The sequence below is a fragment of the Shewanella sp. WXL01 genome (assembly GCF_012263345.1).
In the GTDB taxonomy this organism is placed as follows: Bacteria; Pseudomonadota; Gammaproteobacteria; order Enterobacterales; family Shewanellaceae; genus Shewanella; species Shewanella maritima.
On the sequence record NZ_JAAIKQ010000003.1, the window covers coordinates 346,028 to 403,698 of the forward strand.

A 57,671-nucleotide genomic window follows, 5' to 3' on the forward strand; every position below is an offset into this window, starting at 1 on the left:
CATAGTGTTTGGCCCTTTTGTTTTCAGTCCCTGAACCACCTACTTCAGAAGGTGAATTCTTTACTTGGTCTGTCCTGTAATTACCCGTAAAGGGTCGATAAATGAAAAAGCCACAAACTTGTGTTTGTGGCTTTAGGCCGTTTACCGATGTGCTGAGTTTTTTAATCTACACTGCAAATGGATATGAGATGGCGTCATGGTGCTCATAACCTTCAACTTTAAAGTCATCCAAGGTTACCCAGGTTTCAATATCTTCTAGTGATTTAATGTCTGGATTGATAATCAGTTTTGGCGCAGGGAAAGGCTCACGCTTTAGCTGAATATCACGCATCGGCTCAAGTTGATCTTCATAAATATGCGCATTCACAATTTTATGGTATGCCTTACCAGGCTTATGGCCGGTAATCTGTGCCATTAATGCCAGCAGCACATACACTTGCACCATATTAAAGTTTAATCCAAGTGGTACGTCACAGCTACGTTGTGTACTGTTCAAATAAAGCGTGTCACCGAGTAGCGAGAAATGATGCTCGTACATACATGGACGCAGGCAGCCCAATTCAAATGCGCCAGGATGCAAAAAGGTAAGGATTTCACCTCGGTTGTCTATGCCGTTAGATAAATCATCAACAATATTCTTCAGTAAATCAACGCTGCCGCCAGTGACTTTAGGGTAAGCGCGACCTAGAGCGCCATAAATCAGCCCCATATCATCTTTACCTTTGCGGTGAGGGTTAGCTAACCAAGCTTCATTTTCATTGGCGTTGGCATCCCAAGTCTTAGTCCCTAGTTCGCGAAACTGCGCCGCATTTTGATAGCCGCGTAGGTAACCTAGAATTTCAGCAATGGCGGATTTCCAAAAGCTCTTACGAGTAGTTACCAGAGGAAACTGATTATTCGCAACATCATAAGTGAGATCTGCGTTAATCACAGTCAAGCAGCGTTTATTGGTACGTTTGTTATCTACCCACACACCTTCGTCGACGATGCGCTGGCATAGATCTAAATATTGCTTCATGTGTAGGAAACCTAATTGATCTGTATTTTTAGTTTTGTGAACAGATTATAACTAAAGCAAAGGTGTAATTGATAGCGAAGGCTCAATCGATAATAAAAATATGCAATCAAGTGTTGTACATAATTGAGCTGTAAACCTTAAAAATATCTTAATAGATTAATGGCATAACTTAATGTTGATTTTACAGAAGTGATTTTTGTCACATTTTTTTTGCTGTAAAGCTCTATGCTAATTGCGAATTTATGCATTTATTGCGTTAAATTATGTTGTTGTAGCGTTTGATTAAGTGCTGAATTTACTGGTTTTTTGTTTATTTTAGGCTTAAGTTAAAATTAAAGGCTCGGTTTTTTCGAGTTAAATGGTAAAAAGATTCGATTTTTATGAATTTTGTTTGTCGTATAACCTTGCTCGCAGAATGAATTTGGAGTGATTTATGGAAAAGGCAATTAAGAACTTCCTCAGCCAAGAGTCGGCTGGGGGAATTTTGTTAATGGGAGCAGTTGTACTAGCGATGATCTTCGCTAACTCTCCGGTTGCAGGGTTATATGAGGGGTTGTTAAGCACAGAAGTTCAGGTGCGCGTAGGCTCGCTAGACATCGACAAGCCGTTATTATTATGGATTAACGATGGTTTAATGGCGCTATTCTTCTTGCTTATTGGTTTAGAAGTTAAGAGAGAGTTGTTAGAAGGTGCGCTATCTAGCCGCTCTAAAGCATCGCTACCGACGTTTGCTGCGATAGGTGGTATGGTGTTCCCAGCCGCGTTTTACTTAATTTTTAATATGAGTAATCCTGAAACTCAGGTTGGCTGGGCTATTCCTGCGGCAACTGATATTGCGTTTGCACTTGGTATCATGGCGTTGTTGGGTAATCGCGTACCTGTGGCGCTAAAGGTATTCCTGTTGGCGCTGGCGATTATAGATGACCTTGGTGTTATCGTGATTATTGCCCTGTTTTATAGTGCAGACCTATCAATGGTCAGCCTGATAGTGGCAGGTATTTCGATTGCACTGATGGTTGGTCTCAACCGAAAAGGCGTAAGCTCATTAATTCCATATGGTTTACTTGGCGTGATTTTATGGATTGCCGTACTTAAGTCTGGCGTGCACGCAACCTTAGCGGGTGTGATTATTGCGTTCTGTATTCCACTGCGTGCAAAAGATGGCTCGTCTCCATCAGAGCATTTAGAGCACAGCTTGCACCCGTGGAGTACCTTCTTGATTCTACCGGTATTCGCATTTGCTAACGCGGGACTATCGCTATCAGGTATGACAATGGCGTCATTTGTTGAGCCAATCACTATCGGCATTATTCTTGGCCTAGTTTTAGGTAAGCCTGTAGGCGTGCTATTAATGAGTTGGTTAGCTGTGAAGATGAAGTGGGCTGAGCTGCCACAAGGTGTTACGTGGGGGCAAATTGCACCGGTAGCGGTTATGTGTGGTATCGGTTTTACTATGTCAGTGTTTATTTCATCACTAGCGTTTGAGACGGCTCCTGCTGCATTTGGCGACTATGCAAGACTGGGTATTTTAACTGGCTCATTAGTTGCTGCACTGATTGGTTATTTCTGGTTAGATAAGGTGTTACCTAAGCAAGCAAGAAAATAACAAAAGGAGTGTGTTATGAAGACGATTAATCTGACACTGATAAGCTTGGCTTTAGTAGCTGTATCGAGCCAAGTTTGTGCCCAGGAAGTAGCACAATGTAAGCAAGATGCGAAGAGCGCTTTGTGCCAACAATATTTGAAAGGGGTTGTTGATGGTGCTTTGATGTTTAAAGCTGATGCATCTGCCGCGCAAAAGATTAACGCCAATGACTATGAGTCACGAGCATTAAAGTACCGCGCAGGTAAACGTCATAAGATAGCGAGTCAGCACTATTGTGAAAGTAAAAAGGCGGATAAAGGTGAGATGGTATCTGCGTTGACTGAACAAGTAGCAATGAACAATGTTAACAATGTCGAAGATCTAGAGATTGTAATCACCAGTTTGATGGATTGTCGTCTAGGAAACTAAAAGCTTGTTAAAAATTTATAAAAGCGCACTTAGGTGCGCTTTTTCATTTGGTGCACGCACCACTTAGTCTAGAGCTCGTTTAACTTTATGATATGGTTAGGCAGGTTTGAGTAGTTGAGACGGATATGCAGCATTTAAATTACAACCATCTTTATTATTTTTGGATGGTAAAACGTAAAGGCTCTGTGGTTAAAGCCGCTGAAGCTTTGTGTTTAACACCACAAACAATTACAGGGCAAATTCGCGCCTTAGAAGAGCGCCTTAAGGGCAGTTTATTTAAGCGGGTTGGTCGCAGCCTTGAAGCTACTGACTTGGGAGAACTGGTGTTTCGCTACGCCGACAAGATGTTTAACTTAAGTTATGAAATGCTTGATGTGCTTAATTATCAAAAAGATGCCTCAATCTTGTTTGAAGTGGGCATTGCTGATGCGCTGTCAAAGGCATTAGCAAGCCGAGTGTTGTTGAGCGTGATCCCTAATGATGGCTCAATGCATTTAGCTTGCTATGAAGCGACCCACGAGAGTTTATTGGGGCGACTACGTGAACATAAGTTAGACATGATTTTATCCGATTGTGCTGGCGCCTCACTTAAATACACAGATATTTTGTCGAAGAAACTGGGAGAGTGTGGCATTAGTTTCTTTTCATCAACCCCTATTGAAGCTCCTTTCCCTGCGTGCTTAGAGCAAGAAAAATTGCTTATTCCAGGTAAGACGACCTCGCTTGGGCAGCAGCTACATAGATGGTTTGCAGATAAAAACCTTAATGTGAGCGTTTTAGGTGAATTTGATGACGCGGCTATGATGAAAGCGTTTGGCTTTTTTCGTAAGGGAATTTTTGTGGCGCCGTCGATTTATCGCCATGATATACTTGCCCAAGGAATGCACCTTGTGGGGGAAACGCTTGATGTCCGTGAGGAATATCATGTGATGTTCGCAGAGCGTATGATCCAGCACCCTGCGGTAAAAAGATTGCTTGAGACTGATTTTAGCGACTTATTTGCTGGTTGCGACAAACAAGTACAGGCAGTTTGGCACAGAGGGTCACTATTAGGTGAGTAATTAAAGACTGCAAGCCTATAGCAAGCGTAAAGTTAACAATAACAAAAAAGGAGTTCCCGTTGGAATTAATGAATATTGCCAGAGTTCGATGGGCTTGCCGTCGTGGTATGTTAGAGCTAGATGTTCTATTCCAGCCATTTGTAGAAAACGTTTATCCTGAGCTTTCTGATGAAGATAAGCAGACTTTTATTCGTTTATTAGAGTGTGAAGATCCCGAGCTGTTCGCCTGGTTTATGGGCCATGAGCAGTGCCCTGATGCAGCGCTTGCTGAAATGGTTGTGAAGGTTCGTGGACGTAACACGCCATAACCAAAGCGACACACGTCATAACTCAAACCATAGTCGGAGCAGTCAATTTGCGCCGAATTCTCAAGTGGGGCATTTTCAATTAAGTGCCTCATTTTTAATGCGCTTTTGTGCCATTAGCTTGTTTACCTTTCTGGTTGTTTGTCTATCCCTTACCCTTTGGTTACTTTACTCGCCTATCAAGCAACACTTCTCTCATTTCCATTTAGTCAATTTTAGCTACCTTTATTTGGGTATGAGCCTGGTGATTATAACCTTGGTTACTTGCTTCGGAGGCGTTGTGATACGCAGCTTGTGGTTTTGGCGACTTAGACTTAGTTTGTACGCTAATGGCTCAGTAAAACTTGACGGTGATGATTATCAGTTAATAGGTAAACGTTGGTTATCGCCTATGTTAGTAGTGTTTGCTGTGAGATTGGCAAACGAAGAAGCGATTAGGCAAGTTGTGGTTTGGCAGGATATGCTCAGCGACACAAATTATCGGCATCTGTGTCGCTGGTTGAATCGATATGGTTAATTTAGTTGTTTTACTCAACGCTCTGGGTTTAGCACTGTTGGCTGCGGGCTAGACTCTTGCTCTGGGTAATCCAGATTGTAATGCAATCCGCGGCTTTCTTTGCGCTGCATAGCACTGCGAATAATCAACTCAGCAACTTGCACCAGGTTACGCAGCTCAAGCAGGTTGTTGCTGACGCGGAAGTTAGAATAATACTCCTGAATTTCCTGTTGCAGCATCATACAGCGGCGCAGTGCTCGTTCTAGGCGTTTATCGGTTCTAACAATCCCTACGTAATCCCACATGAATAATCTAAGCTCATGCCAGTTGTGGGCAATAACCACCTCTTCATCAGAGTCACTTACCTGACTTTCATCCCAACTAGGTAACTCTGGGTAGGCAGTAATTTTATGAAGCTGACTCTCAATATCTTGTGATGCCGCGCGAGCAAACACTAAGCACTCAAGCAATGAATTGCTGGCGAGTCGGTTAGCGCCATGCAAACCTGTATAGGCGACTTCACCAATGGCATAGAGACCATTAATGTCAGTTTGACCGTGCAGATCTGTCATTACGCCGCCACAGGTATAGTGAGCAGCAGGCACGACAGGAATAGGGTCCGTGGTGATATCAATACCCAGTTTCAAACAACGCTCATGGATGGTCGGGAAGTGTTTGATGATAAATTCAGGATCTTTATGGCTAATATCAAGATATAGGCAGTCGGCACCCAAGCGCTTCATCTCAAAGTCGATAGCTCTTGCAACCACATCACGTGGGGCAAGCTCAGCGCGCTCGTCAAATTCAGGCATAAAGCGGGTGCCATCAGGGCGGCGAAGATACGCACCTTCACCTCTTAGTGCTTCGGTAAGCAAGAAGTTTTTGGCATCAGCATGATATAAGCAGGTTGGGTGGAATTGATTAAACTCCATGTTGGCGACACGGCATCCTGCGCGCCACGCCATTGCGATGCCATCACCGCTAGCGATATCAGGATTAGAGGTATATTGATAAACCTTTGAGCTGCCGCCAGTTGCTAACGCGACGAATTTAGCTGCAACGGTTTCAACATGCTCTTCATCTCGGTTCCACACATAGGCGCCAAGTACGCGGTTACCTGGGCGGTTTAGTTTACGTGTGGTGATTAAATCAATGGCATTGTAACGCTCAAGCACTTTAATATTTGGGTGATTTAATGCTTGTTGTTGCAGTGTCATCTGCACCGCTTTGCCTGTGGCATCGGCTGAATGGAAAATACGTCTATGGCTGTGACCACCCTCGCGAGTAAGGTGATACGGCGCAGGCGATTCGTCACCGTCTGTCGCTTCAACTCGGTCAAAATCAACACCGCAATTAATTAACCATTGCATAGAAGCTTTTGCGTTTTCAGCCGTATATGTGACCACTTGTTTATCACATAAACCCGCGCCAGCGATTAGGGTGTCATTTACGTGGGATTCAATGGTGTCATCTTCATCAAACACTGAGGCTATGCCGCCTTGAGCGTAGAATGTAGATCCTTCGGCAAGCGGGCCTTTGGAAAGAAGAATGACTTGGTGTTTTTCAGCTAGATGCAGAGCTAAAGTTAGTCCGGCTGCGCCGCTACCAATGACTAAAATGTCAGCTTGATGTTCAACAGCTTGTTTCATCAGGTATCATAGAAGTATTAATCGTCCGTTAATGGTAAAACAAAACGACTTTTAAAGGTATACAATCAGGTGATATTGTGAGACACAATCGCAGATAATCCCGGCGCAGAAAAGGGTGTAGCATTTTTGACGTAAGCGTTAGCCCATGAATCAGTTACTAGAAAAGGGCATTTCTCTTGCTCAATGTATTTCCCATTGACTCTTTCATTCGCTTTAATTTCAGGTTTTTTCTGGTTGTTGTTTTTAGCCTTTTTATAAAAAGGTATTAAACGAGCAAGCAGTGCTAAAGAAGCAGACTTAAAAGAAAAAGAGGCCTTAGAGATACCATCATAAAATGCTGCAGGTCTCATTTATCATGCTTGGTTAGCACAAAATAAAAAATTTTTAATATTTTTTCGAACTTTTTTCACACAGCTGAGTCTATTTATGTGAACGCTAATAGTGAACGTGATTCGAGCGACATAAAGATCAGTGATCAGATTTAGGAGTAGTCGGCTCGGATGAGTGGACAATATAGTGACCAACAATTAGTTGAGAAAGTACAGCAAGGCGATAAAAATGCGTTCAACCTGTTAGTTCTAAAGTACCAAAACAAGGTGATGAGTTTGATTTCTCGGTATGTGAGAAACCAAGCGGATGTGTCAGATGTGACACAGGAAGCATTCATCAAGGCGTATCGTGCTTTAGCTAATTTTAGAGGTGATAGTGCTTTTTATACCTGGCTATACCGAATAGCAGTGAACACTGCTAAGAACCATCTAACATCGCAAGGGCGTAAAGCACCTGCAAACGATGTCGATGTAGAAGACGCAGAATTTTACGATGGTAATGACGCACTTAAAGAGTTCGCATCACCAGAGCGAGTGTTACTAAAGGACGAAATGAGCAGCGTGATTTTTTCGACCTTAGAAACACTACCTGAAGAATTGAAAATGGCCATTACGTTACGTGAACTTGATGGTATGAGTTATGAAGATATTGCTAACGTAATGGAGTGCCCTGTAGGCACTGTACGTTCGCGAATTTTTAGAGCACGTGAAGCCATTGATAAACAGCTGCAACCTTTACTTGAAAGATAGTAGTTGTAGTTAACAACGTAAATTAGCCTGAAATAACCATAGGGTAAATAATGCTTAAGACGAATCAAGAGTGGATTTCTGAAGTTGTAGACGGCGAAGCCGATGAGCAAGCAATTGCGGCGCTCGCTTCAGATCCTGACACACATGAGCAATGGCAACGTTATCACATGATTGGCGATGCAATGCGCGGTGAGTTACCTGAAAAAATTGATTTAGACTTAACTGCAAATATCTTTGCAGCTATTGAGCAAGAGCCAACAATCGTTGCACCTCAAGCTAGTGCACCTGAGCAACCAAGTGTTGAGCAAGTAGCGGCTAAACCAAGCAATGTTGTGTCACTATTTAAGCAATTTGGTCAATATGCCATTGCTGCGAGTGTTGCATTAGTTGCCATCATTGGTGTGCAAAACTATCAAACACCAGCAGATGCTGAGTCACCTCTGCCTGTATTAAACACTCGTCCTCTAGTGGGTAGTGTATCGCCAGTAAGCTTACAAACTGGTCCAGTACAAAGTGCAGCTGAGCAGCAAAATGAGAATATGATGGAGCAGCGTCGCCGCGTTAATGCTTACATTCAAGATCATATGCTACAGCAGCGTTTAAACCCAAGTGTTGTTAACTCAGCGCAGGATAAGCAATAATTAGATAAATTCGTTTATCGCATCATCAAGGAGTTAGCTTGCGCGTTTTCCTGCTAGCACTGCTATTCATCTCTTGTTCTTCATTGGCAAATGAAGATATTCCCGCAAAAGCATGGCTCGATAAAATGAGCCATGCTCTGCAAGAGCAACAATTCAAAGCATCAATTATTCAGCTGCAATCCAACCATATTCGCCCTTTGGTGTATATCCACGGCATAGTTGAAGATAAACCTGTGGCATTTCTTGAATACCTTAATGGTCCGCCTAAAAATGCCGTACGAGTAGAAGATCAAGTAACCTTTATTGAACACGACCAGCCGCCTTATAGTGTGCGCTCACCGCGTATCCAAGGGGTTTGGCCAATGGCGTTGGCGGCAAGTCCTGAGCGGCTTGCTCAAGGCTACGAGTTTGTCCTTGGGGGGCGCAGTCGTATTGCAGGGCGACCAGGGCAAATGATCCGTTTAATTGCTAAAGATGACTATCGTTATGATGCTCAGGTTTGGGTCGATATGGCGACCTACTTACCACTGCGTTTTGATATTGTTAATCGTGATAAGCAATTGCTAGAGCAAATGATGGTAATTGAGCTTATTGAGCTTGATGAGCCTGCAAGTATTCTAGTTGAAGCCTATAAGCAAGAATGGCCGCCAGTAATGAATTTGGCTGAGCGTAATCAAGCGCAAAATTGGCAATTTAACTGGCTGCCACAAGGCTTTGAAATGTTGGTTAAAGACAATCACCGTCTGATTGGTTCGCAAGAGCAGGTTGAATATATTGCATTGAGTGACGGGCTTACTAATGTGTCAGTGTACGTTACGCTAGCAAAGGAAAGTCCCATGCCTGAAGAGCTAGTGACCCGCAACGGCTTATCTATGGTGACAGAGGTTGTCGGGAATGCTGAAGTAGTTGTGGTAGGTAAAATGCCTGCTGAATCACTGCAAAAAATCGCTCGTAGTCTTGTGTTGCAATAGAAAGTTATTATAAAAACTTGCTCTAAAATATAGTCACTACAATCAAAACCGCATCCAACTCTGATGCGGTTTTTGTTTATCTATGCAGCATATCTAATGTAAAATCACTCTTAACCTTGCCACTGTCTACCAGTTTATATGAGCGATAACCAGCCACACCTTGATAAATTAAAGCAACCCACTCAGCCGTCACAGCCGGGCTGTGATGATGTTGCTGTGATGGAGGAGCTTGCCCATGTGCTGGCTTATCAAAATGGCTGGGCTCAAGTTGAAGTGCAAATTAAAAGTGCATGTAACCACTGCTCAAACCAAGACAACTGCGGCACATCAACCATAGCTAAAGCATTTTCGGTTAAAACCCAGCAGTTTTCTATCGCATCTAAGCAGCCATGTCAGCCCGGTGACATGCTAAAAATTGCCTTACCAGAGAGCGTAGTGATTAAGTCGGCAGCGCTGGTCTACTTGCTGCCATTATTTGGTTTACTCGGCTTTGGTTTGCTTGGTCAATTTTTGGCGCAATTAGCTCAGTTTAACCCTGATGTAGCCGCCATGTTGTTTGGTTTTGCTGGTGGCTTTATTAGTTGGCTAGGGGCTAAACGTATTGCTAAGCGTGTTGAAGCTCATGCTCAACCCGTTATCGTGCAGTATTTAGGGCAAAGACTCAGCACACCCACAGCCTAATCTCGTTTATTCACGGGCACTCAATGCTCGCAAAGTGTGAATCTGATTGGTATTCGTTTAGTGATCAGGTACAATTTGCAACCTTGTCTATTAATCACAATAAGTAGTTATTCACAGCAGCAGAATGAAACACATTAGAAACTTTTCAATTATCGCCCATATCGACCATGGTAAATCTACCTTATCCGATCGTCTTATTCAGGTATGTGGCGGTTTATCAGACCGTGAAATGGCTGCGCAAGTTCTTGATTCAATGGATCTTGAACGTGAGCGTGGTATTACCATTAAAGCGCAAAGTGTGACACTTGATTACCATGCGAAAGACGGTAATACCTACCAGTTAAACTTTATTGATACTCCAGGTCACGTTGACTTTTCTTATGAGGTTTCTCGCTCACTGGCTGCCTGTGAAGGTGCATTACTTGTTGTTGATGCTGGTCAAGGCGTAGAAGCGCAAACGCTAGCGAACTGTTATACAGCATTAGAGATGGACTTAGATGTGGTACCGGTTTTAAACAAAATCGACCTGCCACAAGCTGAGCCTGAACGTGTTGCTGCTGAAATTGAAGACATTGTTGGTATTGATGCAATGGACGCGGTGCGCTGCTCTGCCAAAACCGGTATCGGTGTTGACGATGTGTTGGAAGAAATTGTAGCTAAAATCCCTGCCCCAGAAGGTGATGAGGACGCGCCGCTACAAGCTTTGATTATTGACTCTTGGTTTGACTCATATCTAGGTGTTGTCTCACTTGTGCGTATTAAGCACGGCGTGCTGAAAAAAGGCGAGAAATTTAAGGTTATGTCTACAGGTCAAAGCTACAGTGCTGACCGTGTGGGTATTTTTACCCCTAAACAAACCGATACACCTGAACTACGCGCTGGCGAAGTAGGTTTTGTGATTTCTGGTATTAAAGAAATTCACGGCGCACCTGTAGGTGATACCTTAACCCACGCGAAAAATGGCGCTGAAGAGCCGCTGCCGGGCTTCCAAAAGGTAACGCCACAGGTATACGCGGGCGTATTCCCTATCTCGACTGATGATTACGAAAGTTTCCGTGAAGCGCTTAACAAATTAAGCCTTAACGATGCATCATTATTCTTCGAGCCAGAAACCTCTGGCGCACTAGGCTTTGGTTTCCGCGTTGGTTACCTTGGTCTGTTGCACATGGAGATCATTCAAGAGCGTCTAGAGCGTGAGTACAACCTTGATTTGATCACCACTGCACCAACGGTAGTGTATGAAGTAATGATGACCAATGGTGAAGTGGTGTATGTCGATAACCCATCAGACTTGCCGCCACTGAACAATATTGAAGAGCTTCGTGAGCCGATTGTAGAAGCTAATATCTTGGTGCCTAAAGAGTACCTAGGTAATGTTATTACCTTGTGTGTTGAGAAACGTGGTGTACAAACCAACATGGTTTATCACGGCAACCAAGTGGCAATTACATATCACCTGCCAATGGCTGAAGTGGTAATGGACTTCTTCGATCGCTTGAAATCAACCAGTCGTGGTTATGCTTCACTTGAGTATAACTTCATCCGCTTTGAAGAAGCTGACATGGTGCGTTTAGATATCTTAATTAATGGCGACCGTGTTGATGCATTGGCGATGATTATTCACCGCAGTAACATTCGTCACCGAGGTCTAGCACTAGTTGAAAAGATGAAAGAGCTTATTCCAAGACAGATGTTTGATATTGCGGTTCAAGCAGCTGTTGGCAGCCAAATTATTGCGCGTTCCACCATTAAAGCACTACGTAAAGACGTAACTGCTAAGTGTTACGGTGGTGACGTATCGCGTAAGAAGAAACTGCTAGCTAAGCAGAAAGAAGGTAAAAAACGCATGAAGTCTGTAGGTAATGTTGAAGTACCTCAAGAAGCCTTCCTTGCGGTATTGAAACTGAATGATTAATAGAAATTAATTGTTGAGTATTCAATGTGATAACGCCGCATATTGCGGCGTTGTCGTTATTAAGGTATTGATAGCAATATAATGTAACACTCAATTGCTGGGGTATCAGACAAGCTACTGCATACTAAAGCAACTAAGCAGGGGCGTGTGCCCATACATACCTTGTATTTAATTACACCTTGGAGTTAAACCAGCAATGGCAGCCCATTTTTCGTTAATTCTTGTTTTGGTTACTGTGATCAGCGGCCTGATTTGGCTTGTTGATGTTATCTTTTTTGCACCAAAACGTCGTGAAAATCTAGAAATCGCTCAGGCAAGTGGCGCAACCCTGTCAGAAGAAGAAATTGACAAAATCACTCGTGAGCCTGTAGTTGTTGAAACCGCACACGCGATTTTCCCCGTTATCGCCTTTGTAATGATTTTGCGCTCATTCATTTATGAACCGTTTCAAATCCCATCAGGGTCGATGAAACCAACCTTACTTGTTGGTGATTTTATTCTGGTAGAAAAGTTTAGCTATGGCCTGCGCGACCCAATTTGGCGCACTAAGCTGGTTGAAACGGGTGAGCCTGAACGTGGTGACACATTCGTGTTCAAGTACCCAGAAAACCCAAGCATTGACTATATTAAACGTGTTGTTGGCCTGCCGGGCGACAAAGTGGTTTATCGCAACAAGCAGCTGTGGATTAAGCCTGCATGTGATGACAGCGGCAACTGTCCTGAAATGCAGCGCGTTGAGCTGACCAAAGTAAATGAAGGTGAATTTACTCAACAAGGTCGCCCTCTGGTGCGCTTAACTGAGCAGTTAGGCGACGTTGAGCATGACATTTTAATTAACCCAGCAAAGCCTGATTATCGCCAGCATTTCTACCAGCAGCCAGGGCTTAGCAATACCGAGTTTTACGTGCCAGAAGGTCACTACTTTGCTGTGGGCGATAACCGCGATAACAGTACTGATAGCCGTTTTTGGGGCTTTGTGCCAGAGGCTAACCTAGTAGGTAAAGCCGTGGCAATTTGGATTAGTTTTGAGTTTGAACGTACAGAAGATGATTGGTTACCAACTTGGGTACCAACAGGTGTGCGCTTTGAACGTGTAGGTGGCATTGTTTAATGGAACCAATTAAGAATTTATCGAGATTAAGTCGTACTCTTGGGTATGAGTTTTCTAATATCGATTTATTAAAGCAAGCGTTAACCCATCGCAGTGCTTCGAACAAGCACAATGAGCGCCTAGAGTTTTTAGGCGATGCTATCTTGCAGGTAGTTATTTCAGATGCGCTTTATCATCAGTTCCCTAAAGTCACAGAAGGCGACTTGAGCCGTATGCGCTCAACTTTGGTGAAAGGGGAAACCCTCACTGAAATCGCTAAAGAGTTTAAGTTGGGTGATTACCTATTTTTAGGGCCTGGTGAGCTTAAAAGTGGTGGCTTCCGCCGAGAATCAATTCTAGCTGATGCAGTTGAAGCTGTGATTGGTGCCATGTACCTAGATGCTGATATTGATACCTGCCGCAAGTTATTACTGAATTGGTACAAAAAGCGCTTGCAAGAGATCAAGCCTGGGGTAAATCAAAAAGACCCTAAGACTTTGCTGCAAGAGCATTTGCAAGGATTTAAAAAGCCGTTGCCTGAGTATCAGGTAGTGAACGTACAAGGTGAGGCCCATAACCAAACCTTTACCGTAGAGTGTCGAGTACAAGAGTTAGATGGTGCTGTGACAGGGATTGCCAGTTCGCGTCGTAAAGCAGAGCAGTTAGCTGCTGCGCAAGTATTGGAGAAAATCAAGTCATGAGCAAGCAAGATAGCAAGCATCTAAATCAAGACGATAGCCTTGAGCATCAACAAGATCCTTTGGTTGAACAAGAGCATCTAGCCGAAGAGCCAAGCCTAGATGAGCTGTTGGCGCAAATGAACAGTGCTCGCCCAGCAGCTGGCGCTGACTATGAAACTACCCATTGCGGTATGGTTGCCATTGTTGGTCGCCCAAATGTGGGTAAATCAACTTTGCTTAACAAACTGCTTGGGCAAAAAATCAGTATCACCTCGAAAAAGCCACAAACGACTCGCCATCGCATTATGGGTATTCATAGTGATGGCCCTAAGCAAATTGTGTTTGTGGATACACCAGGCCTGCATATTGAAGAAAAGCGCGCCATTAACCGCTTGATGAACCGCGCCGCTGCTAGCTCGCTCGCTGATGTGTCTATGGTCATTTTTGTTGTTGATGGCATGAACTGGACTGAAGATGATGAGATGGTGCTAAAGAAGCTATCTCACCGTAATGATGACCGTAAAATTGTGCTGGCAATCAACAAGGTAGATGAAATTAAGGATAAAGAAGCCTTATTCCCGCACCTAGAAAAGCTGGGTAACAAGTTTGATTTTGATGAAATCTTGCCAATTTCAGCAAGCAAAGGCACCAATGTGCAGCGCATCTTAGATTTAGCGCAAGCCTCACTGCCTGAAGGGCCGTTTTACTTCCCAGAAGATTACGTTACTGACCGCTCGCAGCGTTTTATGGCCTCTGAGATCGTTCGCGAAAAGCTAATGCGCTTTTTAGGTGACGAGCTGCCATACGATGCCACCGTTGAAATCGAGCAGTTTAAGATGATGGAAAACGGCGTTTATCAAATCAATGCTCTCGTGTTGGTTGAGCGTAAAGGCCAAAAGCGCATGGTGATTGGTAACAAGGGCGAGCGTATTCGCACTATTGCCACTCAAGCCCGTCTTGATATGGAAGAGCTGTTTGACAACAAGGTCTTCTTGGAGGTGTGGGTTAAAGTTAAATCTGGTTGGGCAGATGATGAGCGTGCCCTAAGAAGTCTTGGCTATGGTGAAGACTAAGCCAAGCTTTGTTGAGTAAATAAGTCGATGATGCAACGCGCTTATGTGCTACATCATCGACCGTTTCGCGAGTCGAGCGTTATCGTTAATCTATTGGTGGATGGTGTCGGCCGCGTCGATGCCATTACCCGTGTTGGCAGTAAAAAACGCTCGATTAAAAGCATCTTGCAGCCATTCCAACCTCTGTTAGTTCAATTCTTATATCAGCCTAAATCTTCTCAATCCAGCCTTAGAACCATCACCCAAATTGAGTCTGCCTCACTGCCGCTGCCGTTAGCTGGCAATGCACTTTATTCTGGCATGTACCTCAATGAGCTGCTGGTTAGGCTTATTCAGGTAGAGCATCAGGCTGATACCTTATTTGTGGCGTATCATCAAACCTTGATGAAGCTTGCCAGTGAGTTTGATGCCAATTTACTGCGCTATTTTGAAAAGCAGCTATTAAATGAGCTTGGCGCAATGCCGCAGCTTGAGTATGACAGTCAGGGCGACAATATCTCACCCGAGTGCTTTTATCGCTACTTGGATGAAACAGGCTTTATGCCTATCGCAGCGAAAAGTAAGCAAAGCTTTAAGGGAGACATGCTTTTGGCTTTAGCTGCAGATGAGCTTAATAATGAACAGCAAAACAGCGCTAAAGGCTTAATGCGCGGATTACTTGCGCCCTTGCTTGGTGATAAACCACTGCTGAGCCGAAAGCTATTTGTCAGGTCATAGTTTTCATTAGCAGCTAAACCAAGCTTTAGCGCGCTTTATACTGCTTAGTATTACAAGTACAATGCTGAGCATTCTCAATTTTTCAGTACCAAAAATAATCATAAGGAGCTGTGTGTGAGCGGCATTTTATTAGGTATTAATATCGACCACATTGCGACCCTACGTCAGGCTCGCGGAACAAACTATCCTGATCCTATCCACGCAGCAGCTGTTGCTGAGCATGCTGGTGCTGACGGCATCACTATTCACCTACGTGAAGACCGTCGTCATATTCAAGACCGCGATGTATACCTGCTAGCCAAAACCTTAAAAACTCGCATGAACTTTGAGTTTGCCGTTACCGAAGAGATGATTAACATCGCCTGTGAAGTTAAGCCTGCTTACGCATGTTTAGTGCCTGAAAAGCGCGAAGAACTCACCACTGAAGGCGGTTTAGATGTCGCTGGGCAGTTAGACAAGATCACTGATGCAGTTAAACGACTTGCTGCAGAGGGCATTAAAGTCTCTTTGTTTATTGATGCCGACAAAACCCAGATTGATGCAGCGGTTGCCTCTGGTGCGCCTTACATCGAAATCCACACTGGCTGTTATGCCGATGCTGAAACCGATGCTGAGCAGCTAGAAGAGTTAAACCGTATTCGTGAAATGGCAACTTATGCCCATAGCAAAGGCTTGATTGTTAATGCGGGTCACGGCTTGCATTATCACAACGTCAAAGCGATTGCGGCTATCCCAGAGCTTTATGAGCTGAACATTGGTCATGCTGTTATCGCCCGCGCAGCAATTGATGGACTTGAGAAAGCCGTGCGCGATATGAAGCAGCTGATGCTTGAAGGTCGTCGAGGCGAATAATGGCCATTGTTGGACTCGGCACCGATATTGTAGAAATCGAGCGAATCAAAACTCAACTTGAGCGCCACCCTGAGCGTCTTGCCAAGCGGGTATTAACTGAAGCCGAGTTTGAGATTTTTAGCGGCTCGGCAATGCCTGAGCGCTATTTAGCCAAGCGTTTTGCAGCAAAAGAGGCCGCAGCAAAAGCCCTAGGTACAGGCATTGGCCGCGGCGTGTCGTTTCAACATATTCATATCAGCAATAATGAAGATGGTGCGCCTGTGCTTAAGTTTACCGACGGCGCTCTTGAAAGGCTTAGCTTGCTTGGTGGCAAAAGCGCGCACATTTCGATCGCTGATGAGCAAAGGTATGCAACGGCCACTGTGATTTTGGAGTCATAAACTGTGGTGTAAGTGCTGCTATCAAAACATGTAATTAAAAATGGTGCCTGGTGGCACCATTTTTAATGGGCTTTAAATTAAATAGCGCTTGCGGTAGATTAACAAGTCGATAACACATGCCAGTAGCGCAAATTGCGTGGCACAAATTAAAGACTAGGTTTTGGCCAAATTACAAAAATACCGACATCATAAAAATATAATAACGACAAAAGTGAGCCCATTATGAAATCAGCTATCGAGCAGCTTTCGACCTACAAAAGCGTCCATTTAAATCCTAAAAATATCCGTACCCACTTTTTTGGTGTACCGATGATCATCTGGTCTATTTTCGTGTTGCTTGGCTGCGTACGTTTTGCGTTTGCCGATGTTGAAGTTAGTGTGGCGAGCGTGTTCATGATGATAGTACTGGTGTACTATTTTGCTTTGCACGCTAAGTTGGCTATTGGGCTTACCTTATTTATTCTGCCTGTGTTATATACATCTGACTGGGTGGCAACCAGCACTGAGTCACCAATATTGATTGCCGTTAGCGTATTTGTTGTGGGTTGGGCTATTCAGTTTCTCGGTCACAAATATGAGAAAGCCAAGCCTGCGTTTATCGATGATTTAAATCAGTTATTAATTGGGCCATTTTTCTTAATGGCTGAAGTGTACTTTATGCTGGGTTGGTTAAAGCAGTTAGAGCACGATATTACACCGATAGCGCGAGATAAGCGTCGCGCCTTAGAAGCTAAGCGCCGCGAGCAAGCAAACGCTTAAGCTTATTTGAATAAATCGACAAACAATTAGGCGTTTCACTGCTCACAAAAAATGTCGCTTCGGTTAAGCCGTAGCGACATTTTTTATGAGCAGCTTTAGCAATGGTTAATGATAGATTTGAGCTGCAATGAGTAGCATCGCTTTTATGTCAGCTTGTTTACAACCTTAACTGTCTTAACCATGTTATCCGCCACATCAACAACTTCTAACGGATAGCCTGCGATCATCAGACTGGTATGGGCGCTAGGGATGTCTTCAAGGTGCTCAATGATCAGCCCGTTAAGCGTTTTCGGACCATCAGTTGGGAAATCCCAATCCATCTCTTTGTTAAGCTCGCGAATATTAATCGTGGCATCAATAAGGTAGCTACCGTCTTTTTGCGCGTTAATCTCATCACTCGGTGCTGGTAGCATTGAAGTGGTGAAGTCTCCGACAATCTCTTCAAGAATATCCTCTAAGGTCACTAGACCTTGAATGTCACCATACTCGTCAACCACCAAGCCAATACGGGTTTTGTTGAGCTGGAAGTTAGCCAGTTGAGTGTTAAGCGGCGTCCCTTCAGGGATAAAGTACAGCTCCTTGAGCGCGCGTACTAGGGTGGCTTTACTAAAGTCTTCTTTTGATTGAAGCCTTAAGGCATCACGTAGATGAATAAAGCCTACTGCATCATCAATATTGTCGCGATAAACCAGCACCCGAGTGTGTGGGCTTTGAATGACTTGTTTGTTGATTTGCTTAAAGTCGTCATTGATGTTGATGGCGTAGATGTCACTGCGAGCAATCATCACATCTTCTACCGTGACTTTTTCTAAATCCAGAATAGATAACAGCATGTCCTGGTGACGCTGTGGTATGAGTGCGCCAGCTTCATGTACGACGGTGCGCAGTTCTTCTTGGCTAAGGGCATCATCGCTTTTAACATTATGAATACCAAGTAACTTTAACAACACGCCAGTAATGTGATTGAGCAGTTTAACTAATGGGGCGAGCAGGAGTGACAACCATTTGAGGACGAAGCTTGATGGAAACGCTATACGCTCTGGATGCACCGCAGCATAGGTTTTAGGGGTAACTTCTGCAAAAATGAGGATAACTACGGTGAGCACCGCAGTGATAATCGCGACACTTGCTGCTTCATCAATATTAAAACCACTCAAAATGCGCATGCCAACAATGGTAGCGATTGCTGATGCAAGAATATTAACCAGGTTGTTGCCAATTAAGATAAGCCCAATCAGCCTGTCTGGACGCTCTAGCATTTTGGCGCTGCGTTTAGCAGCCTTGTTACCTGCAGATGCAAGATGACGTAAGCGGTAACGGTTTAGCGACATCATTGCGGTTTCAGAGCCCGAAAAGTACGCTGAAATAACGATTAAAATAAACAGGAATATCAGCAGTGCACTGGTCGATATTTCGTCCAAAAAGGGGCTCCAGGTTTTTGTGCTAATTGGGTTAACAAAGTGCTTTAGTTAACAAAATGTCGTTCGTAAACGCCCATTATTAAGTAACACGACTTGGTGTCAAGTGAATGGGACGATTTTCATGAACGGAAAACCGACCCCAAGAGAGATTAGCTGATGATCAGCTCTTTAACGACGCGGGCGCCAAAGTAGCCAAGAGAAAGTAAAAATGACCCTGATAAGCTATAAATTACCGCGGTGCGAATACGGCAGCCAACCGTGTATTGCTGCCATAACATGGCGCCATAAACAAACCACGCGGCTATTGATAATATTGCTTTGTGGCCCTTGCCGTCGGCAAACATGTCTTCTAGGAATATAAAGCCAGTTGCAAGTGACAAACTAAGCAGCACAAAGCCAATTAAAATCAAATGATAAAGCTGTTTTTCAACCGTCATCAGTGGCGGCATTGCTGGGCTCATCATGGCTTTTTTGTCTTTTAATTTCTTTTGGATCAAATAAAGCTGAATAGCGTACAGGGCGGCAATCATCAAAGCACTGTAGGCCATTAGCGATAAGATGATATGGCCTAGTATCTCAGGCTTGTCTGCGAGCGGTGCGATAATGTGCGAAGGCAGCAGCCATAAAATCGGCACTGAAATAATTGAGCAGGCATACACTACCGGTAGCACGATAATTACTTTCAGGCGTGACAGCGTTAGCGTAAATGACAGCGCAATAATCCAGTTAACCAGAGATATCACGTTAGTCAGGCTGTAGTTTTGTCCTTCTGGCGTGAAAATCGCGTAGTAAAGTGCAAATCCGTGCAATCCAACCGCTATTGCAGATACGCCAGTCACCAAGGTGCGATTTGGGCCGTCTACATGGAACAGACGACTGGTAACAAGCAGCAGTGCAACGCAATATAACAACATGGCTGCAGTTGAAAAAATAACCATTTGCTTCAACCTTTTAACGAAGTCTAAGTTTGTCTCTGATAGAGAATAAACTAAACGAGAATTATTCCATAGAGTAACATGATTCCCCCCTTGGTTGGCAGTGACCTAAGACGCATAATTTAACTGTAGTGGTCGCATTTTTTTAATTTAAATCGTTAAAGCAGCAAATAGGAAACGATTGCCAAGGGCAATACTCGCATCTAGGCATACTTTGGGTATAATAGCCGCCATTATGAGTGGCTAAAGGTATAGCGCTAACCATGTTTGAGAATTTATCTGACAGATTATCCCGTACCCTGAAAAATATCAGTGGTCGTGGTCGTCTCACCGAAGACAATATTAAAGAGACCCTACGCGAAGTGCGCATGGCGCTACTTGAGGCTGACGTTGCCTTACCAGTGGTGCGTGAGTTTGTTAACAGTGTAAAAGAACGCGCTGTTGGTCAAGAAGTCGCTAAAAGCCTAAGCCCGGGTCAAGCATTTATCAAAATCGTTCAAGCCGAGCTTGAGCGTGCAATGGGTGAGTCTAACGAAGCATTAGATTTAGCCGCAACGCCACCAGCAGTGATTATGATGGCGGGTCTGCAAGGTGCGGGTAAAACAACCTCTGTCGCTAAGCTAAGTAAACTGCTGCGTGAGCGTCACAAGAAGTCTGTATTGGTTGTCAGCGCCGACGTATACCGCCCAGCGGCGATTAAGCAGCTAGAAACCCTGGCTACTGAAGTCGAAGTTGAGTTCTTCCCGTCAGATGTAAGCCAAAAGCCAGTTGATATTGCCAATGCAGCAATTGCTCACGCTAAGCTTAAATTCATCGATGTAGTGATTGTCGATACCGCAGGTCGCCTGCACGTTGACGATGCCATGATGGATGAGATTAAAGACCTTCATAGCGCAGTTAACCCAGTTGAGACCTTATTTGTCGTTGATGCGATGACAGGTCAAGATGCTGCTAACACCGCTAAAGCCTTTAACGAAGCCCTGCCGCTTACTGGTGTGGTGCTAACCAAGGTTGATGGTGATGCTCGAGGTGGTGCCGCGTTATCTATCCGTAACATTACAGGTAAACCAATTAAGTTCTTGGGTGTAGGTGAGAAAACCGACGCGCTTGAGCCGTTCCATCCTGATCGTATAGCATCACGCATCCTAGGTATGGGTGATGTGCTGTCATTAATCGAAGAAGTAGAGCGCGGCGTCGATAAAGACAAAGCCATGAAGCTTGCTTCTAAGGTTAAAAAAGGCGGTTCATTCGATTTAGAAGACTTTCGTGAGCAGCTGCAGCAAATGAAAAACATGGGCGGCATGATGAACATGATTGAAAAGCTGCCGGGGGTAGGTCAATTGCCACCTGAAGCACTTGCTCAAGTGCAAGACGGTAAGATGACCAAGCAAATGGAAGCTATCATCAACTCAATGACGCCTGCTGAGCGTCAGCGCCCTGATATCATTAAAGGCTCGCGTAAGCGTCGTATTGCGAATGGTTCTGGTACACAGATTCAAGATGTAAACCGCTTGCTTAAGCAATTTACCCAAATGCAGAAAATGATGAAAAAGATGTCGGGTAAAGGCGGCATGAAGAAGATGATGCGCGGTATGGGTGGTATGTTACCACCAGGCATGAAATTCCCTGGTCGTTAAAAGTCGTCACCAATGAGATATCTAGAAAGCCCAAGCACTAACTTGGGCTTTTTTATTAGCTGAAAAAACGTTGTTGTGATGAGTATGTATTTTTTGTTTGCTGCTATGTTAAATTAACACTTACACTTTGAGCATAATTAAAGATAACTAATTGTTTTTTATCAGACGGTTTTGTCTCATCTCTCGCCTTTAGAATAATGGATTTTTTGGGGTGTATTCATGGTTAGAATCCTAAGAAAACGTTTGTTCGTTTTTGTATCGCTCATTGCTCTCCTTGGTTGTGAAAAACCAGAACCGAAAATTACCCCAAAACTTGTCGTGGTTGAAAAAGCCGCCTCTGCAACCGTGCCGCTTTATGGCAACTATATTGGTGTGACGCAAGCGTCACTTGATGTGGAAGTCAGAGCTAGAATTAATGGTTTCGTTGAAGACAAGAGCTTTATTGAAGGTAGTGCCGTTCAAGAGGGGACACTACTTTATCAAATTGATAATCGTCCTTACCTTGCGGTGGTTAACCGTCTTAAAGCCAACGTTGAATCCCAGCAATCTGCATTAGATAAAGCTAGGCGTGATGTAGAGCGCTTAAAACCTCTTTATGAACAAGACGCAACCAGCCAGTTGGACTTTGACAATGCTTTATCTGTGTTATCTCAGGCCAAATCAAGTTTAGCCGCCAGTAAAGCTGAGCTAGAAGAAGCGCAACTTGAGCTCAGCTATACCGAAATTAAGTCACCTATTTCCGGTTTGGTGAGTCGTTCTGAAGTCGATATCGGCGCACTAGTCGGTAGCAGTGGACAATCTTTATTGACCCGAGTTAAGCAAGTTGACCCTATCTATGTCACTTTCAATATGTCTGCGCTGGATTACTTAAATGCGCGACGCAGAATGACGAGTTACTCAAAACAGAAGGAAGCCGAGGAAGAAGGTAAGGCTGTAGAAGGGTTTGTGACAATAACCTTACCTGATAATACTGAGTATCCTTATTTAGGAGATGTGCGTTTTACGGACCCATCGGTCAATCCAGAAACCGGCACGTTTCAAGTTCGTGCTGAACTTCCTAATCCCAACAAAGAATTGCTACCTGGGCAATATACCAATGTTCGTATCAAGCTCACTGAGATCAACAATGCTGTCGTCATTCCACAACAAGCAACCCAAGTTGAACAAGGTGGTGTGTATGTCATGGTGGTGTTGCCAGATAATAAAGTTGAACGCCGGTTTATCGTAATAGAGCATCAAGGCAAAATGGGGGTGGTGGTTAAAAGTGGCCTACGAGCAGGCGAGGCAGTCATAGTAGAAGGCATGCACAGAGTGCGTCATGGTCAGTTAGCTGAACCACTTTCTCGTGAAGAGTATGAACAGCGAGAAGATAAAATTTCGAAGGAGCAGGCACTTAAGCAACAGGCATTAGAACAAGAACAGGAGCAATAACCATGGCGCAATTCTTTGTGACTCGGCCGGTCTATGCTTGTGTTATCTCAATTGTTATTGTATTGGTCGGCTTAATTTCTATGTTTAAGCTGCCAATTGATCAATACCCCTATATTACCCCGCCGCAAGTAAAAGTCTCTGCTTCTTACCCTGGGGCAACCTCAACTACCGCAGCCGAATCTGTAGCGACACCATTGGAGCAAGAGCTCAATGGCTTGCCCAATATGATTTACATGAGTTCTAAAAGTACTAATTCAGGAAGTGCAAATGTCACCATTACCTTTGATGTTGGCACTAACCCTGATTTAGCCGCTGTAGATGTACAAAACTCGACTCAGCAGGCAACAGGCAGTTTACCGATTGATGTTCAAAATGACGGCGTGTCAGTTTCAAAAGAGGCGTCTGTAGAATTATTAAAACTGGCATTAACCTCTGAAGACGATCGTTATGACGAAATTTATTTAAGTAACTACGGCACGATCAATATTGAGGCTGCACTGAAGCGTATTCCCGGCGTTGGACGGGTACGTAATACAGGTGCGCGAAGTTACTCTATGCGAGTTTGGTTACAGCCAGATGTGATGGCGGGTTATGGGCTAACTACCACCGATGTTATTAATGCAATTAAAGCACAAAATAAAGAATCCCCTGCCGGCTCTATTGGTTCTCAACCTAATTCTGAATCATTAAGCATGACGCTCCCCATCACTGCTGCCGGGCGAATGAGCAGCGTGCCACAGTTTAACGAAATTATTGTTCGCGCTAACAGTGATGGCTCAATTGTGCGTCTACGTGATATTGCTCGAATAGAGCTAGGCTCGTCTGCATATACCTTACAATCTCAATTAAATGGTGCCAATGCGACCATTCTTCAGGTGTATTTGTTACCAGGAGCTAATGCGCTTGAAGTCACTAAAAATGTCAAAGTTGAGATGGCCAAGTTGGCAGAGAAATTCCCTCAAGGTATGAATTGGGAGGTGTTTTTTGATGCATCCATTTTTATTGAAAACTCGATTGATGAAGTTGTAAAAACACTTATCGAAGCACTCGTACTGGTTATTCTAGTCGTTTATTTATTTTTGCAAAACGTTCGGGCAACACTCATTCCTGCGATTGCAGTACCGGTATCTTTAATTGGTACGTTAGCGGCCATGTTAGCGTTCGGTTTTACCATTAACACCGTGAGTTTACTGGCTCTAGTACTGGCCATTGGTATTGTGGTTGACGATGCGATTGTGGTGGTTGAAAACGTTGAGCGGTTAATGAATGAGAAAGGGTTAAGTTCGGTTAAAGCCACTCAAGTTGCGATGAAGGAACTTTCAGGCGCATTGATCGCAACGAGCTTAGTGTTGGCCGCAGTGTTTGTGCCAGTATCCTTTTTGGCTGGGATAACTGGCATCATGTATCGCGAATTTGCCATTGCGATTACTGTAGCTGTATTGATTTCCACTGTGGTTGCGTTGACGTTGTCGCCGGCGCTATGTGCGTTGTTATTAAAACCTGGTGATACGCCTACTCGCGGCTTTTTTAAGTGGATGAATGACAAGCTGGACATCTACACCAATAAATATGTAGCACTGGTGTCATTAACCACACGTCATGCTAAACGCAGTTATCTGCTATTTATCGTAATGGTCGGCGGCGTGTATTTGATTATGTCTAACTTACCTTCAAGCTTCATGCCTGATGAAGACCAAGGGAGATTCTTTATTGATATGACCCTACCTGATGGGGCAACGGTTAATCGATCACAAGCGATTTTGAAAAAAGCAGAAGAGAAAGTGCTTGCTCATCCAGCAGTGGCTTACTCATTTACCTTGGCCGGGGAGAATCGACGTTCGGGTTCGAATCAGGCTAACGGTCAATTTGAAGTCATCCTCAAACCTTGGGCTGAAAGGGTAGAGACCGATGCGACAGTTCAAAGCGTCATGCGAGACATCAATACTTCATTGTTAGATGTTTTAGAAGCAGAGTTCAATTTATATTTGCCCTCGGCTGTTCCTGGGCTCGGAAACGGATCGGGTGTGGAGATGGAGCTACAAGATACATCTGGCACCAATTTTAAAGGCTTAATGGAAACGGCTGATGAGCTTGTAGAACGACTAAAGTTGCAACCAGAAATCGCCACAGCTAGCTTATCACTGCAGAGTGCGATACCCCAATTACATTTAACTGTTGATGAAGCCAAAGCCATGGCTATCGGGGTGAGTGTTGCCGATATCTACAGCACTATTCGTACCTTTACAGACTCGTCCACTGTGAATGATTTCAACTTATTTGGTCGAGTATACCGAGTAAAAGTACAAGCAGAAGAGGAATACAGGCAGTTTCCTGAGCAGATAAAAGATTACTATGTACGCTCATCGACAGGCGCAATGGTTCCTATTGGTGTTTTGGCCAAATATGATTATTCGGTGGGGCCTGCAGCAGTAACACATTACAATCTATTTAGTAGTGCATCTGTCAATGTGACCCCAGCAAGAGGGTACGCGTCTGGTGATGTGATAAAAGCGATTGAGCGTGTTGCTAAACCCATTTTACCTAATGAATTTAGTTATGAATGGACGGGCATAACTTATCAAGAAGTGCAGTCGGCTAATCAAACGAGCATTGCCGTTGCCTTAGCTATGGTGTTTGTTTTTCTTTTCCTAGCAGCGCTCTATGAGAGCTGGACGATTCCTATCGCTGTATTGCTGATAGCGCCAATAGCGATGTTAGGCGCAGCACTAGGTACTTGGGCAAGTGGAATGGAAAGTAACTTGTTTTTCCAAGTGGCATTTATTGCACTTATCGGTATGGCAGCAAAGAACTCCATTTTGATTGTTGAGTTTGCCAACCAATTACATAAACAAGGCAAGACACGCCTTGAGGCGGCTTTGGAAGCTGCTAATATGCGCTTTCGCCCAATTTTAATGACATCTATGGCATTTATTTTAGGGGTACTGCCACTGGTATTGTCGGTGGGGCCGGGTGCTGTGAGTCGACAAAGTATTTCTATCCCGATCCTTTGCGGAATGGTTTTTGCCACCACAGTGGGTATTGTGTTTGTTCCGCTATTTTTTGTGACGACAGCGGGATGGTTAAAGTCCAAATTGGCTCATTCTGAAGAACCACAGAGTCAAGTTTCACAGGAGGGTTCTCATGGATAAATTACCCTCTCGTTTACTCGCCGTGAATATGAAACTCAATGTTGAAAAAATAAAGCTTGCTGTGCTTTTGAGTAGTGCCTTGTTTTACACTGGCTGTGCGATGGGACCAGATTATCAGCGTGCTGATTTGGCGTTACCTGCGCAATTTCAACAGGAGCTAGCTCAAGACCATACTGATAATGTGGGGCTAGTTAAATGGCAAGACTTTTACCTTGACCCTAACGTGCAACAGCTGATTAGCCATGCTCTGGCGCAAAACCTCGATCTAGAATCTGTACGCTCTCGCCTAATTGCTGCGAGATCGCAAATGACAGTAACAGATGCTGCCTTATACCCCGCAGTTGGAATAGCAGCCAATGCTGAGCGCTCGATTGATAGTGGTATCACCAGTACCAATCCAACCCATGGTAATGAGTTTGATATAGCGGGTACGGTATCTTGGGAGCTTGATATCTGGGGGGCTAACCGTCGCCGAAGTGAAGCAGAGTATGCCAATTATTTATCTGCACAGGATTCATTAAATCTAACTGTCATCAGCTTGATCAGTGATGTAGCGAGTCGCTATTACGAATGGTTAGACATTGAGCAACGTTATCGTATATCCACAAATACAGTCGAACTGCGTCGCAAAGAGCGTGATTTAGCGAGATTAAGAAAACAAAATGGCGTGATTTCTGGTTTAGAAGTGAAACAAGCAGAAGTAGAATATCAGAGTGCAAAAGTGACCTTGCCAGATCTGGACTTTGAGCGACAACAAAAAGCAAATCAGTTAAAGGTGTTACTTGGGGAGTATGACTATCCACTTGCATTTCCAGATGATATTCAATCATTGATTTCCGCTGACTTATTTCCAACTCAGTTCAAAGTGGGGATCCCGTCACAAATGCTATCACAACGTCCAGATGTCAAAGCCGCTGAACAGGCTGTGATAGCTGCTAATGCGAATGTTGGTGTCGCTAAAACGGCTTTCTTCCCCAAGTTTACTATTTCGGGCAGCTATGGCACTGAGAGTGATGACTTGGATAGTATCTTTGATAGTAAAGGCGTGACTTGGTCTTTGTTAGGGGGGCTTACTGCTCCCATATTCAACGCTGGCAGTATTTCTGCGCAGTATGACATTGCTCAAGAGTCTTCTAAACAAGCATTGCTAGCATATCGAAGCACTGTGTTGTCAGCTTTTTTTGAAGTCAATGATGCAATGAATAGCTTTAGACGATCAGAGCTGGCCATTGAGGCCCAAAAAGAGCTTGTTGATGCTTCACGTGATTATGCACACCTTGCTACATTGCGTTACCGCAATGGTGTAGCAAGTTCACTCGATTTGATGGATGCACAAAGAAGCTTATTTAACGCAGAGTTATCCTTAAGTGAGGTAAGGCGAGATAAGTTATTAGCTATCATAAAGCTATATCGTTCACTTGGTGGCGGCGTGATGAATCAGCAGCAAATCTCGCAAATGATAGCTGACTATGATGTAAACCTTGATGCTCAACAACCTTAAGGGTGAGAGGTAAGTTTCATGTATAGCGCTTTAGTACGCCTATAATCATTTCTTCAGCATGCTTTATGACCAAAAAATATTGCATTCGCTGGCCATTCAGGTAAACTCTTCCGGCTTTCTTTCTGGGACCTTTGCGAACACGGGTTCCAGTTTTTATTTTTGCCTTGTGCAAATCATTAGAGGAATAAAACGCATGGTTACCATTCGTTTAGCTCGTGGCGGCGCTAAAAAGCGTCCTTTTTACAACATCGTAGTGGCTGATAGCCGCAATGCTCGTGACGGTCGTTTCATCGAGCGTGTAGGTTTCTTCAACCCAATGGCTAAAGGCCAAGAAGAAACTCTACGCATCGACCTAGATCGCGTTGAGCACTGGGTAGCTACTGGTGCTGCAACATCTGAGCGTGTTGCTAAGTTAATCAAAGACGCACGTAAAGCTGCTGCTTAATCGTGTGAAGGTATAGATAGATGAGCGATAACCAACAGCCAATTGTACTAGGTAAGTTAGGCGCTAGTCATGGCATTAAAGGTTGGCTAAAAATCACTGCCTATACCGATTCTGTTGAAGGTATTTTTGATTATTCACCTTGGCTAATTAAAGACCAAGGCGAATGGCGAGAAGTTAAAGTCTTACAGTGGAAGCCTCAAGGTAAAGCGATTATCGCTCAACTTGATGGTGTTACTGACCGCGAACAGGCGCAGATGCTCACTAACAGTGAGATCGGCATTATGCCTGAGCAGATGCAAGAGCTAGCTGATGATGAATTTTATTGGCGTGACTTAATCGGCTGCGAAGTGGTTAACACTAAAGGCTACAACATGGGTAAGGTTGATCAGATCGTGGAAACAGGATCGAACGACGTACTCCTTGTTAAAGCTAACGCTAAAGATGCTTTCGGCAAAGCGGAACGTATGATCCCCTTTGTCACTGAGCAGTTCATCACAGCGGTGGACTTGCAAAGTAAACAGATAACAGTGGATTGGGATCCAGACTTTTAAGTCGAGGTACAACATTATGTGGTTAGGGGTAATCACCCTGTTTCCTGAGATGTTTCGTGCTGTTACAGACTTTGGAGTTACGGGTCGAGCCGTTAAAAACGGCCTGTTAGAAGTACATACATGGAATCCTCGTGATTTCACACATGATCGACATAACACGGTAGATGACCGACCTTACGGCGGTGGCCCAGGTATGTTGATGATGGTGCAACCTTTAAGGGATGCGATACATGCAGCGAAAGCTGCCGCTCCTGAAGGCGCAAAAGTGATTTATCTATCACCACAAGGACGCAAGCTGGATCAGCAAGGCGTTGGTGAGTTAGCTAAATCAGACAGTTTGATCTTAGTGTGTGGCCGATACGAGGGTATCGACGAGCGCATTATTCAAACTGAAGTAGATGAAGAATGGTCAATTGGTGATTACGTGCTTTCGGGTGGCGAGTTACCGGCAATGACCCTAATTGATTCAGTTTCGAGATTGGTACCAGGCGTGCTTGGTAAACAAGCCTCGGCAGAGCAAGACTCTTTCTCTGATGGATTGTTAGATTGTCCTCACTACACGCGTCCTGAAAACCTAGATGGGTTGGATGTACCGGCAGTGCTACTTAGCGGTGACCACGAAAAAATTCGACGCTGGCGTTTAGGACAAAGTCTCGGTAGAACTTTGTTAAGACGGCCGGAATTATTTGAAAATCTAGCTCTGACTGACGAACAATCGACTTTATTAGCGCAGTTCGTACAAGATACGGACAAGTCCGCATAGTCATCGCTTCAGTTATTTCTAGAACGGAGAAGTTATGAACAACATCATTAAAATGCTCAACGATGAGCAAATGAAAACTGACGTACCTGAATTTGGTGCTGGTGATACAGTAGTAGTTAAGGTTCGTGTAAAAGAAGGTAACAAAGAGCGTCTACAGGCTTTTGAAGGCGTAGTTATCGCTAAGCGTAACCGTGGTCTGCACTCTGCATTCACTGTACGCAAAATCTCTAATGGTGAAGGCGTTGAGCGTGCATTCCAAACGCACAGCCCACTAATCTCAAGCATCGAAGTTAAGCGTCGCGGTCGTGTTCGTCGTGCTAAGCTTTACTACTTACGTGAGCGTTCAGGTAAGTCTGCACGTATCCGTGAGAAACTGGCAACTAAGTAATAGTTACCAAAACAAAATAAGATGCAGTGTTCGCACAATAACCCGCCAAATGGCGGGTTTTTGTGTTTTTAGCCCAAAGTAAAAATTAGCGCTTGCAATCACTTTTATCTAAAGGCATAGTTAGCTCAAGGGTGTAATGGTGTAGCGTTACAAAAATACACTGTTACTTGAAAATAGCGTTACTTAAAAATAGTGATCACCCCAGCTCAAACCGAGAATGTCGGGTTAATTAGATTTAGTGTAGTCAGTCGAGGCAAGTATGCAGCAAGATACCATCAACAATATCCACATCACTGGCGAGAAGGTGTTATCAACACCAGCGCAGTTAAAGCAAGAATTACCTTTAAGCGCCCACGCTCAGCAGTATATTTTGGATGCCCGTAAAACTGTGGCGGATATTGTGCATAAGCGTGATAATCGCGTGCTTGTTGTGACAGGCCCATGCTCAATTCATGATATTGACGCTGCCAAAGAATACGCCCTAAAGCTCAAGAAATTGCACGATGAGTTAAGTGATGACTTCTACATTTTAATGCGAGTCTACTTTGAAAAGCCGCGCACGACAGTGGGCTGGAAAGGCATGATTAATGACCCAGACATGGATGAGTCATTTGACGTTGAAAAGGGCTTACGTATCGCCCGTGAGCTGATGATTTGGCTGGCTGAGCTAGAACTCCCTGTCGCCACTGAAGCGCTTGATCCGATCAGCCCGCAGTACATTTCTGAGCTAGTGACCTGGTCAGCAATTGGTGCAAGAACCACTGAGTCGCAAACTCACCGTGAAATGGCATCGGGTTTATCTATGCCTGTTGGTTTTAAAAATGGCACAGACGGTAAGCTCGATGTGGCAATTAATGCGCTTAAATCAGCAGCCAGTAGTCATCGTTTTATGGGAATAAACCAGCAAGGCCAGGTTTGTTTGCTGCAAACTCAAGGTAACCCAGATGGCCATGTGATCCTCCGCGGTGGTAAGCAGCCTAATTACGACGCGGCGAGTGTGCATGACTGTGCTGAGCAGTTGCATAATGCCGGCTTGAATGCACGTTTGGTGATTGATTGCAGTCATGGCAACTCATCTAAAGATCACACGCGGCAGACATTAGTGTGTGAAGATATTTTCGCGCAAATTGTTGCTGGCAATACCTCTATTATTGGCGTCATGCTTGAAAGTCATTTAAACGAAGGTAATCAAAGCGCTGATACGCCATCTGAGTTAAAGTATGGTGTGTCTGTTACTGATGCGTGCATTAACTGGCAGACAACAGAAGCGCTGCTGCGCTCAGGTGCTAAGCAATTAGCTCCAGTGCTACCAACGCGTTTTGACAATAAACAAGTCGTAAATGGTTAATATTCAATGAATGAGAAAACAACTGCAGATTTAGAAAAGCTACGCGGCTTGATTGATGGCGTCGATCAGCAACTCTTGCACCTATTGCGCAAACGCCTTGATTTAGTGGCGCAAGTCGGCGCCGTTAAACATGGCGCTGGTGTACCTATTTACGCACCTCAGCGTGAGGCGGCAATGTTAGCTAAGCGTCGAGAAGAGGCGGCTAACATGGATATTTCCCCGCAGCTGATTGAAGATATTCTGCGTCGTTTGATGCGCGAGTCATACCTCAATGAAAAAGACGTTGGCTTTAAGCAGGTTAAGACTGATTTGGGGCACATCGTGGTGGTCGGCGGTCAAGGGCAACTTGGGCAATTATTTACCCAAATGCTGACCTTATCCGGCTATCAAGTTAAAACCTTGGATAAAGACGATTGGCAGCGCGCACCTGAACTATTCGATGGCGCTGGTATGGTGCTAGTTACTGTACCGATTAAGGTCACTTGCGACGTTATTCGCAACCAATTAGGTCAGCTACCTGAAACTTGTATTCTCGCCGATTTAACCTCGATTAAAGATGAGCCGCTCAATGCGATGCTTGATGCCCACAAAGGCCCTGTAGTCGGTCTCCACCCTATGTTTGGCCCTGATGTAGGCAGTTTGGCAAAACAGGTAGTAGTGGTATGTCATGGGCGCAACGCCGATGCGTATGAGTGGCTAATGGAGCAAATCCAAATTTGGGGAGCGAGATTAGTAGTTGCCGATGCTAAAGAACATGATAACGCCATGCAACTGGTTCAGGCTATGCGCCACTTCTCAAGCTTTGTCTACGGTCTTAATCTGTGTCGCGAGCAAGCGGATATTGACAAGTTGTTGCAGTTTAGCTCGCCGATTTATCGTTTAGAGTTGGCAATGGTCGGGCGCTTGTTTGCTCAAGATCCTGAGCTTTACGCCGATATTATCTTTGCACAGCAAGGCAGTTTAACTGCAATTGGAGATTACCTAGAAAATTATCAATCTGCGTTAGAGCTGTTAAAGTCAGGCAATCGTCAGGCATTTGTTGAGCAATTTAAACAGGTTTCTCAGTGGTTTGGTGATTTTGCGCCGCAGTTCCAAAACGAGAGCCGCGCAATGTTGCAATCGGTCAACGACATGAAAGCAGGTTAATTTGATTTAACCTAAACCCGCGTTGCTAAATCTGTTTATTAGGATTATGTTTATATGAGGTTTAGTAACGCTGTTTTGGCGATGAAACCTGAATTAACCGTTTAATGTCGATGAAAAGGATGTCATACCAATTTGCATAAGATTGTGATCATTCTTACTGGTAAAAATCGCCTATAACTTCGTTAGAAATTTTGTAGGTATAGCAACTAGCTAGCAGCAATTTCCGCCTTGTTCTAAACGATTTTTCCTGCGTAATATCTGAACACTTATTTATCCCAATTGGTATCAAGCAACCCGCCGTTATTGAGTATGTGTTGCATTCTTTGACTTAAACCTAAGGTCAGTAAGCAATTCACTGCCTGATGGAGAATATCCTATGTCGATAGCTACGCCGCCAGCTTGCTCGCAAGCACTTGTTGAAGATAAGTCATTAGGCTATATGCTTTATGGCTTGATGAGCGCATTTCCGCTGTTTTTTATTCCTGTATTAGTTAGCCTTTGGCTTAATCTTATTCAAAAGAATGTTCAGCCCAACTCTTTGCTCGGCAGTCATTTGCGCTGGCAAAAGTTCAGTATTATTGGATTGGCGCTCGCAGTATTAATGGGTTACCTGTCTGCAGGAATGTGGTTTAGCCTGCCTATCTTGTTAACGGGTATTGTTTGGTTTTGCTACCGGGTATTTAAAGGATGGCTCAGCTTAAATGATGGCATTAGGTTGTAGTGGGTATTGAGCAGTAAAAAGCCGAGGGTTGATCCTCGGCTTTTTTGTGGGTGACTGGCTTGATTAGCTAGCTAACACGCGTTGCAATAGCTGAGGCTGGTCTTGCTGACGATCTAGCATGACACCATTTAAACCAAGTTGCTTGATGGCGCGCGCCTGCTGTTCAACCGTTTCAACTGTAGCAGTTTGAGTCAGGTTAACTAGCACTGGCAAGTGAGTCAGTTGCTTAACTTCAATCAGACTGCTTAGGTCTAGGCTGAGTTTTTGCGCTTCATTGAGACCGCGAATACCTGAGTCAACAAGACCTATTTGTTGATTGCCTTGATTCAAAATAACATCGGCACTGTTTAGCCACTGCTCAAGGCTAGCGTTGTTGTGTCTGTCAATCAGCACTGGTGTGCTAAGCGCTCCCGCGGCATTTAATAGCTCAGCATCGAACATCGACTTACCTTGCAATAGCAAACCGTCGCTAAGTTTCGCTGCAACAGGCAGCTCAACACTGTGCTCAACAGGTAAGATGCAGGCAAGGCCAGCAAGGTTGATTTGTTTGACACAATCGCTAACTTGCTGCTCGTTTGATATCAAATCGGCATTATTAAGTACAATCGCTTCGAAGCCTGCTTCTTTTGCTTCTCGTGCTTGGGTTGCGACTTCAGTGTTGTTATCTGTGTAGTCTAAATGCTTAATGGTATTTAGCGCAGCGCCGCCAATTTGCATCATTCCAAGTTGCACAACAGTATCTTTATCTTTAAATGATTTGGCGTACTTAGGGTTATGGCCTAGTTGGTTAGATGCCGCTTTAGAGCTATCTGGCTCAATAAGTAGTTGTGATTGTGACAATTGCGTCGGTTTTACCGTTTCACACGGGTAGCAGCCTAAGACCTTAATAAAACGCGTTTGGCGTTCTAGCTCGTTGATAGCTTGCTGGACATTATCTGTTGCTAAATTTCCGTCGATATCAAGATAGAACATTTCTTCCCAAGGTGTACCTGGAATAGGGCGCGACTCAAGCTTACTCATATTGAGGTTATGCTCTTTGAGCACAAGCAAGGCCTCAACCAGAGCGCCAGGCTTGTGACCTGTCGCCATAATAAGCGTAGTCTTAGCTGGCAGCTGTGACGGTACATCTACCGCCTTGCGAGCAACCACGATAAAGCGGCTCTGGTTAATTTTTTGATTAGCGAGATCTTTGTCAATTGCGCTTAAGCCGTAAAGGGCGCCGCCTTCAGCGCTGCCTATCGCGGCAACATTGCTACTACCACTATCTATGACTTTTTGCATGGCTTCAGCACTGCTTGAGCAATACTCCAATTTGATGTGCGGGTATTGGCTTAGGTAACGACTGCATTGGCTAATCGGCTGTGGATGGGCGTACAAAGTGGTGATGTTATCAACACTGCTGCCACTGCTCGCGAGCATACAATGACCGACTTCGATGGTGGTTTCACCTACAATTGATAACGACGTGTGCTGCAGCACGTCATACACTTCATTGATTGAGCCAGAAGATGTGTTCTCAATCGGCAAAAAGCCGTAATCGGCATGGCCTGATTCTACTGCTGTGATGATGTCATCAAAGTTTGGGCAACCTAAGTCTTGCATCTCAACCTGACGGCGCTCACAGTATCGATTCGCTGCCAAATATGAATAAGAGCCACGCGCGCCCAAATACGCCACAGTGTATCGCGTCTTTTGGGTTTCAGGGTTTGCTTTGGTGTGCAGGTAGGCTTGTTGATTGAGCACTGAGTCTTCAATGATGCTCTGGTACAGTGAAATCACATAGTGAGCGTCTAAGCCTTGCTCACGCCCTTGATGAACTAAGCGCTCAAGCAGTTCTTTCTCTCTTTGGGTATCACGAATTGGGCGCACATCGACTTCTTTTGAGCGAGCAACGTCTAGGCTCAAAGCTCGTCTTTTTGCTAATAGGCCAAGTAGCTCTTTATCAAGATGAGTAATTTGCTCTCGGGTGTCATTTAACGCTGGTGGTTTTTGCATATTGTTGGCCCAACTTCTCATGCTTGTGCATGTTTAAAAATTTAACGATTAACGAGATAGAAAAGAGTGAAACAAAAAAGCCTCCCGGTTGGGAGGCTCAATTTTCACTTTCGTTTTTACACAGAAAATCGACTCCCAACTTGGGTGTGCGTAAAAAAGAAAGTAAAAAACAAATTTGCTGTCATCTATCGTTCGTCATTTTGTTTGTTATCACTAATGGCACAGCCAGCGAACACAGGACGTTGAAAACGACTCGGTGATCACGCTGCCTAATTAAAATTAAAGCTGTGCTGGCTCGCTGTCAATGCAATTTTACTCATTTAGCGTGACATATTGTACTTAGTGAGACTTTATCGCTTGGGTTTGAGAGTGCGAGGCAGCCGTACTGGAATTGAAATAGGTATTGAACTTAAATTTTTAGATAAAAAAGCGCACTTACTCAGTGCGCTTTTGAAGTATGAATGTGAAATGTGCTTTACGCAGCAGACTCCTCGCTATAGTCATATTCAAAATCGTCTTCAGCTTCGACCACAGGTTGTTGATGGCGTTGAGACTGTGGCTTGTGCGTGATGCGATTTAACTGCTTCTCAAGTTTTTGCCCCATGGCAGTAATGGCTGAGTATAGGTTTTCGCCTTTAGCTTGGGCAAAAAGTTCACCACTTGGTAAGCCTACTGAGGCTTCAATTTTAAACTGTTGCTTCTCTTGTGTGATGATTACGTGAGGATTAATAAGTTGAACGTCATGACGAGTTAACTTTTCAAAACGACCCTCAATACGTTCACGGATTGGTGCAGTGACTTCAAGTTGTTTGCTGGTGATTTTTAGCATATTTCAAACCCTCTTGTTGCTTGCTTAACTTCAGACTACCAATAATTGGGCTGGATTTTGTGATTTTTATCACGATTTTTGGGGCTAAAGATACTGTTTGCTTTTAATTTGAACGCTTGCGCAAATTCGGTAAATTTCCGTTTAGAATCGCTTGTAATTGGCTATTTTAAGGCGCATATTGGAATGGATAACAAGCAGCAAAATTCTCGTCACCCCCCATTTTTTATTGCACCTTACTTTCTCTTAGCTTCATCATCGAAAATATTCGATTCGCGAAACTGAGTCATTCTCGCGTTTATCTTTGTCACGCAAGTACGATGTAAAAGCTCGTTTTGGCGTCACTATTAGCTCAAAGCAAATAGCGCTGTGCAAATTTGTGTAAAACGATTCATCAAGTCTGCCGGAAATGGTATGTTTGCCAGATAAAAATGGATAACAAACAGCAAGAAGTCATTATGGAACAAAAAACAAAGTCAATTGTATGGGACTTACCAGTACGGGTTTTCCATTGGGGAATTGTCGTGTTAATGGGTGGTCTTTGGTGGACAGCGGAGCAAGGGGAGATGGAGTGGCATCAAATCTTGGCTTATGTCTTGGCCGCGCTATTAGTGATGCGATGGTTTTGGGCCGCTGCGGGCAGCCAAACAGCAAAATTTAGTGATTTTATCCGCTCGCCTAAAGCCGTCATCAGTTATGCATTAAACAGAAGCCCGTCTCCAACATTAGGCCATAATCCACTAGGCGGTTATATGGTGCTCGCTTTGATGTTGATGCTAACGGTGCAGCTAGTAACTGGCCTTTTTGCAACCGATGATATTTTTACTGAAGGTCCACTATATGCTTATGTATCAAGTGAGCAAGCTAGCTGGCTTACTTGGCTACATAAAACAAATTTTACCGCGCTGCAGATCTTTATTGCTGCACATATCCTTGCTGTCATCCTTCATCAGTTTAAAGGTGATAAGCTTATTCAAGCGATGTTCTCAGGTAAAAAGCTTCATGACTCGGCACTTGATAGCCCAAAAATGAAATCTGCTATCACAGCCTGGATCGTGCTGTTAATCGCACTGGGTTTATTGGGGTACTTTTTGATATGGCCTATTTATCAGTTTATGTAGCTTGGGTTAGTCGTTCTTGTAAATCGCTCTTGTAAATCGATAGCGATACAAACAAAAAGTCCGCAGGTGCGGACTTTTTCTTTAATGACTTGAACTTGCACTTAAGCGTCTAACGATCAGGTTTAGCGGCCTTCGAAGCTTTAGTCTTTCTTGTAGTTGTCGTGACAACCCTTACAAGTTTTGCCCACTTCACCAAATGCTTGTTTTAACTCTTTCTTGCTGCCCGTAGCGGCAATTTCAGCTAGCTTGGCAGCATTGGTTTGGAATGTCATCATGCGCTCGTCAAAATCAGCCTTGTTTGACCAAATTTTTGCTAGCGCATCAGTGTTACCAGAGTCAGTACCATCGATGAAGCCTTCGTGAGGGATTTTTGATAACGCGGCTACATTTACTGCGCGCTCAGCAAATACTTTTTGATCAAAGGCCTTCTTACCTTTCATCATTGCGCCCATATCACCAAAATTGTAAGCGATTAGGCTGAATGCTGATTGACGGTATTTAATTGCATGCTCTGGCTTTCTAAAGTTATCGGCCATAGCGCTTGGAACTAGGATTGCTGCAGTAGTTAATGCAAGAATGATTTTTTTCATTTTTATTTCTCATGTTTACACGACAAAACACTTACCGGTTGCGTTGTTACCGAGGCTGAAACTCGTGTTTGAACGCATAACGGTGCGAGTGACACGGCTCACAGTTTACATGAATAATGGGCCTTGTGTAGATTTCATTGTTGCAAAGTTTTGCAAAGAATTTATGACGTTATATTCGCATTGTATTAAGTACACGCATTTTGAATAGGCAAGGAGATTTGTTACACTTGTACTGTTTTAGCATTACAGCAATTAGAAGGGGCCTATGCGCGCTGATTGGAGTTTAGTGTTGGACAAAGTGTTGTCCCACAGCAATGAAGCAGACTTAACCGTTCTGTTCCATTTATTAATGACCGAAGAAGAGCGAAGTGCTATCTCTGGTCGATTAAAAGTATTCCAAACATTACTTGAAGGTGAGCTCAGCCAAAGACAAATTGCCGCTGAGTATCAAGTGAGCATCGCAACCATTACGCGTTGTTCAAATTACTTAAAAAATATGTCTGTAGAGCAAAGAGACAGTGTTAGAAAACTCATCCTCGATTGACAAAAAAGAGCCGCTATAAAGCGGCTCTTTGTTTTTATGAAATTTACTACTATCGAAATGATGATGCTGGGATCTTGTGATGCCTGAAGCTTGCACGGCGCATGATTAAGTAAAATCCAAAGGTGACTAAGCAAATGGAAAATAAGGTGCTGGAGTCTCTTGGGTAAAATCGTGTAAGTAAACCTGCTGCTAAAATGTATAGAAAGGGAAGCTGTCCATACAGAAATTCAGGAATAAACCCTTGTTTACGTTTTCGCTTAGGGTCAGTACGGCGATTTGCAGAGCGCTGATTATAGATATAACCACCGAACAAATAGACTACCACCGCCGCGGCAAGTGCGTAAATCGGCTGAGCTGTGACAATACCTGCCCCACCAATAATTAAATAAGTTAGTGGTAGGCTTTCATAGATAGGTTTAGCAATCATAATGCACTCCTTCGCATTGGCTATTGTGAGCAGTGAGTGGAAAATGACATGCAAAAAGACTAAGCATAATGCCTATATATCCCTATTAGGCTGACTTTAGTGCATATCAACAACGGCTAAATTATAGCAAATAAAAAATGCCACCGACTATAAACTAGCCAGTGGCATGTGATGATTTCGTACTTATTATTGAGCTTAAAAATGCCGTTATTAGCTAAGTGATTAAACTCATTAGCATAATATTTAGCACGATACTTTTTCAGATATTAGTGAAAAAGTATTAGTGGCTACAACCACAACCGCCTTTGCTATCGCAATTTGGGTTACTACCGCCGCAACATTCATGATCGTCACCATGATCGTGACCACAGCTTTGACCAGCAGCATGGATGTGACCGTGAGCGATTTCATCTTCGCTAGCTTGACGTACTTCCATTACTTCAACGCTGAAGTGTAAGTTTTCACCAGCTAATGGGTGGTTACCATCAACAACCACAGACTCATCTTTAACTTCTGTCACTTGTACAGGACGTTGACCCATTTCGGTTTCAGCGATAAAGCGCATGCCAGGAACGATATCTTGGATCTCGCCAAATGCTTCTAGTGGGACTTCTTGTCGTAGACCTTCGTGATATTCGCCATAGGCTTGATCTGCTTCAACATTGACTTCAAGTTTGTCTCCTACCGCTTTACCCTCAAGCGCAGCTTCTAAGCCTGGAATAATATTTTCAGCACCGTGCAGGTAAAGCATTGGTTCTGCGCCAAACGAGCTTTCAATTTGCTCACCTTGAGAGTTTGAAAGTGTGTAATGGATGGTTACAGCAGTATGTTTTGCGATATTCATGTCGACTCCAACTTTTGATTTGCACGCATACTAACGCTAATTAGTCTTGGGTGCATGCAATAACATCAGTTTTTGCTCATTCAATCACATCTAGGGTTTACTGGATTTACAAGTGATTAACTTGAGTATTTCTCAGCACTGTAGAGGATGTTGACGTAATTTACGTAGGGTTGAGTCAATATTGAAAAAACAGAAGCTAGTTGCCTTGTTTTTTAACTGTTTATATTCAGTGGTTTGCACGTATTTTTGCGGTAATCTATCTACTTGAATTTGGGCTCGAAAACCGAGTTTGCAGCATGTTGCTTAGTTTTTTTTGTATTGTTTTGGTTTTGTCAATTGGACGATATTAAAAAAATGGTAGCAAAAGCGTAATTAAGGGTTGACATTGGAGGGTGAAACACGCAATTCTGTAATTAAGCAACATAGTTTAAATGAACAACTAGTTTCGCTTTAAAGCGCTTGTATCACAACTGCACAAAACGCTAGTGAGCTATGTTAGCCAATTTGGGTTTATTTTTAACTTTAACGGATATCAGCCAGTGACTGTAACTAAGATGATTACAACCACGATTACCACAACCACCATTATTACAATGGGGGCGGGCTGATCACACCCCAAAGAATCAGATTTCTAAAGCCCGCTCAATCGAAAGATAAGCGGGCTTTTTCATTTTTAGGCAGTTTAATAATCTCAGCAGTTTTAGGAGTAGGGAGAGAAGTATGAAAGTAATGAAGTTTGGCGGTACCTCACTTGCCAACTGGCAACGTTTTTCTATGGCGGCGGACATTATTGCGACTTCTACCCAAACCACCCAGGTCGCTACCGTGCTGTCAGCACCAGCGACAGTGACCAATGCACTATTAGAAATGGCCGATTTGGCGGTGGTTAAGCAAGACTATTCGGCTGTATTGAGTAAAGTTGAGTCGGTATTTTCCTCGCTATTTAGCGAAGCAGAAGTGCTCTTAAACGCGGAACAGAAACTGTCGCTAGAATCTCAGCTAAACGAGCAAATGCACAATTGGCAGAGCAAACTATCTGGAATTAGCCTGCTTGGCGAGTGCCCAGATTATGTGCGTGCTGAGATTGTCACTTCTGGTGAAAAGCTCTCAACAGCCTTGATGGTTGAGTTGATGCGCGCTAAAGGGCTAAGCGCAGATAAACTCGACCCACAAGTCTTGTTTCTCGCTCACGGGCAGCCGCTTGAGTCGAGCGTGGATATTAGTGTGAGTAAGCCAAGATTTGGCAAGCTTGACCTTAAAGCCAATCAAGTGTGGGTAATGCCGGGCTTTACTGCAGCAGATGTGCATGGCAAAACCGTGACCTTAGGGCGCAATGGGTCTGATTATTCTGCGGCGGTATTGGCAGCTTGTGTAGATGCGCAATGCTGTGAAATATGGACCGACGTTGATGGGGTATATAACACTGATCCTCGTGTGGTGAGTGACGCTAAACTACTCGCGCAGCTTAGCTATCAAGAGGCGATGGAGCTATCTTATTTTGGTGCTAAGGTGCTGCATCCTAAAACAATCGCGCCTATCGCTCAGTACCACATTCCTTGTTATATCCGTAACAGCTTTAATCCAAGTGCACCGGGTACGTTAGTGTCTAACCAGCAAGATGAAACTGGTTTACAGGTGAAAGCCATATCTAATCTTGATGATCAAACCATGTTTAACGTATCAGGCCCTGGCATGAAAGGCATGGTGGGTATGGCAAGTCGCGTACTTGAGGCTATTTCTCGCAGTGGGATATCGGTGTCGCTTATCACCCAAAGTTCATCTGAATACAGTATCAGTTTTTGTGTAGCGACCAGTCAGGCAAACAAAGCTAAATGGGCGTTAGAGCAAGAGTTTGAGCTAGAAATTCAATCTGAGTTGCTTGAGCCAATTGAGCTGAGAAAAGATTTAGCCATTGTCTCGCTAATTGGTGATGGCATGAAGACCCACAAAGGCGTATCGGCTAAATTCTTTGGCGCGCTGGCTCAGGCTAGTGTCAACATAGTGGCGATTGCCCAGGGCTCTTCAGAGCGCTCTATTTCAACTGTGATTAAGCAAGAGAAAACCAAACATGCTATTCGAGCGTGTCATCAAGCGTTCTTTGATGTGCAGCAGTATCTCGATGTATTTTTGGTTGGCTGTGGCAACGTTGGTGCAGGGTTACTAGAGCAGTTTAAGCAGCAAGATAACATGCTTAAACGCCAGCATATTAGTGTGCGTGTCTGCGGCATAGCCAACTCGAAAGCGATGCTACTCAATGCTGATGGTATTGAGTTAGATAATTGGCAGCAGCAAGTCGCCCAAAGCAGCGATGCATTTAACTTAGCCAAGATGCTAGAGTGGGGTAAAACGCAGCAAATTCTTAATCCTGTGCTGGTGGACTGTACCTCATCAGAGGCTATCTCCAATGCTTATCTTGATATGATGCAAGCTGGTTTTCATGTCGTGACGCCAAACAAAAAGGCCAACACCCGTGATGGTGAATATTACCAAGCGCTGCGTCAAACAGCATTAGTTAACCGTCGACAATTTCTATATGAAACCACCGTCGGTGCTGGCTTGCCGGTGATCGATAACCTTAAAAAATTACTTTGCGCTGGTGACAAATTGCATAAATTCAATGGCATTTTGTCTGGTTCACTATCTTATATTTTCGGTATGTTGGATGAGGGCATGACTTTGTCACAAGCAACCAGTATTGCCCGCGACAAGTGCTTTACTGAGCCCGATCCTCGGGATGATCTGTCTGGCATGGATGTGGCTCGCAAGGTGTTGATCCTCGCTCGCGAAGTAGGGCTGGATTTGGAGTTAGCAGACATTCAGGTTGACTCAGTGCTGCCAGCTAGTTTCGATGCCAGCGGCGATGTCGATACCTTTATGGCTAATTTGCCGCAAGTCGATAGCCAGGTAAAACAACGTGTAGAGCAAGCCAAAGCCCAAGGTAAGGTGCTGAGATATGTGGGTCAAATTGATGATGGTAAGTGCTATGTGCGTATTGCTGAAGTTGGCAGTGACGATCCGCTTTATAGCGTAAAAGGTGGCGAGAACGCGCTGGCATTTTATAGCCGCTATTATCAGCCTATTCCATTTGTATTAAGAGGCTATGGTGCGGGAACTGATGTTACTGCTGCTGGTGTGTTTGCCGATGTGCTGCGCACGCTCAACTGGTCTCGTGAGGTTTAAGTCAATGAGTCGAAATACATTAACGGTTTACGCGCCTGCATCTATGGGCAATGTTGGAGTGGGATTCGATTTACTTGGCGCAGCACTTGCGCCCATAAATGGTGAACTATTAGGTGACAAAGTCACTATTTCTGCAGCAGAACAGGGTATCGAGTTCACCCAAACAGGCGCTTGGGCTCATAAACTGCCTTCAAGTGCTGCTGATAACATTGTCAGCCAATGTGCGACGTTTTTCCTTTCTAAACAAGGTATCGAGCAAGGAGTTAAGCTAGAGCTTGAGAAAAACTTGCCAGTGGGAAGTGGTCTTGGCTCATCAGCAAGCTCGGTAGTGGCGGCGCTTTACGCTCTAAATTGCTTTTTTGACTCTCCTTACGATCAAAATGCCTTGCTGCAATTAATGGGTGAGTTTGAAGGCAAGATATCTGGCAGTGTGCACTATGACAATGTCGCGCCGAGCTATCTAGGTGGCATGCAGCTGATGACAGACACGCCAAGCTCGGTATGCGAGGCGATTCCACATTTCAAAGATTGGTATTGGGTGGTGTCATATTCAGGCGTATCACTGTCGACCGCCAAAATGCGCGCATTACTGCCAGAGCAACAAGACATGGCCACCACACTCGATTATGGCCGCCGCTTAAGCGCATTTGTTCACGCCAGCTACAAGGGCGATCCGCAAATGGCTATTGATGTACTTAAAGATGTAATAGCTGAGCCATATCGCGCTGCAGCGATCCCTGGTTTTGTTGAGGCAAGGCAAGCGCTTAATGAGCTAGGTATGCTAACCACAGGTATATCAGGCAGTGGCCCTACGTTATTTACCATTACCGATTCTTTAGCTAAAGCTGAGCAGGCCAAACTTTGGTTAGATGACCATTATTTGTGCCAAGCTGGTGGTTTTAGTCATGTGTGCAAAATTGATGAGCAGGGTGCGAGAGCGCTGTAACTTTTTCCAATTATTAAATTAGGTCGTAACCAATGGAACTATATAACCTTAAACACCCATCTCAAAAAGTCAGCTTCAGTGAGGCAGTGCAGCTTGGTTTAGGCAAAGACCGCGGGTTGTTTTTCCCAAGTCAAATCCCTCAGCTAGACAATATTGATGCCTTGCTAGAGTTAGATTTTGTCGCCCGTAGCAAGAAAGTTCTTGGTGCCTGGCTTGCAGCAGAGCTTGGTCAAGGTACAGTCGATAAGCTCGTTGATGCCGCATTTACCTTTGATGTGCCGCTTGTGCAAGTCGATGACAAACGCGCTTGCCTTGAATTATTTCACGGTCCAACGCTCGCGTTTAAAGACTTTGGTGCACGCTTTATGGCGCAGTGCGTTAACTTACTGGCGCCAGAGAAGGGCCTAACGATTTTGACTGCAACATCAGGCGATACTGGCGCGGCTGTAGCCGATGCATTTTATGGCCTTGATAAAGTCAAAGTGGTGGTGATGTATCCACAAGGTAAAATCAGCGAGTTACAAGAGAAAATGTTCACCACGTTGGGTGGTAACATCATTACACTTGCGGTTGAGTCAGACTTTGATGCTTGTCAGGCATTGGTTAAGCAGTCGTTTGATGATCAAGACGTCAGAGAGGGGTTAGCACTTAATTCAGCTAACTCTATTAACATTAGTCGGTTGCTTGCGCAGGTTTGCTATTATTTTGAAGCTGCCGCCCAAGCTAAGCGCCTTGGACACCATGAATTAGTTGTATCAGTGCCAAGTGGCAACTTTGGTAATTTAACTGCAGGTTTGTTTGCTAAAGCCATGGGACTCAATATTAAGCGCTTTATTGCGGCGACCAATGCTAATGACACAGTGCCGCGCTACTTGGCAGATGGAGAGTGGCAACCTAATGCCACGGTTGCAACCATGTCAAATGCAATGGACGTGTCTGAACCAAGTAATTGGCCGCGTTCAGAAGCTATCTGTGAAGCTATGGGCTGGCTACTGTCTTTAATCTCTGGTGTTGCGGTAACTGAAGCGCAAACCCAAGAGACCTTGGTGCAATTAAAGCAAGCTGGTTATCAGTCTGAACCTCATGCCGCCATTGCCGCAAATGCACTCAATGGATTAGCTGCAGATGAGTTTGGTGTGTTCCTTGGTACCGCGCATCCAGCAAAGTTTAAAGACGTGGTTGATGAGGTATTAGAGCTTGATTTACCTTTGCCACCAGAGCTAGATGCTGTAGCGGGTAAGCCTATTCTATCCGATTCGCTCGCTGCAGATTTTGAGCAGCTGAAACAGTACTTATTTGCCAAACTGGCTTAACTTAATAGCTGCAATCGCAAACGTAAAAAAGCGCCTACAAAGGCGCTTTTTTACGTTAATTGGTGCAACATTTCGCTCAGTGTTGGTGAAATGTATGATTTATGATCTTGGTCAAACACATTTTGAGCAAATTTTGTAAGTATATTTCCCTGTATCATTTACAGGAGAGGCGAGATGAACGACAAAGCCATGCTGAAACGTTTATTGCGTGACCATAAGCATATTGCCATTTTGCTGGATATTTTGGCGACTAAGCAAGCTAAGTTGGCCGAAGGCGAAGCGATTAACTTTAACTTAGTACGTGACATCGTCGAGTACATGCAAAGTTACGCTGAGCATAGTCATCACCCGCTAGAAGATATTACGTTTGATTTATACCTGAAAAAAATGGGCGAGAGTAATCAGTCGCAGCTTCATGATGAGCATAGCCGTCTTGCTGAGTCTTCTGGTGCGCTCATGTACAGTTTAAATATGATTTTAAGTGATGTGGTCATTTCCAGAGAAAAGCTGGTGAATGATCTTAAAGCTTATATTGAGCTACAACAGTTACACATGCAGTATGAAGAGCGCGAGATTTTCCCTTTGTTTGTTAAAGCGCTTACTGATGATGATTGGAATGCCATTGAAAAGCAGTGCCAGCAGCGTTTAGTTGATGACCCTTTGTTTAGCGACAATGACAAAGCGGTATTTGAAGAGCTAAAACAATACATAGCAGCTACCGATATTAAGTAGACTGATCTTGTAACGAGTTACAAGTAACCTGTTGTTAACTTAATGTAAATAAAAAAGAGCGCTTTAAGCGCTCTTTTAGAGGTTGTGATGAATGAATAGTTATTCACGGATCACACACTGAAGTTAATACTTTCTATATGATGGTATTAATATCCAAATCAAAAGAATTATCAATATCTTGTAATTCCTTGAGTAGGCGTTGTTTGTCTTTAATGGCCTCAATCTCACGCCATTTACGCTTTTTACTCGAACTTCTTGTACGGGTTGGTTTCTCAACAACTTCTTCTAGCGCACCACCATAATCTAAACGATCCATGGTAACCTCCCTTGTTATTATGATGTCTCTATGCAAATAAGTATCATATTTCACCAATAGTCTGCAATATCAATGTTTCACTTTTGTTAACAGTTGAAGGCGTTTTGATGAAGATTTTACACAGTAATTTGGCACAAAGCGCTAAAGCTGATGGGTATTTATACAAAAAGAGCCAGCATTTGCTGACTCTTTAGAATTAATCACTTATTTTTGTCCCATTTACGCAGAGCAAAGTGATTGGAAGATTGGCTTGGTTAGATTTTACCACTGCGGAATAGGTTGATTAACGCATTGCTTGAAGCATCTAGCTCGTTAGCATCTGACGCTGCGCCAATTCGCTCAAGCACATCGTTACCGAGCACTTTCCCTAGCTCAACGCCCCATTGATCAAATGAGTTAATATCCCAAATTGCACCCTGAACAAAAGTTCTGTGTTCATATAGCGCAATCAGTGCACCAAGCGTTGTTGGAGTCAGCTTATCCATCAGTAATGTGTTGCTCGGCTTATTGCCTTCCATCACCTTGTGCTTAGCGATCAACTGCTTTTGTTCATCAGGCAGGCTGGTATTAGCAAGTTCGCTTAATGCTTCTTCATAAGTGCGCCCTTGCATCAACGCCTGGGTTTGACCAAAACAGTTAGATGCAAGCTGATTATGGTGCTCTCCCAATGGGTTGTGACTTTGAATTGGCATAATAAAGTCAGCCGGGATTAACGCCGTACCTTGGTGCAAGAGTTGGTGGTAAGCATGCTGACCGTTAGTGCCCTCACCACCCCAAATTACTGGGCCTGTTGAGTAGTCAACGTCAGTGCCATTTAGGGTCACTGACTTACCATTGCTTTCCATATCTAGCTGCTGAAAATAAGCAGGTAGACCACGAAGGTAGTGATCGTAAGTCAAGATGACATGTGACTGGGCGTTATGGAAGTTGCCATAAAGTACCGACAACATCCCCATAATTACTGGCATGTTTTGCGCTAATGGCGCACTTGCGAAGTGCTTGTCCATATCATAAGCGCCAGCCAATAAGGCTTTAAAGTTGTCCATACCAATAAGCAGCGCAATAGGTAAACCAATCGCTGACCACAGTGAGTAACGACCACCAACCCAGTCCCACATAGGGAAAATGTTGTTAGCGTCCATTCCAAATTCAGTGGCTTTAGCGACGTTAGAGGTAACTGCGACAAAGTGCTTGGCAATATCTTGCTGACTACCACCTTGGTTAATAAACCAGTCTTTAGCGCTAAGCGTGTTGGTCAGGGTTTCTTGAGTACCAAAGGATTTAGACGACATAACAAACAAGGTTGTCTCAGCGTTTAGGCCTTTTAGTTTTTCACAAATGGAGGTGGCATCTACGTTGGCAACAAAATGGCAGTTAAGCTGCTTGCTCCAATATGGGCGTAGCGCCTGGGTGACAATCTTTGGCCCTAAAAATGAGCCGCCAATACCAATGCTGACGATGTCAGTTATTGATTTACCTGTGTAACCTAACCAAGCTCCTGATTGTACTTGCTCAACAAACTCAGCCATTTTGCTAAGCGTTTGTTGAACTTCATCAACGATGTTGTTGCCGTCAAGATTGATGCTTGTGGTAGCTGGCGCTCGCAGCGCTGTGTGTAGCACGGCGCGCTGCTCGGTATTGTTTATTTTGTTGCCATTAAACATGGCGCTAATTTTATCGCTAAGGTTTGCTTGCTCGGCAAGCTTAAATAGTAGCGACAACGTATCAGCGTCTACGCGGTTTTTAGAGTAATCAAGCATCAGACCGCACTCTGACAGGCTCATTTGCTCAAAGCGCTGCGGGTTTTGCGCGAACAGTTCACGCATATGTGGCAATGACTGAGTATTATTTTTTATTTGTTGCCAAATTGGACTGGTCGTAAGTTGTGTCATTAGCACATTCCTTGTTTAACTTAACTTCTGTTTTAGCATCTCTTCTAGCTTGTTTTGATCGATAGCAAAGTTACGAATACCTTCTGCCAGTTTATCAACTGCCATTGCATCTTCGTTGAATGCCCAGCGGAACTCTGCCTCAGTTAATGGTGATGGCGCAGTTTTGGTTTCGCTTGTAGCACTTAGCTTTTGCACAACCTGTGCATCTGAGTTAGCAAGTTCTTCAAGTAAGGCAGGGCCTATGGTTAAGCGATCGCAGCCCGCAAGCTCAATAATTTCACCTGTGTTTCTAAAACTTGCGCCCATAACAACTGTGTTATAACCGTGGAGCTTGTAGTAGTTGTAAATGTCGGTAACAGAAACAACCCCTGGGTCGGTCTGTGCTGTGTAGCTTTCGCCAGTGTTCTTTTTGTACCAATCTAGAATACGGCCAACGAAAGGTGAGATGAGGTACACACCCGCTTCCGCACATGCGCGAGCTTGTGCAAAGCTAAATAGTAGGGTTAGGTTACAATTAATACCTTGTTGCTCTAATTCTTTAGCTGCGCAAATACCTTCCCATGTTGACGCTAACTTAATTAGAATGCGAGATTTATCGATGCCCGCATCTTGATATAGCTTGATTAGTTTATGGGCTTTGTCGATAGAACCTTGTTTATCGAAAGATAGACGTGCATCCACTTCTGTTGAAATACGACCCGGCACGATCTTTAAAATTTCAACGCCAATGTTTACTGCAAGTTTGTCACCTGCATCTTCTACCTGTTTAGCGGCATCATCACTTTGCGATTTCGCCCATGCAATTGCATCGTCAATTAGTGGTGCATATTCAGGGATCTGGGCGGCTTTTAAGATAAGAGAAGGGTTGGTGGTCGCATCTTCAGGCTGGTAGCGTTTAATCGCTTCAATATCACCTGTGTCTGCCACAATAGTGGTCAGTGCTTTTAATTGATTGAGTGAGTTTTCCATGAACAATTTCCTCAAAAAGAGTGACAAATTTGCAATGTCTTATTAGAAGCCATTTTGGTAGTGAATCCAACTAAATTTGTAAAAAAATTACGAAAAATAACGCAGTTTTGCGCTAAAAATTAATAATATTGTAGCTAAATTATCAAAAATATGTCGTCATTGACCAAGTTTTGAAAGTTTGTCGATAATAAACCGTAAACAAAACAGCATATTAGCCGTAATAGTTTTGTTTGCTAAATAAAAAAGCCGCCCATTGCTGGGCGGCTCAACTTTTTAGCTATTTCTTAGACCAATATTAAGGCTAAGCTTATGCTTATTTTAGTACTGGACGTTTCTCAGTGCTGGTTACAATCGCTTCAATACGACGGTTTTGGCGGTTTGCTTCTGCTGAGCTGCCTTCCATGATTGGGCGAGTAACGCCATAGCCAACTGATTGCACGCGGCTAGCGTCGATACCGTATTTTTCAGAAAGCGCGTTTGCTACTGCTTTAGCGCGTTTTTCAGAAAGTGTCATATTGTAAGCTGGGCTACCTACGTTAGAAGCGTGACCCTCAATAGACACTGTGTGCTCTGGGTTACGGTTTAGGTAGTTAGCGAGTTTTTCGATTTCAGCGTATGACGCTTGTTTGATAACAGATGAGTTGTTATCAAACAGAATGCCACCTAAGTCGTGCTGTTCTGTCACGTTTTCATAGATACTGCAGCCGTTAGCATCAACCTTATGATTTGCAGGTGTGTTAGGGCAGCGATCTGCATCATCCATTACACCGTCATTGTCTGAATCAGTCGGTGCTGCTGCAGCCGCTACTACTGGGGCTGCAGCTACTGGAGCTGGTTTTGCTTTAGCACCAAAGCGGTAACTTAGTTCTAAACCCCAGTAGTTACTTTGCATTTCAAGTGTTTTAAATGCATCGTCATCTAGGTTTTCATAGCGGCGGTATTTTGCTTGTAACTTCATGTTCTCAGTTACCATATAGCCGATACCTGCACCAATATAAGGCGCAATACCACTGTCACTGTAGTATTCAGTATTGTAGTTTTTCTTGTTGCGTAACAGGTAGTTCATTGCACCTGCTTCAGCTGACACGCTCCAACCATCAGCAAATGGCACTACTGCAACTAAGCCTGCAGTCATACCACGTGCACCAGCATCGTTACGCTTGTTGTTGTAGTCGGTCCATTCAGCCATGCCAAGGTCGCGGTAACCTAGCTCTACACCAAAGTTATCTGAAAACATGTAACCACCGAAAACATCCCACGCATATGGAGAGTCTTCACCACAGATTTTCATGGTTTTTTGGTCGCAGTTAGGTTCGTAATTGTTTACCCCTAAACCAGCACCTACATACCAAGGTGATAGCTCAGTTTCTGCGCTAGCTGCAAAAGGTAAGATCGAGGTGAGTAATACTACTTTTAATGTGTTCTTCATCATATTTAAGTCCATTGTGATTTTACTTCACCAATATGCATATAAAACAAGGTGTTCAGAATGCATTGCCAGCGCTTAGTGTGGTGATCCTTTTATGATTCTAGCTGACGGCGCAATTATGGTCGCTAAACAGGTGTTTTTCCAGAGTTTTAAACTTAAAAGTAACAAAAAGTCGTCAAATTTAATGTTTTTGACATATATTTGTCAGTTTGCTTGCTGGTTTAGACGGATTCTTAGCTTCGATTTAGTAGGCAGAGAAATCATAAGTTTAGGTTTGTTTCCTAGGTTTTATGGGAAGCCTGATAACTTATTGTGATTTGAATGTGGTGAGTGTATTTGCTTGTTGGAGAGTGTAATAGAAACGTGCATTAGAAAATAAGCCACCTGACCCATATAAAAGGGAGAGGTGGCTTATTGGGTTTGACTCACTTTTTGGGTAGCGGTTTTGCTTAGCTCCGCAGTTTAGCGATTAGCGCGTCCACACCCAGTTTTCAATTTCTTTAGGGTCGACACCATGCTCCTTGATGTAGTTTCTGTGCTCGACTAGGCGCTGCAGCATGTCGGTGGTAATTGATACATGTTGGGTTTCGTCAATCACACCTTGCTGGAACAGTTTGTAGGCCATGTCGATAACTAAGTGGTAGCGAGATGTACCATTACGTACGCCCATATCAAATGGTGTAGTGGTAGAGCCTTCTTCTTCATAACCCTTGATACGGAACCTGTGGCTACCCTTATAATCGAACACGAGTTTCTTAATTGTGTTTGGATAGCCGTGGTAATTGAATACCACACCTTTATCTTCAGTGAAGATGTCATCCATACGCCAAGGCTTTTCCTGGAACTTACGGCTGCCTAAACCATTACTGTTAAGCTCAGTCACGCTAACAAAACGTACCTTAACGCGAGGTAGTAGTTCGCGGATCAATACCAGCGACGCTAGACATTCCTGAGTGACATAGTCACCACAGCCTGCGAGTACCACGTCTGGGTTGTCATCTGATGCAAAGTCCCAAACCATAATGCCATCTTTGGTTTGCTTGCGTGCTTCATCGAGTGTCAGCCATTGTGGTAGATCTTTCTTACCCGCGACAATAATGTTGAGTTTATCTCTGTCGGCAAATGCGCGCTCGGTGTAAGTTAGTGTCGAGTTACCATCTGCCGGCAGGTACGCTGAGATAATATCCGGGTGTTTCTCTAACATCGCGCCCAAGAAAGAAGGGTTCTGATGTGAGTAGCCATTATGATCTTGACGCTCTAGCAAAGATGATAGCACCACGTTGCAAGATGGAACCGGTTTGCGGAAGTGCACGCCTTGGCTGGCATAGACATACTTACAGTACTGGTCAGCCATTGACGAAACCACTTGTGAGAATGCCTCGTAGGTTGGGAACATGGCATGACGCCCTGTTACCGTGTAGCCATGCAGCATGCCAAAAAGTAAGTTTTCAGATAACAGCTCAACAACACGACCATCGCGTGACATGTCTTTATCCCAGCTTTCAATTGGCCATTGCCAAGCGCGCGAGGTTTCTTCAAACACTGCTTGTAGCTGGTTTGAATAGGTCTCGTCTGGGCTGAAAATACGTAAATTACGTTGGTCACGGTTTAGTTTGAATGCATCTCGCATCCACTCACCCATCTTATACATAGATAAGCCACGTGTTCCGCGTGGTGTTTCTGGCCCATAGCTCAGTGCTTTCAAATCAGGCTGAGCTAATGCGCGCACCACTTCACCGCCATAGCTTAAGTGCTGACGACCACAACAAAGCTGTTTTGGTGGAATTAATGATTCGATATCAGCGTCGAACTGCAGGTTGCCGTTGTCATCTATATTGTAGAGCTCATCAAACTTGTAGCTTGCTAGCCAATCGTTGAGTGCTTGTAAGTGCGCTGGGTCTTTAGCACATTTATTGACGATAACCTGATGCGAGTCGCAGTTACCCTCAAGCTTTTCACCGTTAAATTCGGATGTACCGGTCCAGCCCTTAGCGGTGCGCATAAGAATGACAGGCCAGCGTGGTTTAACAATATCTTCGCCATTGCGAGCACGTGTTTGAATGTCATCGATCATTTGGTATGAAAGATCCATCGCTTGTGCCATTTGCTCATAGACATCTTGCTCTAGCTCATCATCGACGATGATTGGGTGGTAACCTAAACCTCTAAATTCAAGGTCAAGTTCCTCGTGGCTCATGCGCCCCATTCGAGTTGGGCCTGAAATCTTATATCCGTTGATGTGCACGATTGGCAATACGGCGCCGCTTGTTGCTGGGTCAACTAATCGGTTGGCATACCATGACGCCGCCAATGGGCCGGTTTCAGACTCACCGTCACCAACTAAACATGCGGCGATTAGATTTGGGTTATCAAGTACCGCGCCCCAGGCTACAGATAGCGAGTAACCGAGTTCACCACCCTCAAGAATTTGCCCTGGTGCTTCAGGGTTGGCGTGTGACGGGTAGCCATATGCCGCTGAGAACTTCTTACAAATATCTTCAATTCCCGATTCATCATAAGGAATTGTTTCTGGATAAAAGTGGCTAAGCGAACCTTCGATAAACAGGTTCGCTTGAACTGCGGGGAAGCCATGACCAGGACCTACTAGATAGAGGAAGTCGCGTTGATGTTTAACAATCAGACGGTTTACGTTGGCGTAGACAAAGTTGATCCCTGGACAGGTTCCCCAGTGACCTAATAGTCTAGGCTTGATATCGCTGTGTTTAAGTGGACGCTTAAACAGTACGTTTTGCTTTAGGTAGATTTGTGACGTTGCGAGGAAGTTAGTTGCTCTAACTAGTTTCTTCAATGAAGTGATTTCTTGAGCAGTTGCCATAGTAGCCTCAATGCGAGTAGATGTATTAATTCTGTATTGAGAACACTGTATTCTTATTTGTCTGTTAATAAAGTGATCAGAGTCAATATTCTGCGGTTACATTTCTTTTACCTAGTTCGTTATTTGAGTTAAACATTAGTTAACTTGTTGAATAACATTGCAAGTTACTTGGTACGGTTCAGTTGGTGCTTGGTTAAGAAATTGCCGGATGTGATCAAGATCACTCTGCACAAATTTGTAATTGTGATAGTTTCTGGCGCCGATTAGGACATACGCGCATTTGTTAAGCAGAATTTTTATTAGGGTCTGTTCATCTTTGCTGATTAGAATTTGTTCGAATTAAAGCACTTTAATCGCTGCGCGGGCGATGACGTCTAGTTATCTACACCTCTGGCTTGTAACCACAGGGCTCGCAACAAAGTTTTCTTTGCTATGTCGTATGTGCTTTAAACGAACTCTTCAGGCAGCGCTTGTTGTCATTTCTGCAGCGTTAACGACTTATCATGTGGAACAACCAAACATCAAAGTCGTTGCCTTGTATTAACTTCCAACAAGCAGCTGCAAAAATAATCTTGAAAGATAAGCAGACCCTAGCAAGAAAATGTTAGTCTTAACGATTGTGACTAATTTAATAAGCACTAAACTATTTTGGTTTAAGCGTTGGATCATACCAATGTATGTTGGTTAATTGCGCTTGGTGAGTAAATTCACACCGACTAAAGCCCAAATAATTTAGTGCAGCGCATACGTAATAAATTCAAAAATAATAAAGATAGCTTGTCACAGCCTGTGCTTTTTGGGTGTGAGTAAACTATTCGAAGGAATACGTTAATCATTATGTTGATGTTAGAAACAGCAGTAAATTTTTTGAACAGCTTGCTTTGGGGTGAGTTATTGGTTTATGGCCTAGTTGGTGGTGGTTTATATTTCACTATTCGTCTTGGCTTTATTCAGCTCCTTCATTTTGGACACGGCTTAAAAGTCCTTTCTATTAGTCGCCGTCCTGGTAAACACGGTTTATCTTCATTCCAGGTTTTTTGTACAAGTATGGCTGCTCGTGTGGGTGCGGGTAACATGGCCGGTGTAGCGGTAGCGATTGGAGCTGGTGGTCCTGGTGCAGTATTTTGGATGTGGGCTATTGCCGTGCTTGGTATGGCAACGGCAATGATCGAGTCAACGTTGGCTCAGGTATACAAGGTTAAAGATGGCGAAGGCCAGTATCGTGGTGGTCCAGCTTATTATATGGAGAAGGGCCTTGGTCAACGTTGGATGGGGTCATTATTCTCTGTCTTCTTGATTATTGCTTTCGGTCTAGTTTTTAATGCTGTTCAAGCAAACACCATTACAGGAGCAATGACCCAAGTATTTGAGTTTGAGCCACTTTATGTGGGTATTGTGATTGTCATTGCCAGTGCTTTTGTCATTACTGGTGGTCTGCGTAAAGTAGCTAAAGTCTCTGAGCTTATCGTGCCGTTCATGGCGATGATTTACATTGGTATTGCACTGGTTGTGGTGCTGATGAACATTGAGAAACTACCTGATGTATTTATGCTCATCATAAACAGTGCATTTGGCTGGCAAGAAGCGGCTGCTGGTGGTGTTGCTTATACTATCGCACAAGCTATGCAGTCAGGTATTGCACGTGGCTTATTCTCCAATGAAGCGGGTATGGGTAGCGCAGCAAACGTAGCGGCAAGTGCTTCGCCAAACCCAAATCACCCAGCGTCACAAGGTTATGTGCAAATGATGGGCGTGTTCTTTGACACTATCGTTATTTGTACGGCTACTGCTGCAATTATTTTACTGTCTGGTGATGTAGCGGGCAGCGACGATGGCATTGCTAAAACCATTACCGCGCTAACTAGTCATGTTGGTGATTGGGGCGGCGCATTCATTGCATTCGCAATTCTATTGTTCTGCTTTACTTCAATTATTGCTAACTATTCGTATGCAGAAACCAACGTTATGTTCCTGTCTGGTAATAGTAAAAAGGCACTGCCAGTATTTAGATTGCTAGTGCTTGGTATGGTGATGTTTGGTGCAGTCGCTAAGATTGGTTTAGTGTGGGATTTAGCTGACGTATCGATGGGACTGATGGCCGTGGTGAACATCGTTGCGCTGATCCTACTTTCTGGTCTTGCTATCCGCGTGATTAAAGATTACCGCGAACAAGTCTCTCAAGGCTTAGAGCCTAAGTTTGACGTGACTAAGTTCCCTGAGCTTCAAGAAGAAGGTCAAGACAACGTTTGGTCTAAGATTAACGCGCAGTCAAAACCTTGAGCCCGGCGTTAGTTATTTAAAATACAAGTTAAGCTAATCTAAAAAACCATGCATTGATTGCATGGTTTTTTTATGGAATTTCAGTATCATCTAACCATTATTTATAAACGGAGTTTCCCGCCATGTTGGTATTGGTTTCACCAGCTAAAACGTTGGATTACGACAATCCAGCTATTACTGAGGCCTACACTGAGCCTAAGTTATTGGAGCACAGTCAGGCGTTGATTAATGTGTGTAAACAGTTATCTCCTGCTGATATCGCATCATTGATGAAGGTCAGCGATAAAATTGCAGCCCTTAACGTGGCGCGCTTTGGTGACTGGCAACCTGAGTTTAATCTTACTAACGCTAAGCAAGCCGTGTTTGCTTTTCGTGGTGACGTATACACAGGCTTTGACGCTGATAGCCTGAGCGATGAGCAGCAGCAATCAGCGCAAAAGCACTTGCGTATTCTTTCTGGCTTATACGGACTGTTGAAACCGCTGGATTTGATGATGCCATACCGTTTAGAAATGGGGACAAAACTGGAAAACCCACGCGGTAAGAATTTATATGCGTTTTGGGGTGAGGTTATTACCGATGAAGTGAATCAGGCATTGGCTGAGCAAGGCGATGACATATTGGTTAATCTTGCTTCAAATGAGTATTTTAAAGCAGTTAAACCAAAGCTGGTGAAAGGGCAGATTGTCACGCCTGTATTTAAAGATTGTAAGAAAGGTCAGTACAAGGTTATTAGCTTTTTCGCTAAAAAAGCCCGCGGGTTAATGGCGCGCTATATTGTGGATAATCAGCTAACCGATATTGAGCAGTTAAAGCAATTTGATGTCGACGGATACTATTACTCAAGCGAGCAATCAACTGAGTTAGAGCCTGTTTTTCTGCGTGAAGAGCGTTAGTTTCAAACTTTTAACTCTGAGTGAATTAAAAACGCCTTGTGAAGACACAAGGCGTTTTTGTTTTAGGTCGAGACAAGGTAATTGAAGTTAACTAACCAGCTTTACCCCTTAGCTGCCCGAAAATTATTTAGCCTTGGCCGGAATAGGGCGCAGATCTATTTCAGATTGTGCCATGGTGTAAGCAAACTGAGCGTATACGGCAACATTTTGTGCAAGTGCGCTTGGCACGATTTTGTCTAACGTGTCGTTAGGAGTGTGGTGGTAGTCAAAGTAATCGGTACCGTCCTGACGTAATGATGCCACTGGCACGCCATAGTTAGGTAGCATAGACACATCAGGGCCACCATAGGCTTTATTGTTACCCATTTCTACACCGACGGCTTTCATTCCATGATGTTCTGCCAACACTTGCTCAAAGACCTGTGGGTTAACTTTGACATCGAGCTGGTAAATCTTGCCAGCACCAAAATCAGATTCAGCAGCGATATAGTGTTTAGCTAACTCTTGCTCATGAGCTTTTGCGTAAGCTTTGCCACCAATCAACCCAATCTCTTCTGCAGCGTATAACACTACGCGTACGGTTCGAGCTGGTTTTTTTGGTAAATCTTGGATTAGTTTGCCTGCGGCAGTCACAATAGCGACACCCGCTCCATCATCAATTGCACCTGTACCTTCATCCCATGAATCTAGATGAGCACCAATGAGTACAATCTCATCAGGTTTACTGCTACCAGTGACTTCGGCAATCACATTGTATGAAGTCGCTGTGCCCAAGTTTTTAGACGACATATCTAACGCTAACGTAATCTTGCTATCGCGCTTTAACATGGCATTGATTAGGTCAGCATCAGGGTTAGACATGGCGGCAGCAGGGATCTTTGCAACGCCTTGTTGGTAGCGCATCACACCTGTATGTGCCATACGGTCACTGTCGGTACCGATTGAGCGGATCACAATAGCAACAGCGCCTTTTTTAGCAGCCGCCACTGCGCCTTTTGAACGTCCACCCACTGTCATGCCATAGCCCTTACCATTGCGGTGGCGCTCTGTCTTGTGGTCGATGAAGACGATTTTATCTTTAACTAAACTAGGGTCGGCAGCCTCAAGTGCAGCTAGGCTATCAAAACGAACGATTTGAGCTTCAATACCACCTTTTGGTGTGGCAACACTACCACCTAAAGCAGTAATAACTAAAGGTTGAGCAAATGGGGCTGTAATACTGGCGTTAGCATAGCCGCGCTCCCAAACAGGGACTTGCACCGCTTCTTTATAGACTTTGTCAAAACCTAGGCTATTAAGTTTCTTCATCGCCCATTCTACTGCAATAAGGTCTTTGTCTGTGCCAGCTAAACGCGGGCCTACCTCTACGGTAAGTGATTCAACAAGATCATACGCTAAATTAGAATTTAGTGCTTTTTGAGCCAATTCTTGATTAACAAGCGCATTTTGCGATGTTTGGTTTGTTATTTGGCTTCTAGATGTATTGTCAGAAGTGTTACTAGGGTGTTGGCAACCAACCGTAAGGCCTAAAAAGAGCACTGATAGGACTACAAAAGCATTGTGTTTCATGATTTTCCTTTCATTTTATTATCTAAGTCTCACTTTTTTTTACAATCTAACAAAAAGTGTGCTTCATGTCCCGACTCTATTTTTAAGGTAACGCTATATTAGGCTTGGGTTAGTTGAGGAGATAGAAGAAAGTCATGAACATAGAAAAA

53 protein-coding genes and 1 other annotated feature (1 of these 54 cut by a window edge) are annotated in these 57,671 nt (G+C 44.0%); of the genes, 37 read left to right on the top strand and 16 right to left on the bottom strand.

The window, feature by feature from the left end:
• Positions 1 to 166 precede the first annotated feature (166 nt).
• The gene (locus tag G3R49_RS10255; RefSeq protein WP_130601485.1) at positions 167 to 1,018 is read right to left on the bottom strand and encodes a thymidylate synthase; all 852 of its coding nucleotides are present in this window, start codon (positions 1,016 to 1,018) and stop codon (positions 167 to 169) included.
• A 433-nt stretch (positions 1,019 to 1,451) separates the two neighbouring features.
• Here G3R49_RS10255 and nhaA point away from each other — a divergent pair, with 433 nt between their 5' ends.
• The 5 genes from nhaA to G3R49_RS20335 all read left to right on the top strand — a co-directional run bounded on the left by nhaA (position 1,452) and on the right by G3R49_RS20335 (position 4,915).
• A complete protein-coding gene (nhaA, locus tag G3R49_RS10260) occupies positions 1,452 to 2,624 on the top strand; it encodes a Na+/H+ antiporter NhaA (protein ID WP_167869593.1) in 1,173 nt (390 codons plus the stop codon).
• Positions 2,625 to 2,639: 15 nt separating this feature from the next.
• The gene (locus G3R49_RS10265; RefSeq protein WP_167869594.1) at positions 2,640 to 3,032 is read left to right on the top strand and encodes a hypothetical protein; all 393 of its coding nucleotides are present in this window, start codon (positions 2,640 to 2,642) and stop codon (positions 3,030 to 3,032) included.
• A 125-nt stretch (positions 3,033 to 3,157) separates the two neighbouring features.
• Positions 3,158 to 4,093 carry a transcriptional activator NhaR gene (gene nhaR, locus G3R49_RS10270; RefSeq protein ID WP_130601491.1) on the top strand — a complete coding sequence of 312 codons (936 nt, stop codon included), beginning with the start codon at positions 3,158 to 3,160 and terminating at the stop codon, positions 4,091 to 4,093.
• Positions 4,094 to 4,152: 59 nt separating this feature from the next.
• Entirely contained in the window at positions 4,153 to 4,401 is a 249-nt protein-coding gene (locus tag G3R49_RS10275; protein WP_130601493.1) for a succinate dehydrogenase assembly factor 2, read from the top strand.
• Positions 4,402 to 4,465: 64 nt separating this feature from the next.
• Positions 4,466 to 4,915, top strand: coding sequence for a protein YgfX (locus G3R49_RS20335; RefSeq protein ID WP_369407453.1), 450 nt, complete (start codon positions 4,466 to 4,468; stop codon positions 4,913 to 4,915).
• Between the two features lie 14 nt (positions 4,916 to 4,929).
• On the opposite strand, the gene nadB is transcribed toward G3R49_RS20335, so the two are convergent.
• Positions 4,930 to 6,543, bottom strand: a complete 1,614-nt coding sequence (gene nadB / locus G3R49_RS10280) for an L-aspartate oxidase (RefSeq protein WP_167869595.1) — start codon at positions 6,541 to 6,543, stop codon at positions 4,930 to 4,932.
• A 65-nt stretch (positions 6,544 to 6,608) separates the two neighbouring features.
• Positions 6,609 to 6,893, bottom strand: a complete 285-nt coding sequence (locus tag G3R49_RS10285; RefSeq protein WP_167869596.1) for a hypothetical protein — start codon at positions 6,891 to 6,893, stop codon at positions 6,609 to 6,611.
• A gap of 150 nt (positions 6,894 to 7,043) precedes the next feature.
• Here G3R49_RS10285 and rpoE point away from each other — a divergent pair, with 150 nt between their 5' ends.
• The 12 genes from rpoE to G3R49_RS10345 all read left to right on the top strand — a co-directional run bounded on the left by rpoE (position 7,044) and on the right by G3R49_RS10345 (position 17,381).
• Positions 7,044 to 7,622: an RNA polymerase sigma factor RpoE gene (gene rpoE / locus G3R49_RS10290; protein WP_130601499.1), complete on the top strand. Its 579-nt coding sequence runs from the start codon at positions 7,044 to 7,046 to the stop codon at positions 7,620 to 7,622.
• Between the two features lie 50 nt (positions 7,623 to 7,672).
• Positions 7,673 to 8,263, top strand: a complete 591-nt coding sequence (locus G3R49_RS10295) for a sigma-E factor negative regulatory protein (RefSeq protein ID WP_167869597.1) — start codon at positions 7,673 to 7,675, stop codon at positions 8,261 to 8,263.
• A gap of 38 nt (positions 8,264 to 8,301) precedes the next feature.
• Entirely contained in the window at positions 8,302 to 9,234 is a 933-nt protein-coding gene (locus tag G3R49_RS10300) for a MucB/RseB C-terminal domain-containing protein (RefSeq protein WP_130601503.1), read from the top strand.
• 138 nt (positions 9,235 to 9,372) lie between these two features.
• A complete protein-coding gene (locus G3R49_RS10305; RefSeq protein ID WP_210147184.1) occupies positions 9,373 to 9,915 on the top strand; it encodes a SoxR reducing system RseC family protein in 543 nt (180 codons plus the stop codon).
• Between the two features lie 124 nt (positions 9,916 to 10,039).
• A complete protein-coding gene (gene lepA, locus G3R49_RS10310; RefSeq protein ID WP_130601505.1) occupies positions 10,040 to 11,830 on the top strand; it encodes a translation elongation factor 4 in 1,791 nt (596 codons plus the stop codon).
• Between the two features lie 196 nt (positions 11,831 to 12,026).
• The gene (lepB, locus tag G3R49_RS10315; protein ID WP_130601507.1) at positions 12,027 to 12,941 is read left to right on the top strand and encodes a signal peptidase I; all 915 of its coding nucleotides are present in this window, start codon (positions 12,027 to 12,029) and stop codon (positions 12,939 to 12,941) included.
• On the top strand, positions 12,941 to 13,621 hold the full coding sequence (gene rnc / locus G3R49_RS10320) for a ribonuclease III (protein ID WP_167869598.1): 681 nt from the start codon (positions 12,941 to 12,943) through the stop codon (positions 13,619 to 13,621). Before lepB ends, rnc begins: the two co-directional genes overlap by 1 nt.
• A gap of 116 nt (positions 13,622 to 13,737) precedes the next feature.
• Positions 13,738 to 14,673 (top strand): GTPase Era, encoded by a 936-nt coding sequence (gene era / locus G3R49_RS10325; protein ID WP_245335348.1) that lies wholly within the window; start codon positions 13,738 to 13,740, stop codon positions 14,671 to 14,673.
• 30 nt (positions 14,674 to 14,703) lie between these two features.
• Positions 14,704 to 15,390 (top strand): DNA repair protein RecO, encoded by a 687-nt coding sequence (gene recO, locus G3R49_RS10330; RefSeq protein ID WP_167869743.1) that lies wholly within the window; start codon positions 14,704 to 14,706, stop codon positions 15,388 to 15,390.
• A gap of 114 nt (positions 15,391 to 15,504) precedes the next feature.
• Positions 15,505 to 16,242, top strand: coding sequence for a pyridoxine 5'-phosphate synthase (gene pdxJ, locus G3R49_RS10335; RefSeq protein WP_167869600.1), 738 nt, complete (start codon positions 15,505 to 15,507; stop codon positions 16,240 to 16,242).
• Entirely contained in the window at positions 16,242 to 16,622 is a 381-nt protein-coding gene (acpS, locus tag G3R49_RS10340; protein ID WP_130601515.1) for a holo-ACP synthase, read from the top strand. Before pdxJ ends, acpS begins: the two co-directional genes overlap by 1 nt.
• A gap of 222 nt (positions 16,623 to 16,844) precedes the next feature.
• Positions 16,845 to 17,381 carry a DUF962 domain-containing protein gene (locus G3R49_RS10345; RefSeq protein ID WP_130601517.1) on the top strand — a complete coding sequence of 179 codons (537 nt, stop codon included), beginning with the start codon at positions 16,845 to 16,847 and terminating at the stop codon, positions 17,379 to 17,381.
• A gap of 143 nt (positions 17,382 to 17,524) precedes the next feature.
• Here G3R49_RS10345 and G3R49_RS10350 read toward each other — a convergent pair whose 3' ends face one another.
• Both G3R49_RS10350 and G3R49_RS10355 read right to left on the bottom strand, forming a co-directional pair.
• Positions 17,525 to 18,802, bottom strand: a complete 1,278-nt coding sequence (locus G3R49_RS10350; protein WP_130601519.1) for an HlyC/CorC family transporter — start codon at positions 18,800 to 18,802, stop codon at positions 17,525 to 17,527.
• Positions 18,803 to 18,951: 149 nt separating this feature from the next.
• Positions 18,952 to 19,740 (bottom strand): inner membrane protein YpjD, encoded by a 789-nt coding sequence (locus tag G3R49_RS10355; protein ID WP_167869601.1) that lies wholly within the window; start codon positions 19,738 to 19,740, stop codon positions 18,952 to 18,954.
• A 260-nt stretch (positions 19,741 to 20,000) separates the two neighbouring features.
• On the opposite strand from G3R49_RS10355, the gene ffh reads away from it, so the two are divergent.
• The 11 genes from ffh to G3R49_RS10410 all read left to right on the top strand — a co-directional run bounded on the left by ffh (position 20,001) and on the right by G3R49_RS10410 (position 32,817).
• Positions 20,001 to 21,374, top strand: a complete 1,374-nt coding sequence (gene ffh / locus G3R49_RS10360; RefSeq protein WP_130601523.1) for a signal recognition particle protein — start codon at positions 20,001 to 20,003, stop codon at positions 21,372 to 21,374.
• 219 nt (positions 21,375 to 21,593) lie between these two features.
• Entirely contained in the window at positions 21,594 to 22,805 is a 1,212-nt protein-coding gene (locus tag G3R49_RS10365) for an efflux RND transporter periplasmic adaptor subunit (RefSeq protein WP_167869602.1), read from the top strand.
• Positions 22,806 to 22,807: 2 nt separating this feature from the next.
• Entirely contained in the window at positions 22,808 to 25,954 is a 3,147-nt protein-coding gene (locus G3R49_RS10370; protein WP_167869603.1) for an efflux RND transporter permease subunit, read from the top strand.
• Entirely contained in the window at positions 25,947 to 27,455 is a 1,509-nt protein-coding gene (locus G3R49_RS10375) for an efflux transporter outer membrane subunit (protein WP_167869604.1), read from the top strand. Before G3R49_RS10370 ends, G3R49_RS10375 begins: the two co-directional genes overlap by 8 nt.
• A 193-nt stretch (positions 27,456 to 27,648) precedes the next feature.
• Positions 27,649 to 27,900: a 30S ribosomal protein S16 gene (rpsP, locus tag G3R49_RS10380; protein ID WP_130601529.1), complete on the top strand. Its 252-nt coding sequence runs from the start codon at positions 27,649 to 27,651 to the stop codon at positions 27,898 to 27,900.
• A 20-nt stretch (positions 27,901 to 27,920) separates the two neighbouring features.
• Positions 27,921 to 28,451, top strand: a complete 531-nt coding sequence (rimM, locus tag G3R49_RS10385) for a ribosome maturation factor RimM (protein WP_130601531.1) — start codon at positions 27,921 to 27,923, stop codon at positions 28,449 to 28,451.
• A gap of 16 nt (positions 28,452 to 28,467) precedes the next feature.
• Positions 28,468 to 29,214, top strand: coding sequence for a tRNA (guanosine(37)-N1)-methyltransferase TrmD (gene trmD / locus G3R49_RS10390; RefSeq protein ID WP_130601533.1), 747 nt, complete (start codon positions 28,468 to 28,470; stop codon positions 29,212 to 29,214).
• A gap of 34 nt (positions 29,215 to 29,248) precedes the next feature.
• The gene (rplS, locus tag G3R49_RS10395) at positions 29,249 to 29,602 is read left to right on the top strand and encodes a 50S ribosomal protein L19 (protein ID WP_130601535.1); all 354 of its coding nucleotides are present in this window, start codon (positions 29,249 to 29,251) and stop codon (positions 29,600 to 29,602) included.
• A 259-nt stretch (positions 29,603 to 29,861) separates the two neighbouring features.
• Complete coding sequence (locus tag G3R49_RS10400) at positions 29,862 to 30,950, top strand: 3-deoxy-7-phosphoheptulonate synthase (protein ID WP_130601537.1); 1,089 nt, start codon at positions 29,862 to 29,864, stop codon at positions 30,948 to 30,950.
• 6 nt (positions 30,951 to 30,956) lie between these two features.
• Positions 30,957 to 32,096, top strand: coding sequence for a bifunctional chorismate mutase/prephenate dehydrogenase (gene tyrA / locus G3R49_RS10405; protein ID WP_130601539.1), 1,140 nt, complete (start codon positions 30,957 to 30,959; stop codon positions 32,094 to 32,096).
• 376 nt (positions 32,097 to 32,472) lie between these two features.
• Positions 32,473 to 32,817, top strand: coding sequence for a hypothetical protein (locus G3R49_RS10410; protein WP_130601541.1), 345 nt, complete (start codon positions 32,473 to 32,475; stop codon positions 32,815 to 32,817).
• Between the two features lie 63 nt (positions 32,818 to 32,880).
• On the opposite strand, the gene G3R49_RS10415 is transcribed toward G3R49_RS10410, so the two are convergent.
• Both G3R49_RS10415 and raiA read right to left on the bottom strand, forming a co-directional pair.
• On the bottom strand, positions 32,881 to 34,812 hold the full coding sequence (locus G3R49_RS10415) for a chorismate mutase (RefSeq protein ID WP_167869605.1): 1,932 nt from the start codon (positions 34,810 to 34,812) through the stop codon (positions 32,881 to 32,883).
• Positions 34,813 to 34,882: 70 nt separating this feature from the next.
• Positions 34,883 to 34,998: a sequence feature (Phe leader region), on the bottom strand.
• Positions 34,999 to 35,287: 289 nt separating this feature from the next.
• Complete coding sequence (gene raiA / locus G3R49_RS10420; RefSeq protein WP_130601545.1) at positions 35,288 to 35,641, bottom strand: ribosome-associated translation inhibitor RaiA; 354 nt, start codon at positions 35,639 to 35,641, stop codon at positions 35,288 to 35,290.
• Positions 35,642 to 36,096: 455 nt separating this feature from the next.
• Here raiA and G3R49_RS10425 point away from each other — a divergent pair, with 455 nt between their 5' ends.
• Positions 36,097 to 36,759 (top strand): cytochrome b/b6 domain-containing protein, encoded by a 663-nt coding sequence (locus tag G3R49_RS10425; RefSeq protein WP_167869606.1) that lies wholly within the window; start codon positions 36,097 to 36,099, stop codon positions 36,757 to 36,759.
• 140 nt (positions 36,760 to 36,899) lie between these two features.
• Here G3R49_RS10425 and G3R49_RS10430 read toward each other — a convergent pair whose 3' ends face one another.
• Positions 36,900 to 37,349 carry a cytochrome c gene (locus G3R49_RS10430; RefSeq protein WP_130601549.1) on the bottom strand — a complete coding sequence of 150 codons (450 nt, stop codon included), beginning with the start codon at positions 37,347 to 37,349 and terminating at the stop codon, positions 36,900 to 36,902.
• Positions 37,350 to 37,614: 265 nt separating this feature from the next.
• Here G3R49_RS10430 and trpR point away from each other — a divergent pair, with 265 nt between their 5' ends.
• Positions 37,615 to 37,893 (top strand): trp operon repressor, encoded by a 279-nt coding sequence (gene trpR, locus G3R49_RS10435; protein ID WP_130601551.1) that lies wholly within the window; start codon positions 37,615 to 37,617, stop codon positions 37,891 to 37,893.
• Positions 37,894 to 37,942: 49 nt separating this feature from the next.
• Here the strand turns inward: trpR and G3R49_RS10440 are convergent, their stop codons facing one another.
• Both G3R49_RS10440 and slyD read right to left on the bottom strand, forming a co-directional pair.
• Positions 37,943 to 38,320 (bottom strand): hypothetical protein, encoded by a 378-nt coding sequence (locus G3R49_RS10440; protein ID WP_130601553.1) that lies wholly within the window; start codon positions 38,318 to 38,320, stop codon positions 37,943 to 37,945.
• A 280-nt stretch (positions 38,321 to 38,600) separates the two neighbouring features.
• On the bottom strand, positions 38,601 to 39,164 hold the full coding sequence (slyD, locus tag G3R49_RS10445) for a peptidylprolyl isomerase (protein WP_167869607.1): 564 nt from the start codon (positions 39,162 to 39,164) through the stop codon (positions 38,601 to 38,603).
• Positions 39,165 to 39,884: 720 nt separating this feature from the next.
• Between slyD and thrA the strand changes: the two genes are divergently transcribed.
• The 4 genes from thrA (at position 39,885) to G3R49_RS10465 (ending at position 45,335) form a co-directional block, all read left to right on the top strand.
• Positions 39,885 to 42,344, top strand: coding sequence for a bifunctional aspartate kinase/homoserine dehydrogenase I (gene thrA / locus G3R49_RS10450; protein ID WP_167869608.1), 2,460 nt, complete (start codon positions 39,885 to 39,887; stop codon positions 42,342 to 42,344).
• Positions 42,345 to 42,348: 4 nt separating this feature from the next.
• Positions 42,349 to 43,290 carry a homoserine kinase gene (gene thrB / locus G3R49_RS10455; RefSeq protein ID WP_167869609.1) on the top strand — a complete coding sequence of 314 codons (942 nt, stop codon included), beginning with the start codon at positions 42,349 to 42,351 and terminating at the stop codon, positions 43,288 to 43,290.
• A 32-nt stretch (positions 43,291 to 43,322) separates the two neighbouring features.
• Positions 43,323 to 44,603 (top strand): threonine synthase, encoded by a 1,281-nt coding sequence (gene thrC / locus G3R49_RS10460; RefSeq protein WP_167869610.1) that lies wholly within the window; start codon positions 43,323 to 43,325, stop codon positions 44,601 to 44,603.
• A 189-nt stretch (positions 44,604 to 44,792) separates the two neighbouring features.
• Positions 44,793 to 45,335, top strand: a complete 543-nt coding sequence (locus G3R49_RS10465; protein WP_130603542.1) for a hemerythrin domain-containing protein — start codon at positions 44,793 to 44,795, stop codon at positions 45,333 to 45,335.
• Between the two features lie 133 nt (positions 45,336 to 45,468).
• Here the strand turns inward: G3R49_RS10465 and G3R49_RS10470 are convergent, their stop codons facing one another.
• The 5 genes from G3R49_RS10470 to G3R49_RS10490 all read right to left on the bottom strand — a co-directional run bounded on the left by G3R49_RS10470 (position 45,469) and on the right by G3R49_RS10490 (position 52,777).
• Positions 45,469 to 45,651, bottom strand: coding sequence for a DUF3545 family protein (locus G3R49_RS10470; protein ID WP_130601563.1), 183 nt, complete (start codon positions 45,649 to 45,651; stop codon positions 45,469 to 45,471).
• Between the two features lie 254 nt (positions 45,652 to 45,905).
• On the bottom strand, positions 45,906 to 47,543 hold the full coding sequence (gene pgi / locus G3R49_RS10475; RefSeq protein WP_167869611.1) for a glucose-6-phosphate isomerase: 1,638 nt from the start codon (positions 47,541 to 47,543) through the stop codon (positions 45,906 to 45,908).
• A gap of 15 nt (positions 47,544 to 47,558) precedes the next feature.
• The gene (gene tal, locus G3R49_RS10480) at positions 47,559 to 48,512 is read right to left on the bottom strand and encodes a transaldolase (RefSeq protein ID WP_167869612.1); all 954 of its coding nucleotides are present in this window, start codon (positions 48,510 to 48,512) and stop codon (positions 47,559 to 47,561) included.
• Positions 48,513 to 48,825: 313 nt separating this feature from the next.
• A complete protein-coding gene (locus G3R49_RS10485; RefSeq protein WP_167869613.1) occupies positions 48,826 to 49,944 on the bottom strand; it encodes an OmpA family protein in 1,119 nt (372 codons plus the stop codon).
• A gap of 466 nt (positions 49,945 to 50,410) precedes the next feature.
• Positions 50,411 to 52,777 carry a phosphoketolase family protein gene (locus G3R49_RS10490; protein WP_130601571.1) on the bottom strand — a complete coding sequence of 789 codons (2,367 nt, stop codon included), beginning with the start codon at positions 52,775 to 52,777 and terminating at the stop codon, positions 50,411 to 50,413.
• An 843-nt stretch (positions 52,778 to 53,620) separates the two neighbouring features.
• On the opposite strand from G3R49_RS10490, the gene G3R49_RS10495 reads away from it, so the two are divergent.
• Positions 53,621 to 55,057: a sodium:alanine symporter family protein gene (locus G3R49_RS10495; protein ID WP_130603544.1), complete on the top strand. Its 1,437-nt coding sequence runs from the start codon at positions 53,621 to 53,623 to the stop codon at positions 55,055 to 55,057.
• 122 nt (positions 55,058 to 55,179) lie between these two features.
• Positions 55,180 to 55,953, top strand: a complete 774-nt coding sequence (gene yaaA / locus G3R49_RS10500; protein ID WP_130601573.1) for a peroxide stress protein YaaA — start codon at positions 55,180 to 55,182, stop codon at positions 55,951 to 55,953.
• 123 nt (positions 55,954 to 56,076) lie between these two features.
• Here yaaA and G3R49_RS10505 read toward each other — a convergent pair whose 3' ends face one another.
• Positions 56,077 to 57,522 carry a M20/M25/M40 family metallo-hydrolase gene (locus G3R49_RS10505; RefSeq protein WP_167869614.1) on the bottom strand — a complete coding sequence of 482 codons (1,446 nt, stop codon included), beginning with the start codon at positions 57,520 to 57,522 and terminating at the stop codon, positions 56,077 to 56,079.
• A 134-nt stretch (positions 57,523 to 57,656) separates the two neighbouring features.
• On the opposite strand from G3R49_RS10505, the gene G3R49_RS10510 reads away from it, so the two are divergent.
• Positions 57,657 to 57,671 carry the start of a metalloregulator ArsR/SmtB family transcription factor gene (locus tag G3R49_RS10510; RefSeq protein ID WP_130601577.1) on the top strand. The gene runs 282 nt beyond the window's last position, so the window shows 15 of its 297 coding nt (coding positions 1-15); its start codon is at positions 57,657 to 57,659; its stop codon lies beyond the right edge, outside the window.

Excerpts from the sequence above, each read along its gene's own strand:
- G3R49_RS10255 (WP_130601485.1), bottom strand. The coding sequence starts at position 1,018 with ATGAAGCAATATTTAGATCTATGCCAGCGCATCGTCGACGAAGGTGTG.
- nhaA (WP_167869593.1), top strand. The coding sequence starts at position 1,452 with ATGGAAAAGGCAATTAAGAACTTCCTCAGCCAAGAGTCGGCTGGGGGA.
- G3R49_RS10265 (WP_167869594.1), top strand. The coding sequence starts at position 2,640 with ATGAAGACGATTAATCTGACACTGATAAGCTTGGCTTTAGTAGCTGTA.
- nhaR (WP_130601491.1), top strand. The coding sequence starts at position 3,158 with ATGCAGCATTTAAATTACAACCATCTTTATTATTTTTGGATGGTAAAA.
- nadB (WP_167869595.1), bottom strand. The coding sequence starts at position 6,543 with ATGAAACAAGCTGTTGAACATCAAGCTGACATTTTAGTCATTGGTAGC.
- G3R49_RS10285 (WP_167869596.1), bottom strand. The coding sequence starts at position 6,893 with ATGAGACCTGCAGCATTTTATGATGGTATCTCTAAGGCCTCTTTTTCT.
- rpoE (WP_130601499.1), top strand. The coding sequence starts at position 7,044 with ATGAGTGGACAATATAGTGACCAACAATTAGTTGAGAAAGTACAGCAA.
- G3R49_RS10295 (WP_167869597.1), top strand. The coding sequence starts at position 7,673 with ATGCTTAAGACGAATCAAGAGTGGATTTCTGAAGTTGTAGACGGCGAA.
- G3R49_RS10305 (WP_210147184.1), top strand. The coding sequence starts at position 9,373 with ATGAGCGATAACCAGCCACACCTTGATAAATTAAAGCAACCCACTCAG.
- lepA (WP_130601505.1), top strand. The coding sequence starts at position 10,040 with ATGAAACACATTAGAAACTTTTCAATTATCGCCCATATCGACCATGGT.
- lepB (WP_130601507.1), top strand. The coding sequence starts at position 12,027 with ATGGCAGCCCATTTTTCGTTAATTCTTGTTTTGGTTACTGTGATCAGC.
- rnc (WP_167869598.1), top strand. The coding sequence starts at position 12,941 with ATGGAACCAATTAAGAATTTATCGAGATTAAGTCGTACTCTTGGGTAT.
- era (WP_245335348.1), top strand. The coding sequence starts at position 13,738 with ATGAACAGTGCTCGCCCAGCAGCTGGCGCTGACTATGAAACTACCCAT.
- recO (WP_167869743.1), top strand. The coding sequence starts at position 14,704 with ATGCAACGCGCTTATGTGCTACATCATCGACCGTTTCGCGAGTCGAGC.
- acpS (WP_130601515.1), top strand. The coding sequence starts at position 16,242 with ATGGCCATTGTTGGACTCGGCACCGATATTGTAGAAATCGAGCGAATC.
- G3R49_RS10345 (WP_130601517.1), top strand. The coding sequence starts at position 16,845 with ATGAAATCAGCTATCGAGCAGCTTTCGACCTACAAAAGCGTCCATTTA.
- G3R49_RS10355 (WP_167869601.1), bottom strand. The coding sequence starts at position 19,740 with ATGGTTATTTTTTCAACTGCAGCCATGTTGTTATATTGCGTTGCACTG.
- ffh (WP_130601523.1), top strand. The coding sequence starts at position 20,001 with ATGTTTGAGAATTTATCTGACAGATTATCCCGTACCCTGAAAAATATC.
- G3R49_RS10365 (WP_167869602.1), top strand. The coding sequence starts at position 21,594 with ATGGTTAGAATCCTAAGAAAACGTTTGTTCGTTTTTGTATCGCTCATT.
- G3R49_RS10370 (WP_167869603.1), top strand. The coding sequence starts at position 22,808 with ATGGCGCAATTCTTTGTGACTCGGCCGGTCTATGCTTGTGTTATCTCA.
- G3R49_RS10375 (WP_167869604.1), top strand. The coding sequence starts at position 25,947 with ATGGATAAATTACCCTCTCGTTTACTCGCCGTGAATATGAAACTCAAT.
- rpsP (WP_130601529.1), top strand. The coding sequence starts at position 27,649 with ATGGTTACCATTCGTTTAGCTCGTGGCGGCGCTAAAAAGCGTCCTTTT.
- rimM (WP_130601531.1), top strand. The coding sequence starts at position 27,921 with ATGAGCGATAACCAACAGCCAATTGTACTAGGTAAGTTAGGCGCTAGT.
- trmD (WP_130601533.1), top strand. The coding sequence starts at position 28,468 with ATGTGGTTAGGGGTAATCACCCTGTTTCCTGAGATGTTTCGTGCTGTT.
- rplS (WP_130601535.1), top strand. The coding sequence starts at position 29,249 with ATGAACAACATCATTAAAATGCTCAACGATGAGCAAATGAAAACTGAC.
- G3R49_RS10400 (WP_130601537.1), top strand. The coding sequence starts at position 29,862 with ATGCAGCAAGATACCATCAACAATATCCACATCACTGGCGAGAAGGTG.
- tyrA (WP_130601539.1), top strand. The coding sequence starts at position 30,957 with ATGAATGAGAAAACAACTGCAGATTTAGAAAAGCTACGCGGCTTGATT.
- G3R49_RS10410 (WP_130601541.1), top strand. The coding sequence starts at position 32,473 with ATGTCGATAGCTACGCCGCCAGCTTGCTCGCAAGCACTTGTTGAAGAT.
- G3R49_RS10415 (WP_167869605.1), bottom strand. The coding sequence starts at position 34,812 with ATGCAAAAACCACCAGCGTTAAATGACACCCGAGAGCAAATTACTCAT.
- raiA (WP_130601545.1), bottom strand. The coding sequence starts at position 35,641 with ATGCTAAAAATCACCAGCAAACAACTTGAAGTCACTGCACCAATCCGT.
- G3R49_RS10425 (WP_167869606.1), top strand. The coding sequence starts at position 36,097 with ATGGAACAAAAAACAAAGTCAATTGTATGGGACTTACCAGTACGGGTT.
- G3R49_RS10430 (WP_130601549.1), bottom strand. The coding sequence starts at position 37,349 with ATGAAAAAAATCATTCTTGCATTAACTACTGCAGCAATCCTAGTTCCA.
- trpR (WP_130601551.1), top strand. The coding sequence starts at position 37,615 with ATGCGCGCTGATTGGAGTTTAGTGTTGGACAAAGTGTTGTCCCACAGC.
- G3R49_RS10440 (WP_130601553.1), bottom strand. The coding sequence starts at position 38,320 with ATGATTGCTAAACCTATCTATGAAAGCCTACCACTAACTTATTTAATT.
- slyD (WP_167869607.1), bottom strand. The coding sequence starts at position 39,164 with ATGAATATCGCAAAACATACTGCTGTAACCATCCATTACACACTTTCA.
- thrA (WP_167869608.1), top strand. The coding sequence starts at position 39,885 with ATGAAAGTAATGAAGTTTGGCGGTACCTCACTTGCCAACTGGCAACGT.
- thrB (WP_167869609.1), top strand. The coding sequence starts at position 42,349 with ATGAGTCGAAATACATTAACGGTTTACGCGCCTGCATCTATGGGCAAT.
- thrC (WP_167869610.1), top strand. The coding sequence starts at position 43,323 with ATGGAACTATATAACCTTAAACACCCATCTCAAAAAGTCAGCTTCAGT.
- G3R49_RS10465 (WP_130603542.1), top strand. The coding sequence starts at position 44,793 with ATGCTGAAACGTTTATTGCGTGACCATAAGCATATTGCCATTTTGCTG.
- G3R49_RS10470 (WP_130601563.1), bottom strand. The coding sequence starts at position 45,651 with ATGGATCGTTTAGATTATGGTGGTGCGCTAGAAGAAGTTGTTGAGAAA.
- pgi (WP_167869611.1), bottom strand. The coding sequence starts at position 47,543 with ATGACACAACTTACGACCAGTCCAATTTGGCAACAAATAAAAAATAAT.
- tal (WP_167869612.1), bottom strand. The coding sequence starts at position 48,512 with ATGGAAAACTCACTCAATCAATTAAAAGCACTGACCACTATTGTGGCA.
- G3R49_RS10485 (WP_167869613.1), bottom strand. The coding sequence starts at position 49,944 with ATGATGAAGAACACATTAAAAGTAGTATTACTCACCTCGATCTTACCT.
- G3R49_RS10490 (WP_130601571.1), bottom strand. The coding sequence starts at position 52,777 with ATGGCAACTGCTCAAGAAATCACTTCATTGAAGAAACTAGTTAGAGCA.
- G3R49_RS10495 (WP_130603544.1), top strand. The coding sequence starts at position 53,621 with ATGTTAGAAACAGCAGTAAATTTTTTGAACAGCTTGCTTTGGGGTGAG.
- yaaA (WP_130601573.1), top strand. The coding sequence starts at position 55,180 with ATGTTGGTATTGGTTTCACCAGCTAAAACGTTGGATTACGACAATCCA.
- G3R49_RS10505 (WP_167869614.1), bottom strand. The coding sequence starts at position 57,522 with ATGAAACACAATGCTTTTGTAGTCCTATCAGTGCTCTTTTTAGGCCTT.